The 57,671-nt window shown below is 45.6% G+C and carries 41 protein-coding genes (2 of these 41 cut by a window edge); 28 read left to right on the top strand and 13 right to left on the bottom strand.

From position 1 onward, the window contains the following. Together ppc and argE are read right to left on the bottom strand one after the other, a co-directional pair. Window positions 1-1,295 carry the 5' end (the start) of a phosphoenolpyruvate carboxylase gene (gene ppc / locus LDO37_RS17015; protein ID WP_101114055.1) on the bottom strand. The gene continues 1,339 nt to the left of window position 1, outside the view, so 1,295 of the gene's 2,634 nt are visible here — the first part of the coding sequence; the start codon lies at window positions 1,293-1,295; the stop codon falls past the left edge of the window. A 263-nt stretch (window positions 1,296-1,558) separates the two neighbouring features. After that, window positions 1,559-2,695: an acetylornithine deacetylase gene (argE, locus tag LDO37_RS17010; protein ID WP_126609360.1), complete on the bottom strand. Its 1,137-nt coding sequence runs from the start codon at window positions 2,693-2,695 to the stop codon at window positions 1,559-1,561. Window positions 2,696-2,852: 157 nt separating this feature from the next. Between argE and argC the strand changes: the two genes are divergently transcribed. From argC to LDO37_RS16985, 5 genes are all read left to right on the top strand, one after another. After that, a complete protein-coding gene (argC, locus tag LDO37_RS17005) occupies window positions 2,853-3,857 on the top strand; it encodes an N-acetyl-gamma-glutamyl-phosphate reductase (protein WP_126609361.1) in 1,005 nt (334 codons plus the stop codon). A gap of 10 nt (window positions 3,858-3,867) precedes the next feature. Next, window positions 3,868-4,653: an acetylglutamate kinase gene (gene argB / locus LDO37_RS17000; protein ID WP_180958455.1), complete on the top strand. Its 786-nt coding sequence runs from the start codon at window positions 3,868-3,870 to the stop codon at window positions 4,651-4,653. 66 nt (window positions 4,654-4,719) lie between these two features. Beyond that, window positions 4,720-5,934 (top strand): argininosuccinate synthase, encoded by a 1,215-nt coding sequence (locus tag LDO37_RS16995; protein WP_101114061.1) that lies wholly within the window; start codon window positions 4,720-4,722, stop codon window positions 5,932-5,934. Between the two features lie 99 nt (window positions 5,935-6,033). Further along, a complete protein-coding gene (gene argH / locus LDO37_RS16990) occupies window positions 6,034-7,908 on the top strand; it encodes an argininosuccinate lyase (RefSeq protein ID WP_126609362.1) in 1,875 nt (624 codons plus the stop codon). A gap of 332 nt (window positions 7,909-8,240) precedes the next feature. Then, window positions 8,241-9,707 (top strand): alkaline phosphatase, encoded by a 1,467-nt coding sequence (locus LDO37_RS16985; RefSeq protein ID WP_126606777.1) that lies wholly within the window; start codon window positions 8,241-8,243, stop codon window positions 9,705-9,707. A 42-nt stretch (window positions 9,708-9,749) separates the two neighbouring features. On the opposite strand, the gene LDO37_RS16980 is transcribed toward LDO37_RS16985, so the two are convergent. The 3 genes from LDO37_RS16980 to LDO37_RS16970 all read right to left on the bottom strand — a co-directional run bounded on the left by LDO37_RS16980 (window position 9,750) and on the right by LDO37_RS16970 (window position 12,460). Next, window positions 9,750-10,004: a DUF3624 domain-containing protein gene (locus LDO37_RS16980; protein ID WP_126606776.1), complete on the bottom strand. Its 255-nt coding sequence runs from the start codon at window positions 10,002-10,004 to the stop codon at window positions 9,750-9,752. 188 nt (window positions 10,005-10,192) lie between these two features. Further along, a complete protein-coding gene (locus tag LDO37_RS16975; protein WP_126606775.1) occupies window positions 10,193-11,644 on the bottom strand; it encodes a dihydrolipoyl dehydrogenase in 1,452 nt (483 codons plus the stop codon). A gap of 84 nt (window positions 11,645-11,728) precedes the next feature. Beyond that, the gene (locus LDO37_RS16970; protein ID WP_126606774.1) at window positions 11,729-12,460 is read right to left on the bottom strand and encodes a glutathione peroxidase; all 732 of its coding nucleotides are present in this window, start codon (window positions 12,458-12,460) and stop codon (window positions 11,729-11,731) included. Between the two features lie 179 nt (window positions 12,461-12,639). Between LDO37_RS16970 and oxyR the strand changes: the two genes are divergently transcribed. Next, the gene (gene oxyR / locus LDO37_RS16965) at window positions 12,640-13,521 is read left to right on the top strand and encodes a DNA-binding transcriptional regulator OxyR (protein WP_101114073.1); all 882 of its coding nucleotides are present in this window, start codon (window positions 12,640-12,642) and stop codon (window positions 13,519-13,521) included. Window positions 13,522-13,612: 91 nt separating this feature from the next. Here the strand turns inward: oxyR and LDO37_RS16960 are convergent, their stop codons facing one another. Then, window positions 13,613-16,108, bottom strand: a complete 2,496-nt coding sequence (locus LDO37_RS16960; protein WP_126606773.1) for a penicillin-binding protein 1A — start codon at window positions 16,106-16,108, stop codon at window positions 13,613-13,615. 144 nt (window positions 16,109-16,252) lie between these two features. On the opposite strand from LDO37_RS16960, the gene pilM reads away from it, so the two are divergent. The 13 genes from pilM to LDO37_RS16895 all read left to right on the top strand — a co-directional run bounded on the left by pilM (window position 16,253) and on the right by LDO37_RS16895 (window position 30,602). After that, entirely contained in the window at window positions 16,253-17,269 is a 1,017-nt protein-coding gene (pilM, locus tag LDO37_RS16955; protein WP_126606772.1) for a type IV pilus assembly protein PilM, read from the top strand. Beyond that, window positions 17,262-17,822 (top strand): PilN domain-containing protein, encoded by a 561-nt coding sequence (locus LDO37_RS16950; protein ID WP_126606771.1) that lies wholly within the window; start codon window positions 17,262-17,264, stop codon window positions 17,820-17,822. Before pilM ends, LDO37_RS16950 begins: the two co-directional genes overlap by 8 nt. After that, complete coding sequence (gene pilO, locus LDO37_RS16945) at window positions 17,819-18,406, top strand: type IV pilus inner membrane component PilO (protein WP_101114080.1); 588 nt, start codon at window positions 17,819-17,821, stop codon at window positions 18,404-18,406. The genes LDO37_RS16950 and pilO overlap by 4 nt, the downstream gene beginning before the upstream one ends. After that, on the top strand, window positions 18,399-18,911 hold the full coding sequence (locus LDO37_RS16940; protein ID WP_101114082.1) for a pilus assembly protein PilP: 513 nt from the start codon (window positions 18,399-18,401) through the stop codon (window positions 18,909-18,911). The genes pilO and LDO37_RS16940 overlap by 8 nt, the downstream gene beginning before the upstream one ends. Window positions 18,912-18,956: 45 nt before the next feature. Beyond that, window positions 18,957-20,675 carry a type IV pilus secretin PilQ gene (locus tag LDO37_RS16935; RefSeq protein WP_399481255.1) on the top strand — a complete coding sequence of 573 codons (1,719 nt, stop codon included), beginning with the start codon at window positions 18,957-18,959 and terminating at the stop codon, window positions 20,673-20,675. Between the two features lie 188 nt (window positions 20,676-20,863). Continuing rightward, window positions 20,864-21,382 carry a shikimate kinase AroK gene (gene aroK, locus LDO37_RS16930; RefSeq protein WP_101114086.1) on the top strand — a complete coding sequence of 173 codons (519 nt, stop codon included), beginning with the start codon at window positions 20,864-20,866 and terminating at the stop codon, window positions 21,380-21,382. A gap of 22 nt (window positions 21,383-21,404) precedes the next feature. Next, on the top strand, window positions 21,405-22,493 hold the full coding sequence (gene aroB / locus LDO37_RS16925) for a 3-dehydroquinate synthase (RefSeq protein WP_104400116.1): 1,089 nt from the start codon (window positions 21,405-21,407) through the stop codon (window positions 22,491-22,493). 30 nt (window positions 22,494-22,523) lie between these two features. Next, entirely contained in the window at window positions 22,524-24,038 is a 1,515-nt protein-coding gene (locus LDO37_RS16920) for an AAA family ATPase (protein WP_126606770.1), read from the top strand. A gap of 69 nt (window positions 24,039-24,107) precedes the next feature. Next, window positions 24,108-24,941 carry a Dam family site-specific DNA-(adenine-N6)-methyltransferase gene (locus tag LDO37_RS16915; RefSeq protein ID WP_126606769.1) on the top strand — a complete coding sequence of 278 codons (834 nt, stop codon included), beginning with the start codon at window positions 24,108-24,110 and terminating at the stop codon, window positions 24,939-24,941. A gap of 75 nt (window positions 24,942-25,016) precedes the next feature. Beyond that, window positions 25,017-25,691, top strand: a complete 675-nt coding sequence (rpe, locus tag LDO37_RS16910) for a ribulose-phosphate 3-epimerase (protein WP_126606768.1) — start codon at window positions 25,017-25,019, stop codon at window positions 25,689-25,691. 69 nt (window positions 25,692-25,760) lie between these two features. Next, window positions 25,761-26,453 carry a phosphoglycolate phosphatase gene (locus LDO37_RS16905; protein ID WP_126606767.1) on the top strand — a complete coding sequence of 231 codons (693 nt, stop codon included), beginning with the start codon at window positions 25,761-25,763 and terminating at the stop codon, window positions 26,451-26,453. A 127-nt stretch (window positions 26,454-26,580) separates the two neighbouring features. After that, window positions 26,581-27,597 (top strand): tryptophan--tRNA ligase, encoded by a 1,017-nt coding sequence (gene trpS, locus LDO37_RS16900; protein WP_101114100.1) that lies wholly within the window; start codon window positions 26,581-26,583, stop codon window positions 27,595-27,597. 401 nt (window positions 27,598-27,998) lie between these two features. Beyond that, window positions 27,999-30,602, top strand: a complete 2,604-nt coding sequence (locus LDO37_RS16895; RefSeq protein ID WP_126606766.1) for an ExeM/NucH family extracellular endonuclease — start codon at window positions 27,999-28,001, stop codon at window positions 30,600-30,602. Between the two features lie 58 nt (window positions 30,603-30,660). Here LDO37_RS16895 and LDO37_RS16890 read toward each other — a convergent pair whose 3' ends face one another. Beyond that, complete coding sequence (locus LDO37_RS16890) at window positions 30,661-31,551, bottom strand: LysR family transcriptional regulator (RefSeq protein WP_126606765.1); 891 nt, start codon at window positions 31,549-31,551, stop codon at window positions 30,661-30,663. 338 nt (window positions 31,552-31,889) lie between these two features. On the opposite strand from LDO37_RS16890, the gene LDO37_RS16885 reads away from it, so the two are divergent. The 9 genes from LDO37_RS16885 (at window position 31,890) to LDO37_RS16845 (ending at window position 44,383) form a co-directional block, all read left to right on the top strand. Further along, window positions 31,890-32,726 (top strand): TauD/TfdA dioxygenase family protein, encoded by an 837-nt coding sequence (locus LDO37_RS16885; RefSeq protein ID WP_126609644.1) that lies wholly within the window; start codon window positions 31,890-31,892, stop codon window positions 32,724-32,726. Then, the gene (locus LDO37_RS16880; protein WP_126609645.1) at window positions 32,723-34,180 is read left to right on the top strand and encodes an FAD-binding protein; all 1,458 of its coding nucleotides are present in this window, start codon (window positions 32,723-32,725) and stop codon (window positions 34,178-34,180) included. Before LDO37_RS16885 ends, LDO37_RS16880 begins: the two co-directional genes overlap by 4 nt. A gap of 228 nt (window positions 34,181-34,408) precedes the next feature. Then, entirely contained in the window at window positions 34,409-36,256 is a 1,848-nt protein-coding gene (locus LDO37_RS16875; RefSeq protein ID WP_126609915.1) for an L-tyrosine/L-tryptophan isonitrile synthase family protein, read from the top strand. A 469-nt stretch (window positions 36,257-36,725) separates the two neighbouring features. Beyond that, entirely contained in the window at window positions 36,726-37,064 is a 339-nt protein-coding gene (locus LDO37_RS16870) for a hypothetical protein (protein WP_126609914.1), read from the top strand. A 10-nt stretch (window positions 37,065-37,074) separates the two neighbouring features. Then, window positions 37,075-37,386, top strand: coding sequence for a hypothetical protein (locus tag LDO37_RS16865; RefSeq protein WP_126609913.1), 312 nt, complete (start codon window positions 37,075-37,077; stop codon window positions 37,384-37,386). Window positions 37,387-37,394: 8 nt separating this feature from the next. Further along, entirely contained in the window at window positions 37,395-38,966 is a 1,572-nt protein-coding gene (locus LDO37_RS16860) for a hypothetical protein (protein WP_126609912.1), read from the top strand. Between the two features lie 72 nt (window positions 38,967-39,038). Next, on the top strand, window positions 39,039-40,172 hold the full coding sequence (locus LDO37_RS16855; protein WP_126609911.1) for a hypothetical protein: 1,134 nt from the start codon (window positions 39,039-39,041) through the stop codon (window positions 40,170-40,172). An 8-nt stretch (window positions 40,173-40,180) separates the two neighbouring features. Continuing rightward, a complete protein-coding gene (locus LDO37_RS16850; protein WP_126609910.1) occupies window positions 40,181-42,565 on the top strand; it encodes a hypothetical protein in 2,385 nt (794 codons plus the stop codon). Between the two features lie 21 nt (window positions 42,566-42,586). Further along, the gene (locus LDO37_RS16845; RefSeq protein ID WP_126609909.1) at window positions 42,587-44,383 is read left to right on the top strand and encodes a HEAT repeat domain-containing protein; all 1,797 of its coding nucleotides are present in this window, start codon (window positions 42,587-42,589) and stop codon (window positions 44,381-44,383) included. An 83-nt stretch (window positions 44,384-44,466) separates the two neighbouring features. On the opposite strand, the gene LDO37_RS16840 is transcribed toward LDO37_RS16845, so the two are convergent. From LDO37_RS16840 to LDO37_RS16815, 6 genes are all read right to left on the bottom strand, one after another. Continuing rightward, window positions 44,467-47,988 (bottom strand): non-ribosomal peptide synthetase, encoded by a 3,522-nt coding sequence (locus LDO37_RS16840; protein ID WP_185829942.1) that lies wholly within the window; start codon window positions 47,986-47,988, stop codon window positions 44,467-44,469. 13 nt (window positions 47,989-48,001) lie between these two features. Continuing rightward, window positions 48,002-48,331 (bottom strand): isochorismate lyase, encoded by a 330-nt coding sequence (locus LDO37_RS16835; protein WP_126609907.1) that lies wholly within the window; start codon window positions 48,329-48,331, stop codon window positions 48,002-48,004. A 2-nt stretch (window positions 48,332-48,333) separates the two neighbouring features. Beyond that, window positions 48,334-49,959, bottom strand: a complete 1,626-nt coding sequence (locus LDO37_RS16830; protein ID WP_126609906.1) for a (2,3-dihydroxybenzoyl)adenylate synthase — start codon at window positions 49,957-49,959, stop codon at window positions 48,334-48,336. A 99-nt stretch (window positions 49,960-50,058) separates the two neighbouring features. Then, window positions 50,059-53,352, bottom strand: a complete 3,294-nt coding sequence (locus tag LDO37_RS16825; protein WP_126609905.1) for a non-ribosomal peptide synthetase — start codon at window positions 53,350-53,352, stop codon at window positions 50,059-50,061. After that, window positions 53,349-57,344, bottom strand: a complete 3,996-nt coding sequence (locus LDO37_RS16820) for a non-ribosomal peptide synthetase (protein ID WP_126609904.1) — start codon at window positions 57,342-57,344, stop codon at window positions 53,349-53,351. Before LDO37_RS16820 ends, LDO37_RS16825 begins: the two co-directional genes overlap by 4 nt. 15 nt (window positions 57,345-57,359) lie before the next feature. Continuing rightward, a protein-coding gene (locus LDO37_RS16815; protein ID WP_126609903.1) for a type I polyketide synthase crosses the window boundary here: on the bottom strand, window positions 57,360-57,671 show its 3' end. It continues 3,885 nt past the right edge of the window; only the last 312 of its 4,197 coding nucleotides appear in the window; the start codon falls outside the window, past its right edge; the stop codon is at window positions 57,360-57,362.

The following is a 57,671-nucleotide window of genomic DNA, read 5'->3' as shown; positions in this document are numbered from 1 at the left end:
AGTTCCGCTGTAAGGAAAGCAACTTTATCTTGTTCGCTCCATTGGTCGTAATCGCCAATACCAAGGTAACGCGTTAGTTCTGACAATACATCTGAGTGGCGTGTGCTTTCTTGGCGAATGTCGAGGCGCACTAAGTGAATGCCAAATGATTTGATTCGACGGAGAGTATCTAGCAGAGAACCGTCGGCAATGACGCCCATGCCGCATTCATGCAAAGATTGGTAACACGCATAAAGTGGTTCCCAAAGCTGCTCATTGGATTTCAACGGCGCTTTTACTGCCAGTTGCTCACCATTGATTTTGGCTTCGAGAATGTCTCGGGTTTCGGTGAGCGTTGTACGGATTCGTTTTAAGATCGCACGATAAGGTTCATGCTCCCCTTCACCCGCCAACTCACGCAGTGCGTCACTGCATTTGGTCATCGACAGTTCGCTAACCAGCTCATTAATGTCATTTAGGTATAGGTCGGCTGCTTTCCAGCGAGACAACAACATGACTTCGCGAGTAATGGTGTGGGTAACAAATGGGTTACCGTCGCGGTCACCTCCCATCCAAGAAGAGAAATGAACCGGTCTTGCATCAATAGGTAAACCTTCGCCAAGATATCCTTCCAAACGTTCATCTAATTCACGTAGGAAATCAGGCACACCCTGCCATAAGGAATTTTCAACAACAGCAAAACCCCATTTTGCTTCATCGATTGGCGTTGGGCGTTGCTGACGGATAACGTCAGAGTGCCATGCCTGTGCGATAAGCTGCTCTAGGCGACGCTCTGTTTTTACGCGTTCTTTGTACGAGAGATCGCTAAGCTCTAGCTTTGAAAGACACTCGTTGATTTTGACCAGTTTGTTGATCATGGTACGACGCGTAATTTCTGTCGGGTGCGCCGTTAGCACTAGCTCAATGTTCAAATCACGAACAGCCTGAGCAGTGTCGAGTTTACTGATGTCGCTTTGGCTTAGCTTTGAAAATAGACTGTTAATGGCGTCTGGTTCGCAGACGTGTTCCTCACAATGACGAGAAATGGTGTGGTATTGCTCTGCCATGTTGGTGAGGTTTAGAAATTGGTTGAATGCACGAGCAACGGGTGTGAGCTGCTCGTCTGGTAGGCTTTCAATTTCTTTTATGAGATTCTCGCGGTCTTCCTGACTGCCCCCTCGTGCTGATTTTGAGAGTTTACGAATGGTTTCGACTTTCTCTAGGATCGCCTCACCATGTGCATCTTGAATGGTATTGCCAAGTAATCGACCTAGCATGCTCACATTGCTTTTTAGCGCGGCATATTTTTCATTCATTGTTTCCCGCCTCGTAAATTTATTACATCCGATGTTTTGTTTAAGCCCACAATCTAGCGAAATTGTTTGGCTTGAGTCAAATAATCCGACACTAAAACAACGGAATTCGGGCAACTATTGATATTGCTCATTTTTGATACGCGCTTTGTAGCGCTATTGTGAAATTTTCTTTCAATAATTGCTGAAGCTTGATGTGCTCTGGTTTAAGAAGCGTTAAAAAAGCGCAGCTACCTACGCTTTTAGAGATCATTTTCTTGAAATGTTTAGAAACAGTATTGGTGAATGGCTTTCTTTAAAACATCGATGGTTGGGTCGATAAACTCAAAAGCAAGGTATTCATCGGGCTGGTGGGCCTGATCAATTGAACCTGGTCCAAGGACGAGAGTGGGGCAAAGTTGCTGCAAGAAAGGGGCTTCAGTACAGTAGTTTACGGTTTCACTTGGCTTTTCACAGATAGTTTCCATTCCACCAATAAACGGGTGGTCGTGGTTACACTCATATCCTGGGATAGGATCATGCAATGGTTGAATCTCGATTCTTCCTGGCCACTTGGCTTCGACTTCTTTAAGTGCATCGCGCAGAAGGTTGTCCAATCCATCAAGGCTGATGCCAGGTAGAGGTCTTACATCGTAGTGAAGCTCGCAACACCCACATATTCGATTGGCACTGTCGCCACCATGAATATGCCCTAAATTCAGGGTCGGGGAAGGGATCTCAAAGCCTGGGTGATGATAAGTTTTAATTAATTGATCTCTGAGCTGCATGAGCGCAAAAAGCACTTCATGCATAATTTCTATGGCATTGACACCCAAAGCAGGGTTTGACGAGTGCCCTGAATGACCGGTAACGCGCACGGCATTTGCTACATGGCCTTTGTGCCCTCGAATAGGAACCAAACTAGTGGGTTCGCCTATAATGCAGTAATCCGGTTTGAACGGAGCATCTTGAGTGAAGTGGCGCGCCCCGAGCATGGTCGTTTCTTCGTCACATGTCGCCAGTACATAAAGTGGTTTTGTTTGCGTACTCCAGTCGACGCTTTTAACGGCTTCTAATATAAAAGCGAAAAAGCCTTTCATGTCGGCCGTACCCAAACCATAAAAACGATTGTTTGCTTCTGTTAATGCATGTGGGTTGAAATTCCAGCGCCCTTCGTCGAAAGGAACAGTATCGGAGTGACCCGCTAATAATAAGCCGCCTTCTCCCTGTCCCATCTTGGCAATCAGGTTGTGCTTGCCTTTTTCGACTTCAACAACGTCCGTTTCAAACCCCAAGTCATTAAACCATGTGGCAAGTTTCGCAATGACTTCACTGTTTCCTTCATCCCAACTCGCATCACTTGAGCTAATAGAGGAGGTGGAAATTAAGCCACCGTAGATATCGATAAAACCGGGTATTTGCATATTAACTTCACTTCCACTGTTGACAGACTAAGCTTAAAACGATAAAACACATATTAAATCACAATAAGTGAATAAAAACTCAAATAGAGTTAATAATCAAGTATGGATAGTCACTTTTATAGAAATTAAGTGACAAGCGAAATTGGATGTGTTGCAGATGTTAAAAACCACAATCATTGGTGCCAGCGGATACACAGGTGCAGAACTTGCTCTGATGGTCGCCAAACACCCAAATCTCAAGCTATCAGGTTTGTATGTGTCCGCCAATAGCGTCGACGCAAATAAGCCGGTATCAGAGTTACATAAGAAGTTATCGGGTGTCGTGGACATGCCTGTCACTCCATTAACCGATCTTAAAGCCGTTGCTAAAGAGTCCGACGTGGTATTTTTGGCAACCGCGCATGAAGTCAGCCACGACTTAGCGCCTACCTTATTAGAGCACGGCTGTACAGTGTTTGACTTATCTGGCGCTTATCGGGTGCAGAAAGAAAACTTTTATCCAGATTACTACGGGTTTGAACACAGCAACCCAGAATGGCTAGATAAAGCGGTATACGGTTTAGCGGAGTGGAATGAAGCTGCTATTTCAGAAGCTCAGCTTGTAGCTGTACCAGGATGTTACCCAACGGCATCACAATTGGCGATTAAGCCTCTTTTAGCTGCAGGTCTAGTTGAAACGTCACAATGGCCAGTAATTAACGCGACTTCCGGAGTTTCAGGTGCAGGCAGAAAAGCCACAATGACCAACAGCTTCTGCGAAGTATCGATGCAAGCTTACGGTGTGTTTACTCACCGTCATCAACCAGAAATTGCTTCACATCTTGGGTGTGATGTTATTTTCACTCCTCATCTTGGTAACTTCAAACGTGGCATTTTAGCGACCATAACCATGAAGCTAAAAGCTGACGTGACGCTTCAACAAGTAACAGACGCTTTTCACAATGCCTATGGCGACAAGCCAGCTGTACGTTTGTTTGATGATCAACTGCCGACCATCCTACAAGTAGAAAATACGCCTTTTAATGATTTGGGTTGGAAAGTTCAGGGTGAACACGTGATCGTTGTATCGGCAATCGACAATCTGCTGAAAGGCGCTTCAAGCCAAGCAATGCAGTGTTTGAACCTTCGTTATGGCTACGAGCCACTGACGGCACTGATTTAAGGAAGTGATGATGACTACACAAAACCCACTTGTCGTAAAACTGGGCGGTGCCGCATTAGAATGCAGTGAAACGCTTGGAAAGCTTTTCGGTGCAATCAAAGATTACCAACAGTCAGAACAGCGCTCTATTGTGATTGTTCATGGTGGTGGCTACCTTGTTGATGACTTAATGAGCAAGCTTCAATTAGCCACTTTTAAAAAGGATGGTTTGCGCATCACTCCTTACGAGCAAATCCCATTCATCGCTGGAGCGCTAGCAGGCACAGCAAACAAGCTACTTCAAGGTGAAGCGATTAAATCTGGCGTTAACGCGGTTGGATTGAGCCTTGCGGATGGCGGGTTGTGCCAAGTGACAGAGCTGAACCCAGAGCTGGGTGCAGTAGGCAATGCGACTCCGGGGAATCCTGATGTACTGCAAGCCATAATGAATACAGGCGCTATCGCCATCATCAGTTCAATAGGTATGACAGAAGAAGGGCAACTCATGAACGTCAATGCCGACCAAGCAGCGGTAGCTGTAGCGGGTGCATTGGATGCTGAATTGGTGTTGCTCTCTGATGTCAGCGGCGTGCTGGACGGCAAAGGGCACCTATTGAACAGTTTAAACAAAACCGAGGCTCTTCAGCTTATTGAAGGCAAAGTGATTACTGACGGCATGATCGTAAAAGTGCACGCTGCATTGAAAGCGGCTAACGATCTTGGACGTCCGATTCAGGTAGCGACATGGCGTTACCCTGAAAAACTGACCGATTTATTTTCTGGTACCAATATCGGTACGCAGTTCTTACCTGAATAAACCAATTTTGTATGACCTTTTGGGCGCTGACCGCCAAGTGCAGACCCAAGGATTAGGAGAAGTAAAATGAGCAAAGTAAACGTAAAAAAAGTAGTCGTTGCCTACTCTGGCGGTCTGGACACATCTGTGATCATTCCATGGCTAAAAGAAAACTACGATTGTGAAGTTGTGGCATTTGTTGCAGATGTTGGTCAAGGTGCGGAAGAGCTTGAAGGCATTGAAGAAAAAGCCAAAGCATCCGGCGCTTCTGAGTGCTACATCGCGGACCTAAAAGAAGAAATGGTGGCAGATTATATCTACCCGACATTAAAAACAGGTGCGCTGTACGAAGGCAAATACCTACTGGGTACGTCTATGGCTCGTCCAATCATTGCTAAAGCGCAGGTTGAAGTGGCGCGTAAAGTGGGTGCCGATGCGTTATGCCATGGCTGTACGGGTAAAGGTAATGACCAAGTTCGTTTCGAAGGCGCATTTGCTGCTCTTGCACCGGATCTACACGTGATTGCACCATGGCGTGAGTGGGATCTAGTGAGTCGTGAAGAGTGTTTGGATTACTTAGCAGAGCGCAACATTCCATGTACGGCTTCATTAACTAAGATTTACTCACGTGATGCAAATGCATGGCACATTTCAACAGAAGGCGGTGTGTTAGAAGATACATGGAATGCACCGAATGATGATTGCTGGGTTTGGACCGTTGATCCAGAGCAAGCGCCAAACGAATCTGAAAGCGTGACACTGAAAGTAGAAAAAGGCGCTGTTGTCGCTGTCGACGGTGAAGCGATGACACCATACAACGCATTGGTTTACCTAAACGAGAAAGGCGCAAAACACGGCGTTGGTCGTATTGATATCGTTGAGAACCGTCTTGTGGGAATGAAATCTCGTGGCTGTTACGAAACTCCGGGTGGCGCGATCATGATGGAAGCGCTGCGTGCTGTAGAACAATTGGTGTTAGACAAATCGGCGTTTGAATTCCGTGAAGAATTGGGCTTAAAAGCTTCTCACCTTGTCTATGATGGTCGTTGGTTTACACCGCTTTGTAAGTCTCTCCTTGCAGCTACAGAGGAGTTGGCGCAAGATGTGAACGGCGAAGTCGTGATTAAACTGTACAAAGGTCAAGCAACCGTAACGCAAAAGCGTTCAGACAACAGCTTGTACTCTGAAGAGTTTGCTACGTTTGGCGAAGACGAAGTGTATGACCAAAGTCATGCTGGTGGTTTCATCCGCCTTTATTCCCTGTCTAGCCGTATTCGCGCTTTGAACGAAAATAAAAAATAAGCGAACGACTCGTACATTTATCACAGCTTTTTTAGCAAATTACACAAGCAAGCAAATGAGGCTCTGAAAGATTCAGAGCCGCAACTCAGGAGAGACGCCATGGCATTATGGGGCGGTAGATTTACCCAAGCAGCAGACACCAGATTCAAACAATTCAATGATTCTTTGCGATTCGACTACCGATTGGCAGAGCAGGATATTGTTGGGTCGATTGCGTGGTCTAAAGCCCTGCTGTCGGTTAACGTTTTGAATGAGGATGAACAACAAAAATTAGAGTTAGCGCTGAATGAGCTTAAGCTTGAAGTGATGGAAGATCCCGAGCAAATTTTGCGCTCGGATGCTGAAGATATCCATAGCTGGGTAGAACAGCAGTTGATAGGTAAAGTTGGCGACTTGGGCAAAAAGCTGCACACAGGTCGTTCTCGTAACGATCAGGTCGCCACAGACCTTAAGCTCTGGTGTCGCCAGCAAGGTCATCAGTTGTTAATGGCACTCGATCGCTTACAAGGTCAGATGGTTGAAGTGGCTAAAGCACATCAAGGCACCGTACTTCCTGGCTATACACACTTACAGCGTGCTCAACCTGTGACGTTTGCCCATTGGTGTTTGGCTTACGTTGAAATGTTTGAGCGTGATTATTCTCGTCTTTCTGATGCCATCAAGCGCCTGGACACTTGTCCACTGGGTTCCGGTGCGCTTGCAGGTACAGCTTACCCAATGGATCGTGAAGCTCTAGCGCACAGCCTTGGCTTCCGTCGTGCAACGCGTAACAGCCTCGATTCGGTATCCGATCGTGACCATGTTATGGAGCTTATGTCAGTAGCCTCTATTTCTATGCTTCATTTGTCTCGTTTGGCAGAAGATATGATTTTCTATAACTCAGGCGAATCGAATTTTATTGAGTTGGCGGATACCGTGACATCCGGTTCTTCACTGATGCCTCAGAAGAAAAACCCAGACGCACTTGAACTGATCCGCGGTAAATGTGGACGTGTTTACGGTGCAATGGCTGGCATGATGATGACAGTGAAGGCACTGCCTCTTGCGTACAATAAAGATATGCAAGAAGACAAAGAAGGTCTGTTTGATGCGCTAGACAGCTGGAATGAATGCATGGAAATGGCTGCGCTTTGTTTTGATGGAATTAAAGTGAATGGCGAGCGTACGTTGGAAGCGGCGAAACAAGGGTATGCCAACTCGACAGAGCTAGCCGATTACCTTGTCGCAAAAGACATTCCGTTCCGTGAAGCTCACCATATTGTGGGTGTAGCGGTAGTGGCGGCGATTGCCAAGGGTTGTGCTTTGGAGGAGCTATCGATCGCAGAACTTAAAGAGTTCTCAGACGTTATCGAAGATGACGTGTATGACATCCTAACAATCGAGTCCTGCTTAGAGAAACGATCTGCTCTGGGTGGTGTTTCGCCAAAACAAGTTGCTTATGCCGTAGAACAAGCCGAACAACGCATTGTCCAAAGAGACACATCAGGGGTGAAAGTGCGTGCGGCGCGCTTAACCGATATTGATGCGTTAGAAGGCATGGTGGCGTACTGGGCAGGGTTAGGTGAAAACCTTCCACGTACTCGTAATGAGCTGGTTCGCGACGTTGGATCTTTTGCTGTTGCTGAACATCATGGTGAGGTAACGGGGTGTGCATCTCTGTATGTCTATGACTCAGGGTTAGCAGAAATTCGTTCGCTTGGTGTTGAAGCTGGGTGGCAAGGTCAAGGTCAAGGAAGCGCACTTGTTGCACACCTGACTGAAAAAGCGCGTCAGATGGCGATTAAGAAAGTATTTGTGTTGACTCGAGTACCTGAATTCTTCATGAAGTACAGCTTCATTCCGACGTCCAAATCACTCTTGCCAGAGAAAGTACTGAAGGACTGCGATCAGTGTCCAAGAACGCATGCGTGTGATGAAGTCGCGCTGGAGATCAACCTATCAGAACAAGTGATCACTAAGGTCAACGTTGCATAACAGTGTGATTAAAAACAGTTTTTGAATCAGCTCAGATCTTTTTAAAGAAAATTGATCTTTTTTGGGAACTTATTAAGGAAGAGTGCGGTCATATTAATACCACTGCTTTTTCTTAGATGAATCTAAGAAGGCCCCTAACCAGATTTGGTTTAGGGGCTTTTTTCTTTTTCCGATCCAGCTCAATTTGAATTTCCTCTTTATATTTATGGATTGTTATAACATTACATATTCATTAAATTTTCATGAAACATTCACTTCATTGATACCTAAGCATACTTTTTGATCTTTAGAGTGTCCTCCGTTGATTATCAAACTACTTCGGAGATATCCCCATGAAAGGGCTTCAACTTTCTACGTTAGCAATTGGTGTGATTACCGCAGCGACCGTGAACGCCAATGTACCTCAGCAATCTGATACTTGGTACCAAGAAGCAAAAAGCGCGATTGCTGCTGCAAAAGAGCTTAAGCCAATTGATGGACCGGCAAAAAATGTGATTCTGTTTGTGGGCGACGGCATGAGCGTTGGCACCATAACCGCTGCACGTATTTATGCTGGTCAGCAAAAAGGTCAAAAGGGTGAAGAGTTTGTGTTGGCTATGGAGCGTTTGCCTCATACGGCATTATCCAAAACATACAACACTGATATGCAAACTCCAGACTCTGCAGGAACGGCAACCGCGATGGTGTCGGGTGTGAAAACCAAAGCGGGCATCATTAACGTGAACGACAATGTTCAGCGTGGTTTTTGTAACACTCAGAAGGGAAATGAAGTCAAAACAGCTTTCCAAATGGCAGGTGAAAAAGGTTTGTCTTTAGGTGTGGTCTCTACTGCGCGTTTAACTCATGCCACTCCTGCGACAGCCTACGCGCATAGTGCTGACCGTAATTGGGAAAACGACGGTAAGCTTCCAAACATTGCGAAAAGCACAGGTTGTAAAGACATTGCTTCGCAGTTTGTTGAGTTTGATTCCGGTAGTGGTTTCCAAGTGGCGTTTGGGGGCGGTCGACGTGAATTTATTCCCAATACGATGACCGATCCAGAAGGTAAGAAAGGCAAGAGAAAGGATGGGCGCAACTTAGTCAAAGAGTGGGAAGCGCGCTATCCGCAAGGAACCTATGTTTACGACCGAGCTGGCTTCGAGAAGCTGAATGAAAACACCAAACGAGCATTTGGGTTGTTTGAAAGTAGCCACATGCAGTATGAAGCCGATCGTGTACAGGAAAACAAAGAGCCATCACTATCTGAAATGACCTCCAAAGCCATCGAGATCCTGAAAAATAATCAGAAGGGCTATCTGCTTATGGTGGAATCGGGTCGTATCGATCACGCCCACCACGCAGGTAATGCTGCACGAGCACTTGAAGACACGGTGGAATATGACCGCGCTATTAAAGCCGCTTTGGAAATGACGGATCCAAAAGAGACACTGATCGTAGTGACAGCCGACCACGCGCATACTTTGATTTCAAATGGTTATGCAGAACGCGGCAACCCCATTCTTGGCCTCTCTAAATCCAAAGGTAAATTCAATAAAGACGAATTTGGAAAAAACTACACGACGTTGGCGTATGGTAATGGTCCTGGTGCAGTAGAAGGGAAGCGAAGTGATTTGTCGGAAAAAGAAGTACTCAAGCTAGATTACTTACAGCAATCATTGGTCAAGCTAGGCTCAGAAACACACTCTGGGGAAGATGTAGCGATTTTTGCTCGTGGTCCGCAAGCTTGGCTATTCCAAGGCGTGGTAGAGCAAAACTACATTTATCATGTGATTGATGAAGCGTTAAGGCTAACTAAGTAAGAATTAAGAAGTAGCCTTCATACAATGGAAGCCGCGCAGAAATCAGCGCGGTTTTTTATTGCGTGCTTGCCAAGGGAAAATGACAAACTTCATCCAAAGATGCATGGCAAGTAAGGCATTGAAAGCAAAGCCAGCAAAAATTAACGTCACAGACTGAATACTATTGGGAGACTCTTTTAAAGCAAACCACCAAACAACCCAGCACGCGACCGAAAGTACAGTGAGTTGATCCATGCATCGCTGGCAACGGCCTATTTTCTTCCAAAACCAGTTTTCTTGGCATGTTCGACACGGCATAAAGTCGCTTTTCGTTAAATAATTCTTTCAATAATTATAGCTAAACGAATTGCGTATCATAAGGATGCAAGTTCAAATTTAGATGAAATTAATGTGAAAAGACCCTGACTCTGGAGAAAAAGTCAGGGTAAAAAAGGACTTAGAAGCAATTTCTTATTTTAAGTAGTTAAATTCTAGGCTGAGTTAAATTAGCAACCCGGACCGCAATCCAAGCAGTGCTTAATCATTTCAGGACCAAGGTGTAACTTGGCATTTAAATCACGAAGCGCGGTTCGAACCCCTTCTTCAATCACAGGGTGATAGAAAGGCATGTCCAGCATTTCAGATATGGTCATTTTGTTTTGGTGAGCCCAGGCTAGAAGGTGAGCTAAATGCTCCGCATTCGGTCCCATCATTTCTGCACCTAAGAATCGACCTGTGCCTTGTTCCCCGTATACGTGCAAGACGCCTTTATTGCGCAGCATAACGCGAGAGCGACCTTGGCTTTCGAACGACACTTCACCCGTTGCAAAACAACCGCAGTTGCCTAGACGCTGAGTGATCTGGTGATAAGTTTCTCCCACCATTGCGATTTGAGGATCCGAGAATACTGCGGAGATAGAAGAACGACGCAGCCCTGCACGGATGTCTGGGAAGCGACCTGCATTATCGCCTGCAATACGACCTTGATCGGCGGCTTCGTGAAGCAACGGGATCTGGTTGCTTGCATCGCCAGCGATAAAGATGTTTTCAACCGACGTTTGCAGTGTGTAGTGATCCGCTTTTGGGACACCTCGATCATCTAAATCTATATCCGTATTTTCCAGATCCAGTTTGTCGACATTCGGGCGGCGACCCGTCGCAGCCAATACGTAATCGGTAACAAAGGTTTCAAGCTCGCCGTCGTGATTAATAAATTGGATCTCAACCTTATCATCGACGCGCTTCATGCTTTCGACTTTGACATCGGCATCTAGGTAAAACTCTTCACTGAAAGCTTTGTTAGCGTAAGCCATGACTTCAGGATCGGTTAGAGGACCGACTTGCCCACCTAAACCAAACAGCTTCACATCAACCCCTAATCGGTGGAGTGACTGCCCTAATTCCAAGCCAATAACCCCCGGTCCAAATACCGCGACAGAGCCAGGAAGATCATCCCAATCAAACACATCATCATTAACGATAAGGCGATCGCCTAATTCATTCCAGACACCCGGGTAGGCAGGGCGAGAACCCGTCGCAATCACAATGCGTTGTGCTTTTACTTCAGTGTGATCATCGATGATCAGGGTGTTGTTATCGATAAATTTTGCGTAACCCGATATTTTGTCTTCTGCTGGAATATCATCCACGCCTTCTAATACAAACCCGACGAAGCGATCACGTTCGCGCTTTACTCGATCCATTACTTCACGACCGTTGATGACGATCTCACCTTGCGGGTGGATACCGAAGCCTGGTGCTTTCTCAATTTGGTGAACACTTTCAGCAGCTGCGATGAGCAATTTAGACGGCATACAACCTACGCGAGCACATGTTGTACCGTAAGGACCACCTTCGATCATCACGACATTTGATGTATGCGCTTTTGCAGTTCGATATGCGCCAAGACCAGCGGTGCCGCCACCAATAATCGCTACATCAACATTCAGTTGTTTCATAATGGATTCTCTTTAATGTCGGTTTGGAATGAAAAGCCCGAGTTTCCTCGGGCTTAATTTTCAGGAATACGTCGTTACTTTGGATTACTTAAGAAGAAAGCTTTCTAATTCTTCACTGCCACCAATGTGTTTACCACCAATGAATACTTGTGGAACCGTTGCACGACCGGTGATAGCTCTTAAGCTCACGGTTGTTGCATCTTTACCCAGAATGACTTCTTCATATTGAAGACCGTGATCAATCAGATTTTGTTTCGCTTTCGCACAGAAAGGGCAACCTGGTTTTGAGAATACGGTAATGGATTCCTGAGTTTTGTAATCCGGAGCGATGTAACCAAGCATCGTGTCTGCATCCGAAACCTTGAACGGGTCGCCCGGCTCGTTTGGTTCAACAAACATTTTCTCAACAACGCCATTCTTCACCAGCATGCTGTAGCGCCATGAACGCTTACCAAAACCGATGTCATTTTTGTCGACTAACATGCCCATTCCATCAGTAAATTCACCATTTCCATCTGGGATGAAAGAAATATGCTCTGCTTCTTGGTCTTCTTTCCAAGCATTCATAACAAAAGTGTCATTCACAGACATACAGACGATTTCATCAACACCGTGTTCTTTGAATACTGAGAACAGTTCGTTGTAGCGCGGTAGGTGGCTTGATGAACACGTTGGTGTAAATGCACCAGGTAAGCTGAACACGATGACGGTCTTGTCTTTGAAAAGGTCATCCGATGTCACGTTTACCCAAGCATCACCTTGGCGAGTCGGAAAAGTGACCTGTGGTACAGTTTGACCTTCTTTTGATGCGAACATGTTGGTTTCCTCTTTGGATTTTTGAATTCTTATGTGTAGCCGACCTTAATCAGCGTAGCTGGCTTTTGTTTATTCAGCCTGTTTCGTTTTGTTGAGTCCATTATTCAACGATCGGGTTGATAGCTCCAATCGTTTATTGTTATGGTATTGATAGATAATTTCTATTTTAGGGTGGAAAGATGAACATTCGTGATTTCGAATACCTAGTGTCTCTCGCTGAGCACAAACACTTTCGCAAAGCTGCAGAAGCGTGTTTTGTTAGCCAGCCCACGTTGAGTGGTCAAATTCGCAAGTTGGAGGATGAATTAGGGACCGCGCTTTTAGAGCGCAGTAGCCGCAGAGTCTTGTTTACCGAGTCGGGTTTACAGCTTGTGGATCAAGCGAAGAGAATTCTGGGTGAAGTGAAGTTATTTACAGATATGGCAACCTTGCAGGGCAAAGAGATGAGTGGTCCTTTGCACATCGGTTTTATTCCTACGGTTGGTCCTTATTTACTCCCTAAAATCATTCCACAGCTTAAGGAGCAGTTCCCTGATTTAGAATTGTTTTTGCATGAAGCACAAACCCATCAGCTCGTTAGGCAGCTTGAAGAGGGACGGTTAGATTGTTTGGTACTGGCTTCGGTTGCAGAGACTGAGCCATTTAAAGAGTTGGATCTATACAACGAGCCCATGAGTGTTGCTGTGCCTTGTGATCATGAATGGGCAGAACGCGATGAAATAGACATGCTTGAACTGAATGGTAAGACGGTTCTTGCGTTAGGTGATGGGCATTGTTTACGGGATCAGGCGCTAGGTTTTTGTTTTGCTGCGGGTGCGCGTGATGATGAGCGCTTTAAAGCGACCAGTCTCGAAACGCTGCGTAATATGGTTGCAGCTGGTGGTGGTATTACCCTGTTACCTGCATTGTCGGTTCCCGCTGAGAAGAAGCGTGATGGCGTGTGCTACGTGCGCGCCAGTAATCCTCAACCAAGCCGACGTATTGTGTTGGTTTATAGACCAGGTTCTCCGCTTCGAAACCGTTTTGAACAGCTGGCTGAGAGTATTTCAGAGCTTGTATAAAGCGAAAGTAGGCGGTTAGTTGGAAATAAAAAAGGCGCTGATGCGCCTTTTTTTATACAGAATTAGAAATTGTTGGAGCTAATTCATGTGGTTAAAACAGCTCTTCACCGTCCTCGCTGTATATGGCTTCGCTTATAGGATCGTGAGTATACTCTCTTGGCTCCGTTCCGCGTCTGAAGTATTCAAACATGGTTGAATCGTCAGATTTGTTGGTAAGCAGCCCTGATTCCGCATCAATACGGGTTCGAATGATACCCGGAGGTAGTTTTTTACGTACCGCAGGGACATCTTCCAGTGCGACCTTCATAAAGTTTACCCAAGCTGGCTGTGCCGTTTTCGCTCCGGCTTCTGCTCCGGTAACTTGGTCTTTACCTAAGTTCGGGTTTACCACACTGCGCCCGAGTTCTCTTTGGTGGTTATCAAAACCAACCCATGCAATAGCCACCATTCCCGGTGCGTAACCGTTGTACCATGCATCTTTAGAATCGTTGGTGGTTCCTGTTTTTCCACCTATGTCGCGACGCCCCAATTTCTTCGCGCGCCAACCAGTACCATTCCAACCTGTGCCTTTACGCCAGTTGCCACCACCCCATACGTTGCTGTACATCATCTCGCGCATTAAGAAGGCGGTTTGTTCTGAAATAACTTGAGGCGCATAGGGAGAATCGACATCCTGCTCTTCAAACTCGTTGCTCTTTTGGGCTTGGCAATCTTTGTGGCAAACCACCTTTGGGTTGGCTTCCAAGATAGGTCTACCAAACGCATCTTCCACACGGCTTATGTAGTAAGGCTCGACAAAATAACCGCCATTCGCGAAAACAGAATAACCCTGAGCCATTTTGACTGGAGTTAAACTGCCTGCACCCAACGCGATAGTTTCAGAGCGAGGAAGCTGATCTTTTTCGAAACCAAATCGAGTAAGGTAGTCAATGGATTCGTCCAATCCAACTCGACGTAAGATTCGTACGGCCATGACATTCTTTGATTGAGCGAGTCCAACGCGCATGCGAGTTGGGCCAGTGTATGTCGGTGGTGAGTTTTTAGGACGCCACGCGGTGCCTTGGCTCTTGTCCCACTTGTTGACGGGGGCGTCGTTAATCAAACTCGCCAGTGTCATACCTTTATCGATGGCGGCGGCGTAAATGAACGGCTTTATGCTCGAACCGACTTGACGGACAGATTGAGTGGCGCGATTAAACTTACTGTGAACAAAGTTGAAACCGCCAACCAATGACACAACGGCACCATCATTTGGATTCATTGCGACAAATGCGGTATTGGCGTCTGGCACTTGAGCAAGTTTCCACGCCCACTGTTGCTCTAGTTTGTCATCACTTGCCGGAAGCGAAAGCTTACGCACCCAAATTTGATCTCCGACGGATAAAATCTCCGACGCTTTTTTAGGAGCACTACCTTGGCGTTTGTCACTTCTAAATTGACGAGCCCATTTCATCGCATCCCAATCGAGAGATGAGAAATTTTGGTTCTTAATGTAAATCTTGGCGGATTTCTCTCCGACTTCAGTAACGATGGCAGGGATGAGCTTTCCGTAAGTTGGCACTGTGCGTAGGTGTTTGCGCATTTTGTCCTCGGTCCAAGGCACTTCACCTGTAGCCCAAAGCTCTTCTTCTGCGCCGCGATAACCGTGTCTCTCATCGTAGCCCAACAAATTATTGATAGTGGCTTCATTGGCAGCTTGTTGCAGCTTGGAGTTCACGGTTGTGTAGATTTTCATACCTGATGTATACGCATCTTCACCGTAGTTTTCTAATGCCCAAGAGCGTGCGATTTCAGCGGCATAAGGCGCACTGAGTTCAATTTCTGCTCCGTGGTATTTTGCCACAATGGTTTCTGAACGAGCGGAATCGTACTGTTCTTGAGTGATGTACTTTTCATCAAGCATACGCATCAGTACGACATTTCGGCGTTTGGTGGCACGCTCTACGGAACGAATTGGGTTAATGCTCGACGGGGCTTTTGGCATTCCAGCCAAAGTCGCTAGTTCACTTAAAGATAAATCGCTTAATTCTTTACCGAAATAGACTTGAGCAGCGGCCCCAAATCCATAAGAACGATAGCCAAGAAAAATTTTGTTGATGTACAGCTCTAGAATTTCTTCTTTAGTCAGAAGCTGCTCAATGTGGATTGCGATAAAAATCTCTTTGATTTTCCGCATGATCTTTTTTTCGTTAGTCAGAAAGAAGTTTCTCGCTAACTGCTGGGTAATCGTACTTGCCCCTTGTTTCGCTGAACCTGTTGTTGCAACAACAATAGCCGCACGAACGATACCAATTGGATCAATACCGGGGTGGTCGAAAAAACGGCTATCTTCGGTTGCAATTAGCGCATCAATAAGCTCTTGAGGGATGTCGTCGTGTGCAACGGGTACTCGACGCTTTTCACCAAATTGTGAGATCAGCTTTCCATCTTGACTGTATACCTGCATCGGCGTTTGCAGTTCTACGTCTTTTAGTGTTGCAACATCAGGGAGCTCAGGCTTTACATAAAAGTAAAACCCAATAATTGTGGTCACTCCCAAAATGGTGCAAACCAATGAAAATATTAACAAATGCTTTATGAACTTCACCGGAGAATCCCTGTTTAATTTGGCTATCTGGTTACATATCTTCTGTTACTGCGCTAAAACGTCAGGATTATTTTTTGGATATGTCTTAAACAACTCGTTTTTCCAACTTGCCGAGTGTAACACTCTTTTAGGAGCCAAATCGCCATGGGTAGATCTTTAGTAATTGGCATCGATTTCGGTCATCACAGTATTAAAGCTGTCGCAATGAAGCCTATCGGCGAGCTAATGCAATTGGTTGGTTATAATGAGCTTAATGTACCCGAAGATATTTTCTCTGAAAACCATACCCTCGATTATCAGAAGATTGTAAAGAAACTCAAAGAACTTAAAAAGGGCTTACCTCTTTTTAGTCATCAAGTCGCAGTTTCCGTACCCGATAAGGCTGTTATCAGCAAAGTACTTCAAATTGAACAAGATATGGATGGGAGAGAGCAGGAGTTCGCTGTCCATCAAGCGTTTGGTCAACAATCACCGATCCCACTCGAAGAATTAAGCCTCGATTTTATTGAAGTGGACCAAAAAGTCACGACTCGCAGTTCGACTTCCACTTTTCAAGTTTATGCGACACGCAAAGAGGTGGTCGACTCTCGTGTTACCGCATTAACGAAAGCCGGTTTTAAGCCTCTGACGATTGATGTCCATGCCAATAGCTTGTTGAAAGTATGGCGTTTGGCTAGCCAAGTTCATCCTGATAGAAGGCAGTGGATGCTGGTGGATATCGGTTTAAATCAAACATCTTTGTGTACTGTCGCAGCAGGCAGAACCCCTTTCTATAAAGAAATCCCATTTGGTACTCAAAACGTTGCGCAGTCACAAGCAATGTCTGATGCCATGACTCTGAGTAGCGACTCCGTCACCCAGAGTTTTGTCAAAGATCTGGGTGAAAAGCTACAAAGACACATCAGCTTATACAACTCCGTAAACCCCCAACAAAACATTGATGGCATTTGGTTGAGCGGCGGCGGGGCTAATTTGGTGGGTATTGCTGACATGCTTAGTAAAGAACTTCGGCTCGAAACCTCGCCACTAAATCCGTTTGGGTTAGTTGAAAATGGCACTAAGCAGTCGGTTAAGCAATTGTCGGATTCTGCCGCTTATGGCGTGGCAATGGGGTTGGCGATTAGCGGTGTTGAGTGGTTAAAAGGAAATCACCATGCATAGCATCAACTTATTGCCTTGGCGCGACGAGCAGCGTGCTAAATACCGTCGTCAGTTTTTTTCTTATCTCGCTGCTGCGATTTTGGTTGCCGTTGGTGTGCAGTGGGGCGCTGGTGTGTATTTTTCCCAGCAGAAAAGTATGCAAGAAGAGCGCAATGCCGAACTGACTCGACACATCTCTTATCTTGACCAGCAACTACGTGGGCTAAGCCAAGTTCGCGATCAGCATGAATCTATCCTAACTCGGTTGCGTTCGGTCGAAGCGCTGCAAATAAAACGCAATAAAACAACCGATTTTATGTCTCTGTTGCCTGATGCTATTCCACCTGGCGTCTTCGTCGACAAAATTGAGATGAACGACTTTGAAGTAGAAATTAACGGCATCAGCGACAGTACAGCCAATATCACGACCATGCTCGATCTATTGGAGCGTTCAGCCAAACTCGCTGACGTGGAAATGCACTCAATTGTGTCGGGGAAGAAGTTGTTTGGCAAAGTGTTTAAGACATTCAAAGTGTCGTTTGTATTTGCACCTCAAAAGGATGAGAAATCATGATTGACTGGCAAGACCTTGATTTTGAAGACTTGCCAGAATGGCCACTTCCAGCACAACTTTTGGTATTTGGGCTTCTTTTTCTTTTAATACAGGCGCTGGGCAGCTGGTTTTATCTCGCGCCAATGAATGAAGAACTGGAGCAGCTACGCCAAAAAGAACAAACCCTGAAAAGCACGCTGATCATCAAAACCAATAAAGTAGCTGCATTACCTAAATTGGAAGAACAATTAGATGAACTCAACAGCCGCTATGACTACTTGTTAAAGCAGTTACCGGAACAGAAAGAGTTGGCAAGTATGCTTGCGTCGGTCAATGAGTTGGGCATTCAACATGGGCTAACGTTTACCCGTATTGACTGGGGTGAAAAGCAAAATCAGGAATTCTTATATCGATTGCCTCTAAACATTGAACTGACAGGGACTTACCAAAATATTGGCGAATTTTCTGCGGCAATCGCTAACTTACCTCGAATCATAAATTTTGATGATGTTGATTGGCAGAGAGTGAGCCAAGAAAGCAGCACACTGCACTTTAGGGTAAGGGCCTACACATATCAGTTTAAACCGGAGGTGAGTGATGAATAAGCCGCTGATGGCACTGGTCGCAATTGCAGCTTTAAGCGGTTGTCGTGCCAACCACGAACCGCTTCAGGACTTTATTTTAAAGACACAAGCCAACGCGTCTACGCAAGTATCCAAGCTTCAAGCAGAGCAGTCGTTTAAGGCCAGTGAATATGTGCCAGTAACGGCACGTGTTCCTTTTGCTTTACCCAAAATTGCGGTTGTTGAAACCCAACCATCTTTGGTTAAAGACTGTTGGCAACCAGCCTCCCGAAGGAAGAATGGGAAATTAGAAAGGTTTGCTCTCACTCAACTCAAGTTAAAAGGGGTCATGGGAAGCGGCAAAAAGGTGTCGGGCATTATTCAAGTCCCTGATGGTCATGTCGTCAAGGTAAAGCAGGGACATTACCTTGGTTTAAACAATGGCAAGGTAATCAACATTACTCCAAAGCACCTGACGATTCAGGAAACACTACCTGATGGGCTTGGGTGTTGGCAGCAGCGTAACGTGAAGCTCGCATTGAAATAAATTTTAGGATTTAAGATTAAAAGGGAAAAAGTCAATATGACGCAGATGTATCGTCGTGCTTTGCTTATCTTTATAGGGTTATTTGTTGCGACTGGAGCATCTGCTCAATCCAATGAATTTGTAGGAATTGATTTTAGACTCAATAAAGACAAGCATGCACTGTTGGTGATTGAATTGGCGTCTAACGCAGCGGCTGTGGATATTCAGCCAATGCCCGATGGCTTGAACATCTCCTTGCATGAAACCAGCGTAGAAGATGAAAAGCTATTTGTTGTAGATGTAGCCGACTTTTCTACTAATGTCGAAAGTGTCGAGGTGTTTAGAGAAGGTTCAAATACCCGCCTATTTGCCACGACAAACGCCGCCTACAATTATGATTATCGATTACGTGATCGCTTTCTTGAGGTCACGGTTTCCGCCAAACCAAAAGATGAGCCTGAACAAGCCAGTATTCTTGAAAAAGACGGCAAGCTTATTTCGATCAACTTTCAAGACATCCCAGTTCGAAGCGTATTGCAGCTCATAGCGGACTACAACGAGTTCAACCTTGTTGTCTCAGATTCAGTATCCGGCAATCTCACATTAAAGGTCGATGATGTCCCTTGGCAGCAAGTCCTCGACATCATTTTGAAAGTGAAGGGGTTGGACAAGCGCGTTGAAGGTAACGTGATTTTGGTCGCCCCTAAAGAAGAGTTTGATAGCCGAGAGCAACAAGATCTCGAACAGGAGCGTTTGGCACAAGAACTGGGCTCGTTGGAATCAAAAATTATTGAAGTAAAGTTCGCCAAGGCGTCTGATATTGCCGATATGATTGGCGGGCACGGTGAAGTATCGATGCTTTCTGAGCGCGGAAGTATTTCGATAGATGAACGTACAAATGCTTTGTTAGTACGTGATTTGCCTGAAAACATCGCCGTTGTTGAAGACATTGTCGAGTCGTTAGATATTCCTGTTAAACAAGTTCAAATTGAAGCGCGTATTGTCACCATAACAGAAGGGGAAATTGAGGAGCTAGGGGTTCGTTGGGGCTTCAGCTCGACCAGTGGAACCAATACTGTTGGCGGGAGCATAGAAAACAATCTTGCAACCGTTGGGCTTTACCAAGCAGGCGGTGGCTCTGGTGGCGATTCCGGTGGAGAAGGTGAGGGCGGAGGCGGCAGTTCAACCATTGATGATTTCCTTGCGGTGAATTTAGGCGCAACAAATAAAAATGCGGCAAGTATTGCGTTTCAAGTGGCAAAACTTGGGACAGATACCTTGTTGGATCTGGAGCTCTCTGCGCTCCAAACAGAAAACAAAGCGGAAATCATTTCCAGCCCAAGACTGATTACGACCAATAAAAAACCGGCTTATATTGAGCAGGGTACCGAAATTCCATATCTTGAAGCTTCTTCTAGTGGTGCGACGACAGTGTCATTCCGAAAAGCGGTATTGAGCTTGAAAGTAACGCCTCAGATTACGCCAGACAACAAATTAGTGCTGGATCTGAGTGTAACGCAGGATAGACCCGGTAAAGTCGTAAAAACAGGGAACGGCGAAGCCCTTGCTATTGAAACTCAGAGAATTGGTACTCAAGTTTTAGTAGATAACGGTGAAACAGTTGTTCTGGGAGGAATCTATCAGCAAAGTGTGACAAATACCGTCGATAAGGTGCCACTTTTGGGTGATTTACCCCTATTAGGCGCACTTTTCCGTCGAAGTTACGAAAATTTAGGGAAAAGCGAATTGCTGATTTTCATTACGCCGAAAGTGGTTCTACAGTAGTGTTTGGTCAGATTCTCAATCATCGACAAAAAATAAGGTTGCATTCAAGGCATCATAATTGAGATAATTTTGGGTCTGATCACGAATTTATCTGTGAGGAAAAGGTGCCTTGAAGGCTTTCATATAGTGCCAATCTGGCTTACTTCAAGGCGATGTCATTGAATTAACGTTGTAAATTACTGCTTAACATGGCTGAAAAACGTAACATTTTTCTTGTTGGCCCAATGGGCGCCGGCAAAAGTACAATTGGTAGACACCTAGCTCAGCAACTTCATATGGAGTTTGTTGATTCTGACACGGTTATCGAAGAGCGCACAGGCGCTGATATAGCTTGGGTGTTTGATGTGGAAGGTGAAGATGGCTTCCGCCAACGCGAAGAAGCGGTCATCAATGATCTAACGGAGCAACAAGGTATTGTTCTGGCGACAGGTGGCGGCTCAGTCAAAAGTAAAGAAAACCGCAACCGTCTATCGGCTCGCGGTGTGGTTGTGTATCTAGAAACCACAATCGAAAAACAGCTAGCACGCACGAATCGCGATAAAAAGCGTCCTCTGCTGCAAACTGATAATCCTCGAAATGTACTTGAGTCTCTGGCTGGAGAGCGTAACGGCTTATATGAAGAAGTTGCCGATTACGTAGTACGTACCGATGATCAAAGTGCAAAAGTAGTAGCCAACCAAATCGTAAAAATGCTAGAAGAACGTTAAGTTCAATTTCGGAGAGCAAACCATGGAACGGATTACGGTCGATCTTGGTGAGCGTAGCTACCCAATATCTATTGGTGCCGAGTTATTCAAAGACTCGGCGTACTTTTCTAACATATCTTCAAAGAAAGTTGTTGTTATCAGTAACGTAACAGTGGCTCCTCTTTATGCGGATACCATCGTTAGTAAGCTTGAGTCTCTTGGCCATGAAGCCAAGTTGCTTGAGCTACCTGACGGAGAGCAATACAAAAATCTAGACACGTTCAATACCATCATGACGTTTTTGCTTGAGGGCAATTACGGACGTGATGTGACGGTCGTTGCTCTAGGTGGTGGTGTAATTGGTGATTTGGTCGGATTCGCGGCAGCGAGCTATCAGCGCGGTGTCGACTTCATCCAAATTCCGACTACATTGCTGTCTCAAGTAGATTCTTCTGTCGGCGGAAAGACAGGAGTAAACCACTCGCTTGGTAAAAACATGATTGGGGCGTTTTATCAGCCCCAATCTGTAGTGATTGATACTGATTGCTTGAAATCTTTGCCTGAGCGCGAGTTTGCAGCAGGCATCGCTGAAGTTATTAAATACGGCATCATATACGATGGCGAGTTTTTCGCGTGGCTTGAAGATAACTTGGAGCGATTGTACGCGCTGGATGAAGAAGCGCTGACGTACGCCATTGCCCGTTGTTGTCAGATAAAAGCTGATGTTGTTGCTCAGGACGAGAAAGAGTCCGGCATTCGCGCACTGCTGAACCTTGGACATACATTCGGACACGCTATTGAAGCGGAAATGGGGTATGGAAACTGGCTTCACGGAGAGGCGGTTTCATCCGGTACTGTAATGGCTGCAAAAACGGCGTTATTGCAGGGAATGATTGATCAGCAACAGTTTGAACGAATCCTATCTATACTTAAGAAATCCCGTTTGCCAGTGCATACGCCTAACAGTATGAGTTTCGAAGACTTTATCAAACACATGATGCGTGATAAAAAAGTACTTTCGGGCAAGCTCCGTTTGGTGCTGCCTACGGGTATCGGAACGTCTAAGGTTGTATCAGATGTTCCAAATCATGTTATTGAGCAGGCGATCGACGCATGTCGAGTAAGTGAGTAATACGCCTGCCGATTACCAAAGGTGGCGTCAATGAGTCTTGCTCATGAAATGCGAGTACTGGAAATAGAAACACAGACGGAGCTGCTTGACAGAGTGCAGCTCCTGACTCGTTTTGGCTCCAACTTAATCAATATCACGGGTAATTCAGGCTCAGGAAAAACCTGGCTTGCTCAGCGCTATCTTGAGGCTTGGGCATCTGAAAAGAACCAATCCCTCCTTCTCTGTTTTCCCACACAATCTGATGAGCAGCAACGTGCAATGATGCTCAATCAGATAGTGTCCGATCCCCTATTTAATGAACACGATACAATCATCGACAGCTTTTCTCGCTTAGTCGGTGATGAAGCATGCGATGTCGTGTTTGTCGTGGACGATGCTGAACTATTAAGTGAAGACTTGCTCGCCGAATTGTGGATGCTGGTCATCGAAGCTCAGAATCATCCTAAATGGTCAGTGAATGTAGTGCTTTTTTCGAAAGGGGATAGCCTAGAGCACATTTTGACTCGCATTAGCTATGGTCAAGAAACCAAACCTATCGATTTCGAAATAGAACCACTCAGTTCAGAAGAAGCCATCGCATTTACTGAAGCATTAGTGATTCGCTATACCGTTGGCGAAGACGCAAAGAAGAAAGTTCGTAAATCTATCGCAAAAACACAGCGACTACCGGGGCAGCTAATGGAATTAGGAAATAAAAAAGTGGAAAGAAGAGTCATCATCCGCTCGGTGATTGAATCACCTATTCGAATTGCTATCGTCGTATTGCTGCTGCTTTTGCTGATAGGTGGTGGATACTGGTGGTACTTAAGTCAGCCGAATTTACTTGATGGTATTAATGCTGAAAACGAAAATGAGCCCTCCCAAAGCTTGTTATTAGAAGGCGACAGCGTTTCGAGCGGTTCAGGTGACGAGCTTGTGTCTGGGATCAATCTAGATGATGTTACCGCCGATAACGGTTCAAATGCTGGTAGCGACAGCAACGATGATTTTGCTGCTTTGCCTCCGCAAGTAACCGACCAAACTGCAGAAGTTGGGCAAAGCGATGCCGGAAAACGCGTTGTGGTTCCATCTGACGTTGTGGATGCGTTGTTACAAGATGAAAGACCACTGCAAACCGTTACTGTTATCAATGATGCAATTGAAGACGCGAAAACTGATGCGATTGCCAATGAAGAACTCAGCCAACAAACGCCAGTCGAAACTGAGGCTGTAAATGAAGAGTCAGCCCCTAAAGCACTTACTTTTTCTTATGCGAGAGATGAATTGTCTGCGGTGTCTTCTAGGAACTACACCCTTCAACTTGCAGCACTGACCTCCAAAGAGGAAGTGCAAGATTTTATCGACTTACACCAAATTCAAGAAAGTGTTCGCATTTATCCAACGGTTCGAAATGGCATTGAGTGGTTTATCGTCACCTACAAAGATTTTCCAACCATTCAACAAGCACGTGATGCCGTTTCTGAATTGTCTGTTGACGTTCAAGCTTTAGGACCTTGGGCAAAATCCATGGTTCAAGTTCAGAGAGAGATTGAACGTGGGAAATAACGCTGAGGTTTGCTGCAAAATATGTTACATTCCGCAGCCTTATTTTGAGTAGTTGGAATTGAACGGTCGATGAAGAAACAACGTGCCTTTCTAAAGTGGGCTGGTGGTAAGTATGGCTTGGTGGAAGACATCCAGCGCCATCTTCCTCCCGCTCGAAAACTGATAGAGCCTTTCGTTGGTGCGGGCTCCGTTTTTCTCAATTCCGATTACGATCATTACCTGTTGGCAGACATCAATCCTGATCTCATCAACTTGTATAATCTTCTCAAAGAAGAGCCTGAAAAGTACATCGAAGAAGCCAAGCGTATGTTTACGCCAGAGCACAACCGAAAAGAAGTCTACCTTGATACTCGCGCGCAATTTAACCAAACAGACGATGTTCTGTTTCGCTCGGTTGCTTTCCTATACATGAACCGTTTCGGGTTCAATGGACTGTGTCGCTACAACAAAAAAGGTGGATTTAACGTTCCTTTTGGGTCTTACAAAAAGCCTTACTTTCCAGAAGATGAGTTAATTTTCTTCTCTGAAAAGGCGAAGAAAGCCACGTTTGTCTGTGAAGGGTATGCTGAGACCTTTAGTCGAGCTCGCAAGGGCAGCGTGGTGTATTGCGATCCTCCTTATGCCCCTTTGTCTACCACTGCCAATTTCACCTCTTACGCAGGAAATGGTTTTTCTTTGGACGACCAAGGAGAACTGGGTGAGATTGCCGAAAAAACAGCAAAACAACGAGGCATTCCCGTTCTTATTTCCAACCACGATACTGCATTGACTCGCCGTCTGTACAAAGGGGCAAAATTGAATGTGGTGAAAGTGAAACGCACGATCAGTCGTAATGGTGCGGGTAGAAATAAGGTCGACGAATTACTTGCATTGTTTGAACCAGTCACTCCTGAAAAAGAATAAATTCTGGGATCTCTTCTCACTGTTGGGTAGAATTACGAGCAATAGTTACTCGAATTTCCAATATTGAGGTCAGGTATGACAGACTTTCTCATCGCCCCATCTATCCTTTCTGCTGATTTTGCGCGCTTAGGCGAAGACGTAGAAAAAGTGCTTGCCGCTGGTGCGGATGTGGTGCATTTCGACGTAATGGATAACCATTATGTGCCTAACCTCACCTTTGGTGCGCCAATTTGCAAAGCGCTTCGCGACTACGGTATTACCGCGCCAATCGACGTACATTTGATGTGTGAACCTGTCGACAGACTCATTCCAGATTTCGCGAAAGCGGGCGCATCGATGATTACTTTCCATGTCGAAGCAACCAATCATGTTGATCGCTCTCTACAGTTGATCAAAGAGCACGGCTGTAAAGCGGGTGTGGTGTTTAACCCTGCCACACCGCTGCATCATCTGGATTACATCATGGATAAAATTGACATGATTTTGTTGATGTCTGTAAACCCAGGCTTTGGTGGTCAATCTTTCATTCCTAATACACTGGATAAGCTTCGCGAAGTGCGTAAACGCATTGATGCTTCTGGTCGCGATATTCGCCTTGAAGTCGATGGTGGCGTGAAAGTGGAAAATATCCGAGAAATCGCAGAAGCTGGTGCGGATATGTTTGTTGCCGGAAGCGCCATTTTTGATAAGCCAGATTACAAAGCTGTGATTGATGAAATGCGCGGTGAGCTTTCCAAAGTGAACCGTTAAGCGGTCAGATAAAGTAGATTGAATGCAGTGCTTAGGCGCTGCATCACTTTTTTAGGAATAGAGAAAAATATGTCATTAAATGGAATCAAACTCATTGCTTTTGATTTAGATGGAACCTTGCTAGATAGCGTCCCAGATTTGGCTGTTGCTGCCGATCAAGCAGTTCAAGAGCTAGGGTTTGCCTCAGTGAATGAAGAACAAGTGAGGGATTGGGTTGGCAACGGGGCGGATGTTTTGATTTCTCGAGCGCTTTCCCAAAGTATTCAAATCGATTCAAATTTGTCGCCGGAAATCATTCAGGAAGCACGCATTAAGTTTGATGATTACTACGAGAAGGGTGGGCATAAGCTCAGCCACTTGTACGCAAACGTGCGTGATACTCTGGTGAAGTTGAAAGCCGCGGGATATACGTTGACACTTGTAACAAACAAGCCATCTAAATTTGTCCCAGAAGTGCTAGAACAGCATCAATTGTCTGAGTTGTTTTCCGACGTGCTAGGTGGCGATGCCTTCCCTGAGAAAAAACCGGATCCGGTTGCACTCAATTGGTTACTGCAAAAACACGGTGTTAAAGCCGACGAAATGTTGATGGTTGGTGACTCAAAGAACGACATCCTAGCCGCTCAAAATGCAGGTTGCCATTCCTTTGCGCTGACTTACGGTTACAACCATGGCGAACCTATCTCAGACGCGAAACCAGATTTCGTTGCAGACAATATTGCTGAAATTTTGAATATTGTGCCAGTCGCCGAGTATTCGTAACGAAATACCCAGTTTGCACTAGTAAAATACTTGCTAATGAGTACACTGCTTAGACGCACGCCTTTTCGCATAAGGGCGTGCGTTTCTTAATTTAGACCTATTTGAAATGAGCAAGGAAACCATCCCCATGAGCAAACCCATCGTATTGAGTGGTGTTCAACCGTCAGGTGAACTAAGTATCGGTAACTATTTGGGTGCTCTACGTCAATGGCAACAAATGCAAGACGACTACGATTGTCAGTACTGCGTAGTAGACCTTCATGCGATTACGGTTCGTCAAGACCCGAAAGCACTCCATGAAGCGACACTTGACGCGTTAGCAATCTGTCTGGCTGTTGGTGTTGATCCGAAGAAGAGCACGCTATTCGTTCAGTCACATGTACCCGAGCATGCTCAATTAGGTTGGCTTCTTAATTGTTATACGCAAATGGGCGAGCTGAGCCGCATGACTCAGTTCAAAGACAAATCTCAGCGTTACGCCAACGACGTGAATGCTGGTTTGTTTGGGTACCCTGTATTGATGGCGGCAGATATCCTTTTGTATGGTGCTCACCAAGTACCAGTGGGTAACGATCAAAAGCAGCATCTTGAACTCGCACGTGATATCGCCACGCGCTTTAATAATATATACAGCCCTGAACAGCCAATATTCCAAGTGCCTGAACCGTACATTCCTACCGTGAATGCACGTGTAATGAGCCTTCAAGATGCGACGAAGAAAATGTCTAAGTCGGACGATAACCGTAAGAACGTTATTACTCTTCTGGAAGAGCCTAAATCCATCTTGAAGAAGATCAACAAGGCGCAAACAGATGCGGAAACACCACCGCGTATTGCCCATGATTGGGATACGAAAGCTGGTATTTCTAACTTGATGGGGCTGTATTCTGCGGCAACGGGTATGAGCTTTGCCGACATTGAAGCTAAGTACCAAGGCGTTGAAATGTACGGACCATTTAAAAAAGACGTGGGTGAAGCCTTAGTCGCAATGCTTGAGCCAATTCAGTCTGAATACAAACGCATTCGAGAAGACCGTGCTTACATGGACAGTGTAATGAAGCAAGGTGCAGAAAAAGCCTCCGCTCGCGCTGCCATTACACTGAAGAAAGTATATGACGCAGTAGGCTTTGTTTCGCGCGCCTAGATTTATCTAGCACGCATCGCTTTTTCTAGCGTCATTGGGTGACGTAAGTTACACCCAATAAGTTTGTAAGAATGACTCAAAACCCTTGGTGTCCGCCAAGGGTTTTTTTGTATCTGTCACCCTTTCATTCCTCTACTTTTAACGCTCAATATAACCTTCATCAATTATTCCATTTCTTGTCATACTCTCTAGTTACTGTTTCTGTTGAAACTTGGGCTTTGATTCAAATATTAACTCTGACAGTGCGATTCACCTCTCGATTGAGTGTGTGAATGCTTTTGTCAGTTACATAAAAAGTGAACACTTCGCACGTTACCTGATCCGGTGACATTCAAAATTTGTGATATAGAACTGCTACGGATGAAAGCGGTCGACACATCCTTAGTGACAAGAGGTGGACAATGGAAACCAAATTAACACGGACAATACTCGCGCTTGCTGTCAGCGGGGCTTTTGCTGCGCCTGCGGCTGCGGATATTGTGCTCTCCCAGTATGTTGAAGGTGGTAGCTTTAATAAGGCTATCGAAATTGCGAACACCAGTGATGCCGCGGTAAGCCTCGATGGCTTTCAGCTTGCGAAATCGACAAATGGCGGTGGTACATGGGGAAGCAGGCTTTCCCTAAGTGGAAAAGTGATTGCTGCAAAAGATGTGCTTGTGATTTCTCACGCTAGTGCAAGCGCTGCTATTCAAGCCGTAACTGATGAAAACAGCTCGGTCGCGAATTTCAATGGCGATGATCCGATTGCCTTACTTAATTCAGATGACTCAATTCATGACATTATTGGTGTGATGGGGGATGTGGACTTTGCAAAAGACAAAACGCTGGTCCGCAACTCCGATAGCATGACACCGTCATCAACCTATCAAGCCAATCAATGGACAGTACTTGGAAAAGACAACATTGATGGGTTGGGTGAATTAGACGGTGGCACCCCACCCGTTGCGTTCAACTGTACGGTTGATGGACAAGCGCCAAACTTTACGTCTATTCAAGACATTCAAGGTGAAGGCGAAACTTCTCCTTTCATTAGTGGTTACCCATACATTACAGAGGACGAATACTTCGTTCGAGGTGTTGTGAGTGCAGTAACGACGGGACTAACGAAAGGATTCTATCTACAGGCGGAATCAGACGACAATAATCCGAACACATCAGAAGGTTTGTTCGTTCATACGGGCGAGAGCAGTATTGCACTTCAACCTGGTGATGTTGTTTGTGCCAGAGGTAAGGTTCAAGAATTTTACAATCACACTCAGCTAAAAGTTGAAGGTGGGAAGTACGTTAAACAAGACGAATCTTCCGTACCGAGTGCCACTGAGATCCAGATTGCAGATAGTGACGCCAATTTTGATGAAACTCTTGAGCGCTATGAAGGCATGTTGGTGAAAACCTCACAAGATCTCGATATGCGTGTGACGCGTACATTCGGATTTGATTTTGCTGCTCGTCGAAACAACATGGTTTTGGCACAGGGTCGCCCAAATACACAGCCAAACCAAAATAACGCAGCGGGTTCTGATGGCGCTAAAGCACAATCGGAAGAGAATGCGCAACGCCGCTTGTATGTTGAATCCGATGCCAAAGCCCCTAATGGCGTGATTCCATACTACCCAGACTTTGGTCGCACTGATGCGGACCAAGACGGCTCAACCGAAGATTACATTCGTATTGACGATACTGTTATCGGTCTTGAAGGTGTGATTGCCTACAGTTTTGGTGACTACCGCCTAATCGCAACCAATTCGTTAACCAACGACAACTTTGTTCACAACGACCCGCGCACAGAGAAACCCACTCTTGAACGCGGTGGTGATTTGCGTATCGCAACGTTCAACGTTTTGAACTATTTCAATTCACCATTTGGTGGCGACTCGAATCAGCATGGTAATAACCGTGGTGCGAGCAACCAAGGTGAATTTGATATTCAAGAAGCGAAAATCGTGGATGCTATCTTGCGATTGGATGCCGATATTATCGGATTGATGGAAATCGAAAATAACGGTTTTGGTCAAGGTGCAGCGATTCGTCAGCTTGTTGAAAAGCTGAATGAAAACATCGACAAAAAACGCAAGCGTTACAAGTTTGTATCTGTTGATTCGAATGCTGATGGCATGACTGACGAAATGGACTCAGTCGGTACAGATGCCATTACAACCGGTGTGATTTACCGCAGTTCGAAAGTGAAACTGAAGAAAACACGTGTTATTCCAATGCCTCGTCAGGTGGCACCAGAAGTATTGGATGACAATGGAAAAGTGATTGAAGACGGTAAGAATTACCAACGTGATAGCTTAGCGCCAACGTTCAAAGTAAAAGGCACCAAGCACAAGATCACCGTTGCGGTTAACCACTTCAAATCGAAAGGGTCGAAATGTTGGGAAGATGCCGCTCCTGTAGACCAGGGTGGTCAAGGTGGTGCGGATCCAGACAAACAGGGCTCTTGTGAAGCGTTCCGAGTTGCGGCAGCAGTTGCACTTGGTGATGCGCTAGACGAGATCAAAGGTCACAAAGTGATTCTTGGCGATCTCAATGCTTACGGCAAAGAAGATCCATTGCTGGTGTTAACGGATTACTCTCAAGAGAAATACGGCAAAGAGATCAAAGGCGCGCGCAACACCTTCATTGGTGACAGTGAGCAGTTTGGTGACAACGGTGCGGTGATTAACCATAACTATGGCTACATCAACGCGGTTGAAATGAAGCATCCAAACAGCTGGAGCTACTCGTTTAATGACGAAGTGGGCGCGCTGGATCATCTACTGATCAGTAAGAGCTTGAAGAAGAAAGTGGTCGACGCAACAGATTGGCACATCAATGGTGGTGAATCGAAATTGTTTGACTACAACGATGAGTTCAAAGGTGATTTTCCTAAGTACCAAGATCACTTCCGTTCTTCGGATCATGACCCTGCGGTTCTTGATCTGAATATGAGTGGCGCATCGGCTGGGTTCGCAAGCTTACTTGCTTTATTCGGTTTGGGTATGTGGCGTCGTCGTCGATAGAACCTAAAACACAATAAGCATGATATTCAAAAGCCAGCGTTCGCTGGCTTTTTGTCATCTATGTCTGAACGGTTTCTATAAGGTAATCAATGAACAGTCTTATTCGCGGGGCCAAATTCTTACGGCTGGGATAAAGGATGTTCATGGTTGGACCTTTTTGGAAGTAGCTAGGAAACAGTCTCGTCAGGTTTGAGTCATCAACCTGCTCAGCCAAAAAGTTTGCGATAAGCCCTATCCCCATCCCTTGTTGAATCAAAGACATCGAGCCCAGCGGGGCATTACAAATATGCTTTGGGTAGGTTTTGATTTCCTGATGCTCACCGTCTAGGTTAGTGAGAGTCAGGACATCGTTTGGTAAGTTGGATCGCGTTAACGAAACCCAATGATGCTTCTCTATATCTCGAATGCAGTTAATACTGGGCGAGGCTTCAAGATAAGCGTTACTGGCATATAGCCCTAGTTCAAAGGGGGCGAGCACTCTTCCAACAAGAGAGGATGCAGTGAGCTCCCCAATTCTAATGACCAAATCCAGCTTTGACTCAACAGGGTCTTGCACACCGTCGTCCAGTTGAATGTCGAAGGTAACGTTTGGGTAACGTTCTGAAAACTGAGCAATCAGTGGGCTCAGCAAAAAAGCGCCTACATCTATGGTTGTGCCTATGCGAATTGTGCCACACACCTCTGATGCAAGGTGGTTTACCGAGCTAAATGCTTCCTCTGCGACTTTGAGTAAGCCGCTACTGTATTGATAAAAGGTTGTTCCTTCGGTCGTGAGGTTGATTTTCCTCGTTGTGCGATGAAGCAGTCGCACATTGAGTGTCGATTCCAGCGACGTAATTTGTTCGCTTACTTTTGATTTTGCCAACCCTAGTGATTCACCAGCCATTGTAAAAGAGCCGCATTCTACGACTTTGTTGAATATTGCGATTCGTTTTAATTCATTCAACATGATTGTTCCCTTATTAGTAACTTTGGGTTCTTATTTTGTTATCTAGTCAAAATCTGAATTTGCGCAAATAATGAGTTTGGTATTTAGATTCAAATAAATACATTTGGTTTATACAAATACAAAAATATAACAAAAAACTTCATATTTAATTTAAATATTGAGATCTTACTTCCTGAATCTCGGGAGTATTAAAATGAATTCAGCAATGTCAACGCTCTTAATTTTAGACTTTTGTAAATATTCATATATCACTAATTTATTTAATTTAATTGTCTGATGGTATTTTTCGCCGTTTAAATATACCGAGAATCAGAATCTACCGAAAAAGGTAATATGTTATGAATTATAAGATAAGCCACCTTGAGCCATTTGGCGTACTTGTTGAACCTATAAATAATCAGACCAGCGTAAAAGAGTTAGATATTGAAAAGCTGCGAGATTTGTTCCGCCAGAAGCAATTGGTTTTGCTTCGAGGCTTTGATAATTTTGAAGCGTCTGACGATTTTGCTGACTATTGTGAAAACTGGGGTGAAATCAGCATTTGGCCATTCGGAAAAGTACTCGATCTGATTCAAAAAGACGATCCCGGCGACCACATATTTGATAGCAGCTATATGCCCATGCATTGGGATGGTATGTACCGACCGCAAGTACCTGAATATCAAATCTTTCAATGCGTAAAAGCACCGAAGCCAGGACAGGGGGGAAGGACAACGTTCACTAACACCATCATGGCATTGGAAAATGCTCCAGATGAACACGTCGAATTTTGGAAGAAAGTTGTCGGTAACTATGAAAGGAAAATGGAGTTCTACAATAGCAAAACCGTTTCCCCAATTATTACCAAGCATCCCCTCAATGGCCACGATGTCATTCGCTATAACGAGCCTCACTTCGAAGAACGAGGCGACTTGCTTAACCCGCCAAACACTCAATTTACCGGTATCGCCCCAGAGGAAGTGGAATACTTCCACCAAACACTACGACAAGCGCTATACAACCCAGATAATTTTTACGCGCACGAATGGCAAACTGGCGACATTGTTATTACCGATAACTTTAATCTTTTGCATGGTCGTGAAGGCTTTATTTCTCAATCGCCTCGCCACATTCGACGAGTGCAAGTTTTGAGTAACCCTCCGTATGACAATCCAAGCTTGGAGTCTTATCAATGACGAAACATACAGCAGCAGATCACACCACCGATATCTTAGTTATTGGAGCGGGTCCCGTGGGGCTCATGTGTAGCTACCTTGGGCAACGTTGTGGATTGAGCACTATAGTGCTTGATAAATCACAGGGTCCTTTAGAAGTTGGGCGAGCTGATGCGCTGAATGCGCGAACTCTGCAGTTACTCGAAACAGTAGATTTGTTTGATGACTTGTACCCACTCGGAAAACCGTGCAATACCAGTTCGGTTTGGGCAAATGGCGAATTTGTTTCCCGTCAGTCTTCATGGTGGGAGGAACTGGAAGGGTGTTTCCACAAACACTTTCTAATGCTTGGTCAGTCCTTTGTTGAGCAATTATTGGACGGCAAACTCAAGGCTTCTGGCAACGACGTATTGCGTTCAACGTCGGTAGAAAATATCGAGCTTAACGAGCAAGGGTGCCTAACCACGCTTACAAACGGTGACACTATTCAATCTCGATACCTCATTGGTGCTGATGGTTCACAATCTTACGTACGTCGCTTTTTCGATGTGCCTTTCGAAATCATCAGACCACAAATTGTGTGGGCGGTTATCGATGGGATTTTGGATACCGATTTCCCGAAAGTGCCTGAAATTATTGTCTTTCAAGCCGAAACGTCCGACGTGGCTTGGATCCCAAGAGAGGGGGAGATTGACCGATTCTACATCCGTATGGATACCCAAGATTTCACCATGGAAGAAGCCATCGAAAAAATTAATCGGGCAATGCACCCACATACGTTGAGCTTTAAAGAAGTGGAGTGGTTCTCGCAGTTCTCCGTTAAAGAATCGGTAGCTGAAAATTTCTTTGTACAAGACAGAGTTTTCCTTGCTGGTGACGCAAGCCATATTCATTCTGTAAACGGGGGGCAGGGGCTTAATACCGGTCTTGCGGATGCATTTAACTTAATGTGGAAGCTTAATATGGTGGTCAATCATGATGCTGACGAAAGCCTATTGAAAGCGTATGAAGACGAGCGACAACCTGTGGCAAGAAGTGTGATTGACAGTTCAGGGGAGTTGGTACGCTCTACTAAGTATTCTGAAACGGGTACACACGCACAAGACTACGTAAAGATTGTCGAGAAGCGATCAGGCAATATTACAGGGATGGGAATTCGATATAGCGAAGAAGGGCTTGTGGGTTCGCGCGTATTTGATTTCGGTATTCATCATGCTGGTGCTGATACACGCCTGTACAGCCTTTTGGACTACACCAAGTTTACGCTACTGATTGTCGGTGAATGTGAGCCTCCAAAAGCGTTGCCTGATTTTGTACAACTGCTTCACTTACACAAAAATGGCTCGCAAGGTATGCCTTGTGAAGATGACTCTCCGTATGAGAATCGAGTGGTACTCATTCGCCCAGATGCGTACATCGAAGAAATAGCATCACTAAAAAGCATTCATTCTGTGTTGGGTAAATTTAAACACTAGAGAGTGAATTCTTCATTCTGTTCTTATTATACAGTCAATATTCAAGATGAACCTTTTTGTTTGAACTTATTTATTATTACAAAATTGAGATATTGGTGCATGTTCACTATATGAAATTGTAATAATGGATTCGATATTTTTAATGATTTAAACATAGTCGGTTTTGTCTTTATTAATTCAATTAAATTCTCTTTTAAGAGTATCTAATAAATAATTGAAGGGATAATCATGCTCGATATTCAACGTGAACAATGTGTAGAGAATATTTCTTTTATATTGCTCAACCAACTTCTTGCTCAAACGAACGCCAGTTTTGATGGTTTAGTAAAGCTAAAAAATCAGATACGCAATTTTGTTTCCAATGAAAGCCAAATTCAGCTCTTGCTGCCTGCTTTCCCATGCAAAACCAATAATCTGGATAAAGTCTTGGGTCATAAGCCTGATATGGGGGAGTACTTAGTATTAAGAAAATTCGTGAAAGCCATTCGGGATATCCAAGCGGTCTATGAGCCTGGTGTGACTTTCTATGTCTTTTCGGATTATCACACATTCTCCGATTACATTTCTGTCGATTTAGAGCACCACTACGACTACTCCGATGATTTGAGGAAAATGGTCGAGAATATGAACTGTAGCGACAGCTTGAAAGTCGTGAACTTTGAGCATTTTCCAGCATTCGATGACTTGAGTGATGAGCAATATTTCCAAGGGCTGAAACACAAGTTCGGGGATAGCCACTACGAGGATAATTTCTCAGAACTGAAAAAACGCAATAACAAGATGAACAGTACCTATCTAGGCTTAAAGAAGTTTATGAATCAGGATCAGAAGCATATCTTGTCTTCGTTTTCTTACAAAGATAGGCGCAAACGCCTAGCGGACATCGCCAAAGGAATGATGGTTCAGGGAAAAGCGCTGGATAACTTTTTGCAGCAGAATTTTGGTGAATGTATCCGTTTGAGTATTCACGAGCACCCTATGGTCGGGAAAAAATATTCACTGTTTCTCTTTGATGAGCGCCAGTTCAAAACGCCTTGGCACAGTACTCTCATGTTTGATGCCCTTAGCGGAAAATACGTTGTCGACTCGCGAGAAAATCATCTCAACAATAAAGGTGCGGTTTTGTCGGTTACTTATAAGGACGCTCCATGGTGCTACATTAAGCTAACGGCTCGAACAGACGCGACAGAACACGCACTGAGACAGATGAAAGCAACATTAAGCCGAGAGAAATCAGGGCTCATTTTAGAGTGCATCAATGGCAGTTGCTCAGTGTCAGATCTTTTAAATAAAGAGCTAAATAACTTGGTGAAGGAGTTTGGTACTGTCACGCTTAAAGGCTTTACACAATTTAATGAGCCGGCGGAAATGGAAAACTGGTATTGCGAACGAGGTGCCGTTATTCCATGGCAATTTGGTAACGTGCAGATTATGACGTCGCTTCAAAAAGCACAAACCACCTTGCCTTTGCACTGGAATCTAATGTGTCCCCCTGCCTACATGAAAGTGACCCAAACCAAATACAATTATGAAGACTATACGCCAAATGAATTTGCGCTGTATTGCCATCAGAACACGGCAACTAAAGATTCAATGATTGCCGTTGATGCAGCTCTGGCGACACTCACTATCGATGGAAAGGAACGTGAGGCACTGAGAAATACTCATCTTGGGTATACGCCTGAGGCTCATTATTCAAACGGTGAAAAGATGGTTCACCCAGTCGTTTTCCGGTGCCCGGCAAGCCAGCAAGATATTGTTCGTTGGGCGCAAAATGGCGAGCACACGATGTCGGAGGTACTTGCTCCTATCAATGCAACCATTGAGTCGTCTAAGTCTTATGACTGTGTTGATGAACTCAGCGAAAGGTTGAATAAAATCTGTTTTGATTCGCGGGTTCTTACCGAGATTGAAATGGACAAAGGCGATATCGTACTGGTCAATAACCACTCCACGTTGCTTAGTGTGCCAGCGACAAGTGGTAAACGAGAACTGTGGCGAATGCAGCAGCAGCCCAGGTCGGTCAATTCACCATGGCAGCCACACAACATGTCAACGCTCAATCAAGCGAGTTAGTGATTTTGGGCATAAAGTCAGCGTAATGCTGGCTTTATGCTTTATACCCAAGCATCTTGAGGTGGCTTGGGTATATACCGCTTTTCACTCATACCCATCTATTTACTGCAAACATAATTAAAAACAAAGAAATACGTTTCGAATCCGTTAACGCTGAAGTTAAATTTGTTCTATTTCAGAGTATTTTGTTTATAGGATTTCTAGTACATATACAAAAGAGTGATATGCCTCAGAATCTTATGAATTGCCATTCTCTCCTAATACATCCGTTCAGAATTATAAGATAGCATAAGCGCATTGGTTGGTATGCATGCTGACTTATATATCAATATCACTACCGTTCCCGTCTTTATATTTATAAACAATGTTTGAGACTCGTCTCATTAATTTTTCAGTGAATAGCTTCTGAGTGAACCGAAAGGCACTTGCCATTCATCGAAGTTTGTTAACAGCGTACATAGGTTTAGAAATGAAACATAAGTTATTACTAGCACTGACATTATCTGTATTTGGAAATGCTTCATTTGCGCAAAGTCTTCCTCCGGTACTCATTCAAAGCTTAGGATGTGACCAAGCAACAGATAGCTGTTCCCTAACGATTGCCAATGAGCAATTTGGTTCTTCAGAGTGTGCATCCAACAAAATTGGCTGGGATTCGAGCAGTGACCAAGGAAAGCTGGCATTAGCACTGCTTTCATCTGCAATGATGACAGAGCATCAGGTTGAACTGACCGTTACCGAAGGCTGCTATAACTCTTTGCCTGAACTTGCTTCGTTTAACGTGCTGTCGCGTTCAGCTAAGAAATAGGAGCAGCACAATGACATTCAAAACTTTATTTGGATTGGTTTTTGTTTCACTAGGAGCAAGCGCAGGTGGCACACATGTCAGTGAAATCCACAATATTCAATGTTCGATGGACAGCGATTTTTGTCAGGTCGTCTTACCAAGTACGATTAATGCCGAAAGCGACTGCACTGGGAATCAAGTCTTAGTTGATGTATCTCAGCAGCAAACACTGTCTGTACTCGCGTCGGCAATGTTTACTAAAACCAAAGTGAAATTCCATGTCTCTGAGAAGTGCGAACAAGGAAGTCCTGTCGTTCAGAGTTATCAAATGCTTAAGGGGTAAGCTAGGAAATGAAACTATCTAACATATACCTTGCCGTCGGTGCGGTACTTTCAGCAGTGTCTTTCACTAGCGCTGCCAATACCTGTTCGCTCACTTCCAATGAATATCCTGCCCACGCTCAGTGGTCTTGTAGTTTAGACGATTGGGTGAGTGGCAATACGTTACCTACCAAGCGTAAAACATTGTCTTCGAGTCAAACTTCCGTTGTTTTATACCCAGAAGGGTTAGAGCTAGCGGGTGACCTAAGTGTTAGGCAAAACAGAGCAACATTTTCTGTGAGCAAAAAGCTTCAAAACTGTTCGGCTGTTTACGAGTCCTTTAATGGTCAAATTGGAAAATTTGCCAATGTGGTGACATGTGAAAGTGGACCGTATCAATTTAAAAAGGCAACGTATTATCACAGAAACGCGCATTGTAGCGTCTCTGGCAATATCGAAACCTGCGTAAGTAATAATTTAGTAGTTACTCCGTTTCAAGCTGACCTAAATTACAAGGTGCCGAAAGCGCATTATCAAGGTGAGCTGAAAGAAGTTATTAAGAAAAATCGTATTTCTAAAAACCTAGGATTGGTGCCGATCCGAGTTGGCGATATCACAACGTTTATTCCTGCAGAGGTAACAAACTTGTCACCGTTCCCTCCGGTTGTGAATCACAAGTGGTCTGGGCAATTTAAATCGGATGTTAAACCGTCTACCTACTACGAAATGAGTTGTGTCGAAAACACAACAGTACCATCGGTTAAAATTCCGCTGTTATACAAAGATGCGCAATTGTCCCAAATCGGTGTTGCATCCGATTCAGGTGTCGGTGGTTTTGAGCCTAAAGTACTGGATACCTTCATGAAGCGATGTGCCGCAAGCCCAGTAAGGTTTGCCGTGGTTAATAGCCAAGATCTGAATGAACCATATTGGAGAGTAAACCTCGATATTACAGGCGGTACTGATTACATCGGTGAACTAGAAAAACTTGCTGACGTATTGGTAGCAGAAGCTAACGGCCTCATCGTGGAAAGGCAATCTCTAAACACGTTGTTACGTAACAGTAACGATTTGAATACTCAGATAAACACTGAGCTTTCAGTTATCTGGGATATTATCGCCAATTCTGTTTATGTCTCCGACTTCTTTACCGCAGGCTATGTGCCAGCAGAGTTTGATGTGGGCGGGCTGGAATACATCTTAGTCAGTGAAACAGTGCTCCATGACTCCGTTAACTTAAAGCCTAATTTCAATAAGCTTCGTCAATTAGCCCAAGAAACGGGTGTCGAAGGTATCGAAAACTTGTTTAATTTTGATTTCGACTATCTCTATGACGAATGGGGATACAAGAAATATGAAACGGTTCATTACGCGCATTGGAATTTCTTGGTGTCTTTGGCTCAATTCACAGGGGATATCAGCTATTCAGACAATGCAACGACAGATTTAAAACCTATCATTGTGAACATGAAAAATGCCAATGATAAAAAGGTATTAGCTCTTATTAGCGTTATCGAGCACATGCTAAACGTTGCCAGAAATGCGAGCAGTATTGAGCGCGATAAAATCAAGGCACTTCAAGCTAAGTTAACGCAACTATAAGCAACTCAGCCACCTATACGAACGTTAGGTGGCTTTTTTATTTCTTATAAATCACTTCTTACTGGGTATAACATGAAAGTTAGGCTAGTTGGAGTCGCTCTGCTATTGGCTTTATTTCAGAGTAATGTTGGCGCGTCGAATATTACCTCCGAGCAATTAGATAATCAGCAGAAGTCACTCAATCAAATTAATTACCGTATAGACGAATTATTACAATCATTAAGCCAATATAAATTGGCAAGGGACGAACATTATCTTGGGCAGCAAGGCGTAGCAGATCGCGTAGGGAAGTGGTATAGCAACCATAATACGTGGATGAATCAGATGAACGAACTGCGCCGTCAGCTAAGTGACTATCAAACGTTAGCGAAATCAGATGCAGGGGCATTTAAAAGCAAAATGTCGTCACTGCTTACTGAGTTATATCGTTCGATGGATGAAGCGACCATCATTCGCCAACGTGCACTTAGAGGGATGAGCCTACTCACAAACATACCAGAGTATCCTAAAAACTATGTTCAAGAATTCAGTGCGGCCATTCCAGCATTGAATAGCAATGTCGTGATGACCCACGGTGCATTTGAAGATATACACCAAAATTTCACACACGAAAAAATGCAAAGAATCGAAAGCGCTCTGTTACTGAGTAGTGACGTCTTGCAGTCCATTATCAATTTGTCAAAGCTAGAATTTCCGGAACTGGTTCAATCGCTCACGAACTTAAAGCAGTTGTTTGCTGTTGAAGCCCTAGTGTCTGAGCCTGTGGATAGAGCATCTAAATACGCTTCTTTGGTGCTATCCAAATCGCGTAGAGATTGGTTCTTAGCAGACGCTTATTTCACAGAGTTTGAAAAAAAATATCAGTTAGACAGAAGTCGCATTTTAAGCAGCCCATTAGAAGCATCGCTGAAACAACCAAGTTTGAACTTCATGGACAAAAAGTATCAGGATGCAAAGCGTGCGTTGGCAACCAGTAAGCGGCGCAATTACATTACTTTGTATGATGTCTATCGTCGCACTGCATCTACATACGCGCCTAGATGTAAGGTGTCGGATAACCACCGTAAATACAATTGTGCGTTATTAAAAACACTTATCGGTTTAGACCGCACCGCCATTCAAAAAATGACGCTTGATCAGCAGCGTTATCTGCATGCGCAGCTTTCTCGTGTTCCACAAGCACCTTTCTCGGAGGTGACGCAATGATTCCCTTAATGAAGAAATTATTCGGCGCACTGATTCTATTCTCCCTGTTTAGCTCAGTGAATGTGTACGCCCAAAATGCAGGTGAGTCGCCGGGGCAAGAAATCATTAAGTTGATTCTTGGCGATAGAACACCAAAAGAATTTATCCCATTTACTGAAAGCGAAATTAGGGAGCTAGCTGAAAAAGATCCGAACGATGCATTAGAGCTCGATGTTCAAAGTGGCAAAACGTATCTGCTGCTGGATATTGTTTCTCAAGCTGAGCCAGAACGTATCGAAATTAACGAATACATTGGCATGGCGAATGAGCTAGAAGCGCAGATTACCCCTTATGGCTACAGCATGAGGGATGATTCTTTTGAGCAACTACCCGTCGATATTTATGAGTTATTTAACGATCCAGAAATGATGCAGAAAAGGCTTCTGGATGCGTTAGAAGTTTACGCCCAACGCGAACTAATGCGTCGTCTCGATGCCATCGATCCTGGCATGTGTCCGCAAATCAATGTCGACAGAATAGTTGAAAAGGTAAATGGACACATTGCTGATAAGGTCGACGATAAAGTTAGCGAGTTCACCGATAAGCCTCTTCGCCTAAAATCGGGTGATTTGGCTAAATTTGATGAATACATTCGTGCGGCAAACAACACCAACAAGATATTGTGTGCACTAGGCTACAGTATCTATGAAGCCATGGGTTTACCAATGAAAACGGTGAACGGTGTTACGGAAGTCGACATAGACAAACTGATTGCTTCTGTTGGCGGCGGTACTGGAAATGGCACTGCTCAGGCTGTGATTTCATACATTGAAGACAGAATCAATCAAGCGTTGGTAAGCATTGGTTTTGATATGCCTGCCATCGATAGCATTCTGACTTGGTCGCCTTTAGTTAAAGCCATGGAGTGGGGCTCTGAGTTTTTAGAGCTGGATGGGTTGAACATAAAACTGACCATGCCATCGCCTGAATTCATCAAACAAACAATTGAAGATTTAGGGTTGGCTGTGCCAGCCAATTGGGACATTCCAGATATCCCAACCATCAGCTTCAATGAATCCTTTAAGCCGCCGACAAGAGAAGATCTCGCACTCAAAAAGCGTAAAGATTGGGTTGGGTTTGATCTTGGAAAGCGCAGTGTGGCAGGCACGAAAGCTTCTGCCTATTACGAAATTAGGGGTTCTGAAGAAGTTCAATGGGCGATAGCGGTCGGGCGAGCCGACGTATATATCTTCAATAAAGAAAACAACGCGATCGGAGCGTATGCTCAAGCCGAAGTAGGACCACAAAAACTCGAAGGCAATGTGGACATCCAAGTTCTTGGTATGCAGCTGTATAAAAAACACTGGCTAAAAAATGATGGCATCATCAAAGACAGTATCGAGTTACTTGGCAATGGGGATGGTTACAGTTACTCCTACGATTACACACAACAATTTGCAATAGGTCCTATTCCTGTTTACGTCTCTGTTGGTGTGTATGCCAGTGCGAATGCGAAGTTGAATTGGGGTCTTTACCTCACGCAGGTGTATGCCGAGCTGCAACCTATGGCGAAAGCCGGTGCGTTTGGTGAAGGCGCGGTTGGCATTAAGAAAGTGTTGTCAGCCGGTGTTCGTGGAACCATTGACGTGCTTAATTTCTCCGTGCCTCTTCGAGGGAAGGCTGGTGTCTTCTTTGCGCAATCTGGCGAGCCGTACCTCAAATTGGGGCTGACATCGGATGCGATAGTCAGAGCCATGAGTGGTGGCATCAGTGCGTATGTGGAATACCCTTGGATTAAGATCTGTAAAAAGAAAATTGGTTTCATTAAAATCCCTTACCCTTGTATTCGATCTAAGCGTAAATCGAAGAACTTATACAGTTACAGCGGCTATTCGTGGTCTAAATCCATCATGAACTGGCAACTGGTCTACGGCTATCATGGCGTGCATATGACGGGTTCTTTGATTGACCAAACCGACAGACGTGAAGCGGCGGCTTTGAAAGGGCAAGTGAACCTTTACCAAAGGCATGTTGCTCTGAATGACTACAGTGCGAAAACACAAGTTAGGGTTCAAAATACGTTTGCCAAGCTGAAAGAAGAACTGGAAAGCGCTTCCGTTGCATTGGTTCCACAAAAACGAACCGCCTTGCAATTGAACGCCAATACCGCGGATAAAAACCTGACGCAATACGAATCTTGGTTAGCGGCAACGATAGATCACAACTTGGCGCAATCGCGCAGTCAAAATGTGATGCTGAGAAACTCTGCCGACTGGCGATTGGATGCGGTGAGTTCACCAGCATACGCTTCAAGCCCGTTAGTCTCAGAGGTTGCGGCTGGAACAGAGGCTGAGTATTCAGAAGAAGTAGACAACTCAAATGTGCTGCGAAGCTTACACGGATTCTTGCACTAAAAACGGCTAGGTTGGTAGAAAATGACTAAAAAGGTAACGCTGTATTTTGTCGTATTTTCGGCATTGGTTGCTTTAATTTTACTGGGGTATGTAAAAGGTACCGAAGAGGAATATCGAGTTCGCTATGAACCCGGTGAAACCTATACCTATCAGTTAGAGTACGTCAGTGAGGCATCTGGGCACGCATCAGGTTACGCCGAAGCTGCCAACCTAATCGCCGCACAAGTGAATGTTCATTATGAATTTAAAGGCAAAATGAACATTCACGTGCTGGAGGAGACGATTTCAGGGTATAAGCTTGAATTTACGTTTGACGCTGAATCGTTCAAAGCCAGCCTGAATGAAGAAACCAATTGGGTTTGGCCAAGTGATATTGTGGTGAAAGGTCATCTGAATAGAGCGGGTCAGTTGTCTGAATTGCAGTTTCAAGAGCAATATTTTTTGGAATATGCGCAAGTTCTGAAAGAGTGGATGAGCCAGTTTCAGGTGTCGCTGTCTAATCGCGGTAAAGTACGTTGGCAAACCAAAGAAGAAGACTTTACTTCACCTTACGATGTGTCTTATTCGATTGCCGCGCACTCTATCCCTTCCGTTGATTTAATGCTGACGAAGCAATTCATTCCAACAAACCCTCAAGTTCGTATGGATCAAACAACAGACATTACCATCAATCGGTTGTTTGAGCGTATTGAAACAATAGAAACTCACCGAGATAGAAGCACATTCTCTGCTAATCGTTTAATGGCGAAAGAAAATATGCATCTGACTTTGCATTTTGTCTCAACGTCTAAAACAGGGCTTTCTAAGCCTGAACTTTTAGGTGCGGTGATTGAGGATACGCTGTCTGGGGAATATCAAAAGCAGGCGTTGAAACAGCAAATGTATGCAAATACGCTGGCAAACACCGACCCAGATGGCTTTAGTGGTCGACTGCGTTCAACCTCATCTATGGGGAACCAAGCTCTTTCGAAACTCTTCTTTGAGCTTCGGGCTTGGGTGTCGCTTAACCCTAGCGAGCTAAACCAAATAGAAAGTTGGCTCCGTTTATACAATGCCAATCACCCTTCATTTCAGATGTTGAGTGCATTGTTGGTGAACATTGGCACACCGGAAGCGCAAAACATCTTACTGAGAGTGCTCGATACTTCTTCGATCTCTAAGCAGCAAGCCATCATGCTTAAACTGGCTTTCTTAGCCAATCCAACCAAAGAGAGCGTTGCTGCTGTTTCAGCAATGGCGAACTCGCTATATAAAAGGGAAGATCAAGTTCAGGCAAAATTGGTGCTAGGAAGTATGGCTAACCATCTTCTGGACTCAGACCAAGTCAGAGGGGATGATATTTACCAAAAGCTAAGCCAAGAATTGGATGGAGCAACCGATGCAAGCCAGATTGCCGAAAGCCTAAGTGTGATAGGGAATATTGGTTCTCCAAAGCAAACAGAGAAGGTCAAATCTTATCTGAATCACGAAGAAAAATCGGTCAGGCATGCTGCCGTAAACGCGCTTCGATTCGTCAATACACCGGAGGCTCAATCAGTATTGCTGGATTCTTTAAAAGCAAAAGATGAGAGAGTACGAGAGCTGGCATCCTCTGGTTTGGGGTATACAACACCTCAGAAAGAATTCATTAGTATCTACAGGAAAAGGCTTTTTGAAGAAACAAATCAGCAAGTGATAAAGCAGCTTATGGACCTCCTCGGTAACATGTCCACTCAGTACCCTAGTGCGATTGCGGTACTTGAAGAATATGTGCCCACCATTGGTATCACTAGCTTAAAAAATTATGGGGAAAGCGTTTTAGAGCAAGTTAAAAGCTGACGTTAACTCTGAATTAAGTACCCTTCATAAAAAAACAGAAGCGACTTAGCTTCTGTTTTTTTACGCATCGTATACTCTGGTTATCAATTACTTTTTCTCAGACGCCTCAACTTTTGTTGTCTTTCTCGTCGACTTGATGCATTGTTTTTTGCCGAACGAGCTGGCGTATCAGTATCGTTTCCGAGCAATAAACGGCTTTGCTGGGATACGGTGGGGCACTCAAAAACTTTGATTGTTGAAACTGGAGTAGGGCTTACCTCTGACAACATGGTGGACAGTCGAGTTGCGAGTAAAGAATTCCCGCCCACACTGAAAAAGTTGCTTTCAGGATCATCAATGTCGTGACCAAGCAATTCGCTCCAGATAGCCATGACTTTCTGTTCTTCTTCGCCAGCCGCACGATGGTTTTGCGACCTTCTCCCCAAATCCTTTTGGACATGGATAAGCAATGATTTACGATCGATCTTGCCGTTAGGGTTTAAAGGAAACTCATCCAAAAAGAGGATCACTCCAGGCACAAACGAAGGCAGTAAATGGCTGGACAGCCAGCTTTGCAGGTCGGCTTCGGTCAATGATGGTGTTTGTCGTCGGGCAAATCCCACTAATCGGTCGCCCTTGCTTCCATCGCTTACCACAAGAGCACACGCCATATCGACCTCTGAGTGACGTGTCATCAGTGTTTCAACTTCCCCTAACTCTAAGCGCAGTCCATTGAGTTTAACCTGACCATCAGAGCGCCCAAGAAATTCGATCCAGCCTTTTTCCTGATCCCATCGTCCCCAGTCTCCACTTCGATATAAGCGTTCACCAGAGATGGGATGAGTAATGAAAGTCGCGTCCGTCTTCTCTTTATCATTACAATAACCACGCCCTACCCCAAGGCCGCTGATATACATTTCACCCGGTACCCCATCAGGACGAGGATTCAGAGCGTGGTCTAGGATGTGGATTTGGTGATTTGACAGAGGAACTCCGTAAGGAATCGATGTCCAAGCAGGATCAATGTCTTTGACCACGTGCTCGACACACCAAATAGAGGTTTCGGTCGGTCCACCCATAGAAACGAGATTGCATTGAGGCGCGTGCGTTTTGACACTTCGACACAATTCCAGTGGAATGCGATCCCCAGAAAGGAACACATGGTTTAAGCTGGTTAAGTTATTTAACGTATTCTTTCCTTTCAAAAAGTCGACGTAAAGCTGCAATAACGCGGGTACGGAGTTCCACACGGTCACTTCTTTTTGAATAATCAGATCATGCCAGTGTTCTGGGTCCGTGGCGCGTTCATTGGTAGGAATCACCACGGCTCCGCCAACACCTAAAATGCCAAACACATCGTACACAGAAAGATCAAAAGATAGTGACGACACCATCAAGCAACGATCGAGTGAGCGCAAATGATTTCGTTCACATACATCTGTAACGGTATTTAGCGCTGAACGATGCTCAATCATGACGCCTTTCGGGGTTCCCGTAGAACCGGAAGTGAACAACACATAAGCCAGATCTTCAGAGGTAGTCGAGTTGACTGGCTTGGCGCTGGGTTTTAATTCCAGCATCGATTTGGTAACGGTGATGGATTCCAGTCCGTGTGTATCAATGTTTGCGTCAGCGACCAGCATTGTTTGGGCAGTGGTCTGCTTGAGAATATCTGAAACGCGCTGCGGTGGCAGTTTGGGGTCCACGGGCACGTAAGTCGCGCCTGTTTTTAGTATCGCCAATACAGCGACTATCTGCTGCCAGCCTTTTGGCATATGGACAACAATAAAATCACCCGATTTCGCTCCCATTTCCTGAAGCTGTAAACCCAATGCATCACTGGCTCGATCGAGAGCCTGATAACTGATCGACACATCTTCATTAATCACCGCAATGGCATCTGGTGTACGGGCTGCGCTTTCAATGAATGGCCCGTGTAAGAACTGGTGCTGAACGGTGGGTTGCCAGTCGGTCGAGTTCTGTTCAACTCGCTGCCAGTTGCTTGCGGTCGACGCAAAGAGTTCGGAAGTCTCCCAAGCATCGCTTTCCGCGAGCGCTGTTAACCAACTCAGTTGAACTTGTGTCATGCTCGCAACTTGATCCTCAGAAAAAGCCTGAGAAACATAATCCCAGTTCAATACTAGGTCGCCGTTCTCTTCCAACGCTTGGTGATCGACAAGTAATTGAGGTGTTTGCACGGCAGCATCGACCACCTTGCCAAATTGACCAAAAGCATCCAAATAACTTCGTCCAGTACCGAGTGCACTAGTGAACACAAACGGCGATTCAAGTGCTCGCCCTGGGGTATTTTCTCGTGCTGCTAACTTGGCTAACACTTCTACACCGCTTAAGGCTCGATGATCTAAATCACGCCAAAGTTGCGACTGTACACCCTTGGCTAATTCACTCATGTTTGATGCCGCTGCGCAGTCGATTTCTAGGAGCATCAGGGAAGTAAAATCACCAATCACGCTTAGCATGTCTTCACTTGCATGGTCGCGCGAAAACAGGGTTGTTACCAAACAAAAATGAGGCTGTGTTGCCCATACTGCCAGCAACCTACCATACACGGCCATGAGTAGTGCGGAAGCGGTCAAGCCACGTTTGTTTGCTTGTTCCTGCACCTTTAACCAGGTTTCTTTTTGTAATCGAATTTGCTTGCGTTCAAATTGAGGAATACCGAATTCTGCTGGGCTTGCCAGTAATGGAAGTTCGGGACCCACTGGAAAGTTTTTTAATCGCTCTTCCCAGTATGCTTCGGCAGCCTGATATTTTGGACTTTCTCGTAATGCGACTAAGTGCTCGACATGATCGCTGAATTGGGATTGTGTGGTCGGAATGGGTGCCGTCGGATCCTTGTACGCATTCCACCATTGGTCGACCCATATTTCTAGCGACCAAAGGTCGAACACGAGTATGTCGAAACTAATGTGTATTACCCAGCGGTTTTGGGGCATACGGTTGAGCTGGATTTCAAATAGTGGCCAGCGATCAGCGGGCAGCACTTGTTGCCAAAGCTCTTTGCGAATATCTTCCCGCTTTTCATGTGCTGTAGCATCACCCAAGTGAGTATGGTCATGTAAAGGAATCTGGTAGGCGTCTACCTGCTCAAACACTTTTTGTTCACCATCTTCAGTAATGATGGCACGAAGCATCGGGTTCGCTGTAATGACTCTATTCAGCGCATCCTGCAGTGGTTCTGGCGAAATCGACTCAGCCTCAATCTCCAGATAGCCGTGGGCGGCGACACCACCTAATTCAAAGTGAGGGTTTCTACCCAACCAGTAAGCACGCTGTACATGTGTGAGTGGGAAGGTATCGTTGGTTGTTTTTGTTGATGGAACGACAGTGGGTACTTGTTCGGTTTCGTGGGCTTTTTCCAATGATGCTTCGATGACTTTTTGCCAACCTTCAATGGAACCGGCTTCTGCCATTGCACTAAAACTGACGTGAATACCGTCTTGCTCTAATTGGCTGCATAGGCGCATTAGGGTAAGGGAGCTCAACCCTAATTCGATAAGATTTTCTGTCGTACTGAACTCGTCGGGTTCCGCTTCCAACACTTCTGCTGCAAAGCCAATCAAGCGATTCTGGCTCCAACTGTGTAATTCCGTTTGGTTAGTCATTTTATTCCTCATACTATTTGTGCCAGAAATGGGTTTGTTGTTGGATAAACCACTGAATGATTTGTGCGTATAAGGGCACGATGAAATCTTCGGACAACTCGGCCTCTTTACTCCAGCATTGGCGAGCCTTCAACATCGCCGCTACTCGCTCTGGAGCGGGTATTGCTTCGGCTGTTTCTTTGAATTGCGCGGCACTTAAAACATAACCTTTACGCATACCAAGCAACTGGATGATTTGTTTGTCTATCGTGTCGATGGCTTGGCGAACATCGCCCAAAGACTTGCAGTCATCAGGAGTCTCTGCGTCAATTCCGATGTCACGTGATGTGAGTTTGATGGTCATGCTTACACCTCTTCGCTTAGCTTTTTACGTAGGACCACTTTGTTTACCTTGCCGACCCCTGTTTCAGGGAATCGTTCGATAAAGCGAAACTCATCAGGCATTTTGAAGGCTGCGACACCTTGTTCTTTGAGGTGGCGTTTTAATTTTAAGGTGCTCAACGCCTCTACTTTTGGAATCACAAAAGCGCAAATCCGCTCACCCAGTAGTGTGTCTGGCAAGCCGACGACAACGGCATCAAGCACACCCTCATGACCAAGCAGGACATTTTCTAACTCTTCACCAGACAACTTTTCTCCGCCTCGGTTAATTTGTTCTTTCTGGCGACCCACAACCGTAATAGCACCATCCTCGCCTTGTTCAACTAAATCGCCAGAAACGTAAAAACCGTCTGCCGTGAAGGACTCGGCATTTTTGTCCGGCATGCCAAAATAACCTCGCATGGTATAAGGTCCCCGAACTTGTATGAGCCCCTTCTCACCAGGTGCAACGAGGTTCCCTTCGTTATCGACGACTCTTACTTCATCGCCCGGACTCATCGGGTAGCCTTGTGTTTTACAGATATGATCCGCGCTGCCATCCAGTTGAGTGAAGCACACCAAGCCTTCTGCCATGCCAAACACTTGCTGCAAGGTGCACCCAAGCGCAGGCGAAATCCGACGGGCAGCCTCTTCCGCCAATTTAGCGCCACCCACTTGCAATACCTGCAAGCTTTGCAGCTTTTGTGGTTGCGCATTAGCCACCCAGACTTGAGCGAGAGGGGGAACAAGTGAGGTCACAGTGACGTTATGGCGCTGAATCAAATCAAAGCAATGTTCGGGCTCTGGGCTGTTTGTAATGATGACGTGACCACCTTCAAGCAGAGTTGCCATGATGCCCGGACAAGCAAAAGTAAAGTTGTGCGCAATAGGGAGAACGCAAAGGTACACACTGCCTGAGTGGATATTGCTCGCCTTAGCCGCGCAGCGCATGTTATGCAGATATTCTTGGTGTCGGCGAGGTATCAACTTTGGAATACCCGTTGTGCCACCGGAAATTTGAAAGACAGCCACTTGATGGGGCGTTGGCACTTCAGGTAAATCAGTGGGGGTAACATTGAGCTGATTGAACCCTATTTGATGGCTATCTGGAATCCCGTCAACCACGACATGCTCTAGCTCGGGAAGCTCTGCCTGCAATTCGGCGGCGAGCTTACGAAAGTCAAATCCCCCGAATTGATCGGCAACAATGTAAGCTTTTGCACCAGTAAATCGACAGAATTGTTCAATTTCCAGCTTGCGGTATGCCGTCAGTGCAAGAACCGGTACAACGCCGATTCGAGTTAGCGCGAAAAGGCTTTCCACGAAACGAATACTATTGGGAAGTTGCACGACGACAACATCACCCGGCTGCAAACCTAGTTGGAGGTAACCGTGGGTCAAGCTCTCTACTCGATTCGACAAATCTGCGTACGATATCGTTACATCGCCTTCAGTGAGCGCTGGTCTGTCACCGTATTTTTTCGCCATCTCTTTGAGAGAAACGTCAAACGTATCGTTTAACCAATATCCTTCAGAGCGATAATGCTCAATTAACTCAGGAGGAAAGTCTGGGCATTTTTGTTCCAGCAATTGACGCTTTTTAGAATACATGATGGTCTACGTCCTCAAATTCAGAGATCTTGATTGGAAAGGCGAGAGTGGATTGGGCTGCCTTTAACATTCCCAGCGGCGGCAAAAACGTGTGTTTATTCATGCGGGCTGACCTAATGAGTGCTGTTCAACTAAGGTTGCGATGTGCACGTCTAAGGCACTGACCGTCGTATGGGTGAAAAGATCCGTGACCGGTACATCGAACGGCAGCTCCGCATTTAGTTGACCATGAGCCTCGACCAAATCGACAGAAGATAAGCCAAGCTCAAAGAAATTCATTTGGGGATCGAGATTTTTAATGCCCAATTTTCTTTTAAGAATTTTTGCAACCAAGCTATCTTTTCGAGAGCGGCTTTTGGCGGATTTTATCGATTTAGTGGCTGATAGAGCGGGGAGCGCTTTTGTATCCACTTTGCCATTTGCGGAGAGTGGCAGTTTGGTGAGCGTACCGATGCGTTTAGGCAGCATGTAGTTTGGTAATAAACGGGCACAATGTTGCTGAAGTGACGTTTCATTCACGGTGGTCACCGCATAGGCCAATAACGTGCCATCGCGAACAATCGCAATGGCTCGCGAAACGTCAGGGTGACTTTCTAAGGCGTGAATGATTTCGCCCAGTTCAATACGATGCCCCCCAATTTTCACTTGCTGATCGCGGCGTCCAAGGAATTCCAAGGTCACATCTTGCCAGAATCGTCCGTAGTCCCCAGTCTTGTATAGCCGTTCTAATGGATACTCACTGGATGGATTGAGTATGAAGGAAGACGATGTCTTTTCTTCATCTTGCCAATACTCACGAGCCAATCCTAGACCGCCGATATACAGCGCTCCCGGCACAAGGTTTGGTCTGTCTGCGCCATAGGTATCCAGTACACGATAATATTGCCCAGATAATGGTTGTCCGTAGGGCACCGTTAGCCAGTCTTCTGTTTGCTCAGCCACGTCCTGCCAATTCGACCAGATGGCGGCTTCAGTGGCACCGCCCAATGCGATTAACTTTGCTTCTGACAGCGCTTTCAGCTCTGCTCCCTGAGTCATTGGAACCCAGTCACCACTAACAAGCGCCAACCTGAGGCTCGGCGTCATTTTGCGGTTAGCGTTACGCAACCAAACGATCAGCATTTGCAACAGCGCGGGAACCGAATTCCAAATGCTAACGTTATACTGGCTCATCATGTCTGCCCAGTGTTCCGGATTCCGCTCTTGGGCAGGAGCAGGCAGCACCAATGCAGCGCCAAAGTTTAAGGTACCGAAGATGTCGTAAACTGAAAGATCAAAGCTAAGGTTGGATAACGCAAACACTCGATCTGAGGGCTGCAAACCAAAGCGTTGCTGCATATCATGGAGTGTATTCAACACCGCGCCATGCTGCATACAGACGCCTTTGGGTGTGCCTGTCGAGCCTGATGTGAAAATGATATAGGCGGGTTGTTCTGCCTGTAATGGGCAGCGTTGCCTTACCAGATTTTCTAGTGGCTGAGAGGTGTCATCGCTAGAGGGCGACACAACAATTTCTGGGACGGTATCGAGTTCTAAAGAGGCACTGCAAAGCACCGCTTTCGGGGCGGATTGTTCGCATATGGCGTGCATACGTGCTCGGGGTTGGTCTGGAGATACAGGCACGTAGACTCCCCCAAGGTAAAGGACGGACAACACGGCGGCGATTTGCTTGGGGCTTTTCTCCATAGCAATAAGTACACGGTCACCTTGTGACACCCCGCAAGCTTTCAATTTCTCGCTGATGGATACCGCCCAGCAAGCCAATTGCTCGTAACTCAACGTACCCTCTGGGCTAAAAATGGCAGGCTGTGTGGCTGTGTTGGGTAAATTCAACCAAAAATCATCAGTGAGTCCACCCGTGGGGAGAACGCCATTTTTAGCGTGGATACGATTTCGCGCCTTTGACTGAGATGCTGGCAGATCTCTGGATAACGGTTGTCGCCAAGATTCTGGTTGATTGGCTAAAGCATCAATCTGCAAACGATAGTGATCGAACGCCTCTTCTGCGGCATCTAAATCAATCGCTGATTCAGCCACGTCCCAATTTAGGTTTATCCCACCATGCTCTTCGTATATCTGGTGATCGAGTGTGACTTGTGGTGTTTGGCTGATACCATAAACCTGTTCCCAGCCTAGGGATTTTTGTGGTGCGCCATCTTCTCCGATAAGCAAGCTTGTAAAAACAACTGGCATCAGGGATTTACTGTAGTCCGCTCGTTGTCTTGCCAACTCACGAACAATCTCCACTCCAGATAAATCACTGTGTTCAAGACGTTCAAGTAGCTGGTTTTGCGTCCTGCCTACCTGTGCTTCGAAACTAAGGTTCATTTTGTCGAAGCTGAGCAATGTGGTGTTGGTGAACTCACCCAATACGCGATTAATGTCTTCGTCTCCGGGCGGGCGGTTAAACAAGGTGACATTAAGTGTTAGGTCTTCATTGGCACTCCAACAGGACAAGCTGTTCGCAAATACCGTAGCCAGTGCGCTGGTGGGCGTTAATTTGTGCTCGCGGCAGGTTGCTTGAAATGCTGCCCACTCCTTTTCAGGTAGGTGATAATGGAAGCGTTTGAACTGCCCTGTGTTGCGCCTTCCCTTAAAGGGTGCAGGTAGGTTAGGGGCATCTGGCAGGGTGGTCAGCGCGTTTTTCCAATAATGAATTGCGTCACTTTTGTCACTCGCATATTGGCTGACCATCAGATCGCGAAAACGCAGTTGTGGTGCTGGGCTAGGTTCTTGCCCTTCAATACGTTGAAACCATTCTTGGAAGAACAGTTGACAGCTCCACGCATCCAGTACGATTAAGTCAACGCAAGAGTGCAGTCGAATACCTTGCTCTGTGCGGCTAATATGCAGATCGAATAGCGGCCACTGCTCAGGATCTCGGACTTTCTCTGACAAATCTTTGCGTATGCGTTGGAGCTCCGCTTCCTGCTGCTCAGGGCTGCGACCAGTTAAATCTGTCACAGGAATACCATAACTCGGTACTTCTTGGAGCACTTTTTGTTGGCGATCGGGAAGGAGTACAGTCCTTAACATGTCATGAGATGCGATGACTTGGTTCAGTGCCGCTTCCGCAAATTCAATATTTAAGTCTGTGCGTTCAAATTCAATGTAGCTGTTTGCGGCAATTCCGCCATGGCTTAACGCATCGGTCCGACCAATCATATAAGCTTGCTGAATCGGTGTTTGAGGAAACGGTTCGAATCGCTCGGCGTCACTGCCTTTGTCATTGTCGTTAAGTCGCTGCAATAATACGGGTTTCATTTCTATCAACCGAGCGCGAAGGTGCTCATTCAGTGCCCCCGGGGGCGCTCGGAATTTTAGTTGTCCTTCTTCTGCCCAAATCTGTATTGCAGCAGCATCCAAATCATCGAGGAGTTGTTCCAGGCTCATAGCGTTTCCTCAGTTAATTCAATATTGAAAGTGGCATTGTTGGCATCACGTTGCGTCAGCATTTCGTCTGTTAAGGTACCGCCCACTAATCCGTGAACGTAAATCTGCTCTTTTTCCAGACCGCATAATTGATTGATTTGCGAAGGAGATAAATCGCCGACATGACAAGTTCCAATCCCTGCGTTTACCGCATAGTTGTCGACCAACTGCGCCATTGAACCCGCTTCAATGAGCCCAAACGGTAGGCTTGAACCTTCATAAAGCGGTACGATATCTGGCAGATTGAGGGCAAAAGCCAAAACAAAATGCGCGTCTCCAATCCATTCCTTATTGCCAGCGCTGAGGTTTTCTATCTGAGGCAAGGGGGTATTTCCCCGAGGCAGCAATTTATGTGAATGGGGATCGTATAGATACGTGCCTTTTTCTAGCCCCTCGATTTGGTAAGCAAGAAGGTATGTTTGAATTGGATACATGCCGCCAGCAGAAGCATAAGGGCGGTATTGGTTGTTGTTACACCAGTAAACTCGAAGCGCATCGAGCATTTGGGAAAGTGCGAGTTGAGTGACAGGCGTCGAACTAAATGCACGTGCACTGCGTCTTGAAGCGTCGGGTACGTTGCCAGTATCGGGTAGATTGATGGCATGTTTGTCATCGAGAGCGCGATGACGCGTTTTGAACAAGCGACGCTCAAGAGCATCCAAAATGACTGGGGTTTCCTCCAAGTAATCTTGAACCTGCTCTTCACCCGGCCAAATTGATTTCCCTTTTGTATTACCACTGGAAGAAGGCAGCAGCTCAGCAACCAGTTCAATTAGATCCGGTATGGCAACAGTACGAGCTAGTGTGGTTAATTGTGGGCGCGTGCCTGAAAATTTTTGTATTCGGCTGGCCAATGCAATCAGCTCTAGTGATGTCACACCAAGGGCGACAAGGTTGTCGTCTGGCAGAACCTGCTCGCGCTTGAGAACTTCCGCCACCATATTGCAGACCTGTTCACTCAGGTCATTGTCTGGTTTGAATGAGCGGTGCGTTGGGGCTTTTTCTGTGAGTGCCAGTAGCGCTTTGTTGTCAATTTTCCCGTTGGAGGTGAGTGGGAAACTTTCGACTTGGTACCATATGCTCGGCACCATGTAGTGGGGCAGGCGCTGCGCTAACGTTTCCTTTAATGACTCTAAACAAAGCGTCTCACTTTCTGGTTTCACAAAAGCCGCTAAGCTCTTTCGAGTCCCTTCCCCTTTGGGTAACACGCGGCAATCTTGAATGCCATCTAATCCGTTGATAGCCTGACTTACTTCACCTATTTCCAGACGGAACCCGTTGATTTTCAACTGTCCATCGGCTCGACCATGAAACTGAATCACGCCATCTTTATCATAGGCACCAAGATCACCAGTACAGTAAAGAGGAAGCCCACTGCGAGGGTGGTTGAAGAAGGCGGTGGCGGTTTTTTCTGAGTCTTTGAAATACCCATTCGCTAGCCCTTTTCCTGCAATGTATATCCCGCCTATACATCCTGGCTGCGCGATTTCAAGATCTTGTGTCAGTACGAAAACTTGCTGACCACCCAGCCCATTTCCGTATGGGATACTTTGCCATTCACTATCGACTTCATTAACTTCAAAATAGATAGACCAAATGGACGCTTCGGTGGCACCACCAAGTGAGTAAAAGCGGGCTTTAGGCCAGAAGTTTTTAGCGCGTTGTGGTGATGTAAGACCTATCCAATCACCACTGAGCATAATGTTATTCAACTCATGCTGTGGCGGCACTTGGTTGGTTTCCAAGTAATCGAGATAAATCTCAAATAAACCGGGTACGGTATTCCAGATTGTGACTTGATGGCGGTGGCATAATTGTGCCCAATGTGACGGGTCGTGCTTACCTGATATTTCCGGTAATACTATCGCGCCACCACACCCTAACGTACCGAAAATGTCCTGAATAGAGAGATCAAAATGAAGCTCTGACAGGGCAAGGACTCGATCAGTCGATGTGATGTTAAAGCGTTGATTGATATCGAGTACGGTGTTCAGTGCCGCATCGTGCTGAATCATGACCCCTTTGGGCATACCTGTGGAGCCAGACGTAAAGAGTATGTAAGCAAGAGAATCAAGCTTCGCCCCAGAACAGTGATGCAGAAGATCGCTACTGGCGATTTCATGCTGACTGATATCCCAAGATGGATGCTCTGAAAGTACGGCTGGATCGACGCCACTATGCAAGATCAGAGTCGGCTCCAAATCCTGCAAAATTTGTATCTGACGAGAATTGGGCTGATTACCGTCGATTGGTATAAACGTTACTCCAAACGTGCTGCATGCTAAGGTCGCTGCAATTTGATTGATTGATTTGTTAAAAATCAGAGCGACCTTACTGCCTTCGTCGACATCGCGAGCCTTCAACCCTTCGATTAATCCAGCTACTTTCTCCGCAAGATCGTGATGGGTAATGCTCTCATTACCTTGAATAACGGCGGGTTTGGATGCCGCGGAACTTAGGTTCTCCAGCCATAAGTCACTCAAACGTCGTGCTTGGCTTGCCTCTGGCAAGTTGGGCACCAGATGTGCATCACTTGGATCATTGAATGAAAATGGTTTTTTGAGAACTTCCGGATTATCGATGATGGCATCAATCTGAGTGCAGTAATCTTGCATCAATGCATTGGCCACTGAAAGAGACATCACATTGACGGAAATATCCCAGTGAATTGCCAATTGACCGTTTTCTTCAATAAGAAGGTTATCCAATATCACCTGAGGTGTTTGAGCCGTACTTAAAACGGGTCTGCCGGGAAGGTCATCCATTACCGTCATTAGTGAACTGGCGTCTTGTGACAGCGTAGACGTTACTACGACGGGCATCAGAGGAATATCAAGGTGCCCCTGTGCTTGCGCCATCATTGACATGACTTCAACGCCACTCACGGCGTTAAACTCTAGATCACGCCATAATGACTTCTGGATGTCGGTTATTCGGCTCTCTCGAGTTTGGTTATTTGCTGTCATATCCATATCAAACAGCATGGTAGTGGTGAAATCGCCCACGACTCGAGGTACGTCATTGTGTATCGCTTCACGGTTGAAAAGCGTCATATTTAGCGTGAAATGAGAAGATTCACTCCAACGTGCCAAAGATTGACCAAAGCACTCTAGCAACAGGCAGGATATGGTGATCCCATTCTCTTGCGCGATGTTTTTCAGAATGGACCAGCGTTCGTTTGGTATGTATTTAGAGATACGTTCGTATTGCGGTACTCCCGCTTCCTCTACACTGTTAATCAGGGGTAATACCGGGGCCGGCGGTAGATCTTTGGCGCGTGAACGCCAATGATTTTTCGACGCTTCAAGCTTTTCTGAAGAAGGTGCCGACATTGCTAGGTATTGAGGAAAAGTAAGCTCAGGAGCAGCAATATGTGTATCCGGATCTTCATAGAGCGCGGCGATGTCTTTAAGTACTAAGAGTATGCTTTGTTGGTCAGTATTGATGAGATCAAAACGAAAATGAATGTGGGTTTCCCCTGACGGCATGTGTGTGAACTCTAAGTCGAATAGCGGCCATTTATCCAGTTCTGGCAGATCTCGAGATAGCCTCTGGCGTGTATCTGAAAGGTGTTCCTGCGCAACCTCTTCAGAGGCACTTTTCAGATCGTGCTCGGGTGCGGACAATGCTTCCGTCAGCGGCCGAATCACTTGGCTCTCACTAGAGAGTATTTCAACCCGCATCATGGGATGACGATGAGTGGTGTCTTGCACGGCTTTTATAAATCGCGGTACATCCAATTCGTCGCAAACTCGCTCATAGTAGAACTGACAAGCCGCACCACCGAGGGTGAGTTGTGAGCTTCGACCCATGAAGTAAGCGCGTTGAATATCGGTCAACGGAAAGCTTGTTCCTTCAGGTATGTCTGGAAGCTCAACAAGTTCGTTATCTTCATCCAAAGCCATTAATTCGGCCATTAGATCTGTATCAAAATCATCGTCTAGTGTGTTCATTCGTTTTACTCAGGGTTACAGGCGTTTTTGCAAAGCGTTTCGCTTTTCGGATGACATCGTTTGCACTTTTATATAGGTCCGAGCAATGCGTTCCATGTTTGGATAGCTCGTCAGTAAATCTGCGAGTTCTTTTGGTGTTCTTGCGCTCATGAAGTCGGCCTGACCAATATCCGCCTTGGTGATCTTTCTCAGGCGAGACAGCAAGCGCACTGCGGTAATGGAATCTCCGCCAAGCAAGATGAAATCATCTGCGGGGTCGACCTCGGTTTGGCCAAGGATCTCGGTAAACAACAGTTGAGAAAACTGCACCAGTACAGGTTGGTCGCT

It is taken from the genome of Vibrio penaeicida (assembly GCF_019977755.1).
GTDB lineage: Bacteria > Pseudomonadota > Gammaproteobacteria > Enterobacterales > Vibrionaceae > Vibrio > Vibrio penaeicida.
The sequence above is the reverse complement of the archived record's forward strand: the minus strand, read 5'-3'. Positions and strand labels throughout refer to the sequence as shown.

Bases quoted from the DNA above. Each gene is read 5' to 3' on its own strand.
- argE (WP_126609360.1), bottom strand. From the start codon at position 2,695: ATGCAAATACCCGGTTTTATCGATATCTACGGTGGCTTAATTTCCACC.
- argC (WP_126609361.1), top strand. From the start codon at position 2,853: ATGTTAAAAACCACAATCATTGGTGCCAGCGGATACACAGGTGCAGAA.
- argB (WP_180958455.1), top strand. From the start codon at position 3,868: ATGACTACACAAAACCCACTTGTCGTAAAACTGGGCGGTGCCGCATTA.
- LDO37_RS16995 (WP_101114061.1), top strand. From the start codon at position 4,720: ATGAGCAAAGTAAACGTAAAAAAAGTAGTCGTTGCCTACTCTGGCGGT.
- argH (WP_126609362.1), top strand. From the start codon at position 6,034: ATGGCATTATGGGGCGGTAGATTTACCCAAGCAGCAGACACCAGATTC.
- LDO37_RS16985 (WP_126606777.1), top strand. From the start codon at position 8,241: ATGAAAGGGCTTCAACTTTCTACGTTAGCAATTGGTGTGATTACCGCA.
- LDO37_RS16980 (WP_126606776.1), bottom strand. From the start codon at position 10,004: ATGCCGTGTCGAACATGCCAAGAAAACTGGTTTTGGAAGAAAATAGGC.
- LDO37_RS16975 (WP_126606775.1), bottom strand. From the start codon at position 11,644: ATGAAACAACTGAATGTTGATGTAGCGATTATTGGTGGCGGCACCGCT.
- LDO37_RS16970 (WP_126606774.1), bottom strand. From the start codon at position 12,460: ATGTTCGCATCAAAAGAAGGTCAAACTGTACCACAGGTCACTTTTCCG.
- oxyR (WP_101114073.1), top strand. From the start codon at position 12,640: ATGAACATTCGTGATTTCGAATACCTAGTGTCTCTCGCTGAGCACAAA.
- pilM (WP_126606772.1), top strand. From the start codon at position 16,253: ATGGGTAGATCTTTAGTAATTGGCATCGATTTCGGTCATCACAGTATT.
- LDO37_RS16950 (WP_126606771.1), top strand. From the start codon at position 17,262: ATGCATAGCATCAACTTATTGCCTTGGCGCGACGAGCAGCGTGCTAAA.
- pilO (WP_101114080.1), top strand. From the start codon at position 17,819: ATGATTGACTGGCAAGACCTTGATTTTGAAGACTTGCCAGAATGGCCA.
- LDO37_RS16940 (WP_101114082.1), top strand. From the start codon at position 18,399: ATGAATAAGCCGCTGATGGCACTGGTCGCAATTGCAGCTTTAAGCGGT.
- LDO37_RS16935 (WP_399481255.1), top strand. From the start codon at position 18,957: ATGTATCGTCGTGCTTTGCTTATCTTTATAGGGTTATTTGTTGCGACT.
- aroK (WP_101114086.1), top strand. From the start codon at position 20,864: ATGGCTGAAAAACGTAACATTTTTCTTGTTGGCCCAATGGGCGCCGGC.
- aroB (WP_104400116.1), top strand. From the start codon at position 21,405: ATGGAACGGATTACGGTCGATCTTGGTGAGCGTAGCTACCCAATATCT.
- LDO37_RS16920 (WP_126606770.1), top strand. From the start codon at position 22,524: ATGAGTCTTGCTCATGAAATGCGAGTACTGGAAATAGAAACACAGACG.
- LDO37_RS16915 (WP_126606769.1), top strand. From the start codon at position 24,108: ATGAAGAAACAACGTGCCTTTCTAAAGTGGGCTGGTGGTAAGTATGGC.
- rpe (WP_126606768.1), top strand. From the start codon at position 25,017: ATGACAGACTTTCTCATCGCCCCATCTATCCTTTCTGCTGATTTTGCG.
- LDO37_RS16905 (WP_126606767.1), top strand. From the start codon at position 25,761: ATGTCATTAAATGGAATCAAACTCATTGCTTTTGATTTAGATGGAACC.
- trpS (WP_101114100.1), top strand. From the start codon at position 26,581: ATGAGCAAACCCATCGTATTGAGTGGTGTTCAACCGTCAGGTGAACTA.
- LDO37_RS16895 (WP_126606766.1), top strand. From the start codon at position 27,999: ATGGAAACCAAATTAACACGGACAATACTCGCGCTTGCTGTCAGCGGG.
- LDO37_RS16890 (WP_126606765.1), bottom strand. From the start codon at position 31,551: ATGTTGAATGAATTAAAACGAATCGCAATATTCAACAAAGTCGTAGAA.
- LDO37_RS16885 (WP_126609644.1), top strand. From the start codon at position 31,890: ATGAATTATAAGATAAGCCACCTTGAGCCATTTGGCGTACTTGTTGAA.
- LDO37_RS16880 (WP_126609645.1), top strand. From the start codon at position 32,723: ATGACGAAACATACAGCAGCAGATCACACCACCGATATCTTAGTTATT.
- LDO37_RS16875 (WP_126609915.1), top strand. From the start codon at position 34,409: ATGCTCGATATTCAACGTGAACAATGTGTAGAGAATATTTCTTTTATA.
- LDO37_RS16870 (WP_126609914.1), top strand. From the start codon at position 36,726: ATGAAACATAAGTTATTACTAGCACTGACATTATCTGTATTTGGAAAT.
- LDO37_RS16865 (WP_126609913.1), top strand. From the start codon at position 37,075: ATGACATTCAAAACTTTATTTGGATTGGTTTTTGTTTCACTAGGAGCA.
- LDO37_RS16860 (WP_126609912.1), top strand. From the start codon at position 37,395: ATGAAACTATCTAACATATACCTTGCCGTCGGTGCGGTACTTTCAGCA.
- LDO37_RS16855 (WP_126609911.1), top strand. From the start codon at position 39,039: ATGAAAGTTAGGCTAGTTGGAGTCGCTCTGCTATTGGCTTTATTTCAG.
- LDO37_RS16850 (WP_126609910.1), top strand. From the start codon at position 40,181: ATGAAGAAATTATTCGGCGCACTGATTCTATTCTCCCTGTTTAGCTCA.
- LDO37_RS16845 (WP_126609909.1), top strand. From the start codon at position 42,587: ATGACTAAAAAGGTAACGCTGTATTTTGTCGTATTTTCGGCATTGGTT.
- LDO37_RS16840 (WP_185829942.1), bottom strand. From the start codon at position 47,988: ATGACTAACCAAACGGAATTACACAGTTGGAGCCAGAATCGCTTGATT.
- LDO37_RS16835 (WP_126609907.1), bottom strand. From the start codon at position 48,331: ATGACCATCAAACTCACATCACGTGACATCGGAATTGACGCAGAGACT.
- LDO37_RS16830 (WP_126609906.1), bottom strand. From the start codon at position 49,959: ATGTATTCTAAAAAGCGTCAATTGCTGGAACAAAAATGCCCAGACTTT.
- LDO37_RS16825 (WP_126609905.1), bottom strand. From the start codon at position 53,352: ATGAGCCTGGAACAACTCCTCGATGATTTGGATGCTGCTGCAATACAG.
- LDO37_RS16820 (WP_126609904.1), bottom strand. From the start codon at position 57,344: ATGAACACACTAGACGATGATTTTGATACAGATCTAATGGCCGAATTA.